Here is a 55103-nt window from a genome sequence, read left to right as displayed (position 1 = left end):
GGCCTGCCGTGGGCGACGGGAAGTGGCTGCCGAGTAGCAGGGTTTCGGTGTCTGCGAGGGACTCCAGTAGGGCGTGCCGGGTGGCCACCGCGCGAGCGGGGTCGATATCGATGCAGCTGACAATGTCGGGGTGGGCGAGTTGGATCGGGTGGTGGACGCAGTCGCCGGTGATCAGCGCCTCGGCGCCGCCGTCGCCGACCTACACCGCGACCTGGCCCGGTGTGTGCCCGGGCGTGGGGAGCAGTCGCAGCCCGGGGGCGATGTCGATGCCCGCCGAAGGAACGTCGATCAGGTCGAGCAGTCCCGCGTCCTCGATGGGGTGGACCGAGTCCCGGAACATCTGTTTGCGCGGTGCGTCCATGTCGTAACCCGCCCAGAACTCGCGTTCGGCGCGTGATGTTACGTAGCGGGCGTTCGGAAATGTGGGCACCCAGGTGTCGGCGACCGCGTGCGTGTTCCATCCGACGTGGTCGGCGTGCAGGTGGGTCATGATCACCAGATCGACCGACTCGGGGGCGAATCCGATCGCCGACAGGCGCTCGAGGTAGTCGCTGCGGAGGTTGTGCCACGCCGGGTTGGCTCGCGTCTTGCCGTTGCCGATGCCGGTGTCGACCAGGACGCGCAGACCGGACGTCTCGATCGCGAAGGTATGGCTCGAAAGGCGCAGCGCCCCTTCGGCATCGGCGAAGTCCGGATGAAGCCACCGCTGACCCGCGACGACATCCGCCGTGGCAGCCGGGAGCAGCCAGAAACCGGTGGGCGGGGGCAGCAGCGCCTCGTCTACGCGATGGACGGTGAGGCCACCCAGACGCCAGGCGGTACCGGTGCGGGGGCGGGTCGGGATCGGCATGACAACCTCCATACACTAACGCGAATAATTTGCCTTAAGCCACGGTACGGCCCGCCGTCGCTTAAAGCAAGTACTTTGCGTTAACATGTCCCCATGAGCCCCAAACCCATGGCCCGCCCGGGTGGCCGCAGCGCGCGGGTGCAGCAGGCGGTGCACGCGGCCGTCCGGGAACTGGAGGCCGAACGCGGACGCGACGCGCTGACCGTGCCGCTCATCGCGGAGCGGGCCGGTGTCACACCGTCGACCATCTATCGCCGATGGGGCGACCTGCGGGAACTGTTGTCCGACGTCGCAGTCGAACGCCTCCGCCCCGAATCCGCCCCCGCCGACCACGGCAGCCTGCCCACCGACCTGACCGCATGGGCCGAGCAATTCCTGGAGGAGATGTCCGCCGACCCGGGCCGGGCCTATATCCGCGACGCCCTCCTCGGCGCACCCGACAGCGGCAATGCCGGAGCCTGCTCCGAGTACGCGGCCGGTCAGATCGAGCAGATCCTGTCGCGTGCGATCGGCCGCGGTGAACGGGTTCCCGATGTCGAAACCGTTATCGATCTCGTCGTCGCACCGATGATGTACCGCATCCAATTCCGCCCGAACCCGCTGCCGCCGGACTATGCGCGCCACCTCGTCGAGACCACCCTGAATCATCTGACGTCCGCCTGAGCGGACCGCGTGATTTCCGCGGCGAGGCCGCGGTCGGGGTGTAGCTGGGTTTTTTTCAAGTCCTCGGCGCGGAAATATCGATCAACTGCGCGAGCATTGTTTCGATCTTCGGGCAGGCGGCGCATCGGAGAATCGGCGCCAGGACACCGAATACTTCTGCTGCCCAAGCCCTCTCGCAGAAAGCGCACTCGAACGGTTTGCTGCGCATATGCGCCCCGCGCACGGTTCTGCTCGACTTTACACAATGTGCTCAGCGCCGAATCAACAAGTACCCGAACGAATTCGGACATTTCCGCCGCCTCGGCGCGATACGCTCTTCTTCCAACCATCCTCCCGCTCCACGGAGGTGCGCTTTGCGGAAGCGACTATCCCCCTTGGTATTCGGCGCCGTCGTCGGCTTGTGTGTGCTCGGGTTGCCCGGGCTTGCCGGGTCGGCGGGTGCCGATACACCCCCCACCGAACGCAGCGTGGCCGATATCATTCCGGTTCCGGTGCAGGCCGATGCCGATCCGGGGGCGAACTACACGCTCACCCCGGACAGTGTCATTCGCGCCGAGTACCAGGCCCAGGATGTGGGCAACTATCTCGCGGGGCTGCTGCGGCCCGCGACCGGATTCCCGATACCCGTCGTGGACCGGTACGACACCGCCAAGCCCGGTATCACGCTGGAATTGGGCGATGCTCCCGACCGGCGTGTGGGCGATGAGGGCTATCAGCTCCAGGTCGCCCGGGACGGCATTACGGTGCAGGCCGATACCACCGACGGGCTGTTCCACGGGGTGCAGTCGCTGCGCCAGCTGTTCCCGGCGGCGATCAACAAGACCACGGTGCAGCACCAGGATTGGGTCGTGGCCGGTGGCAAGGTGCTGGATTATCCGCGCTTCGGCCGCCGGGGCGCGATGCTCGACGTGGCCCGGCACTTCTTCACGCCCGACCAGGTCAAGCGATACATCGACCAGATCGCCATGTACAAGGTCAATACGCTGCACCTGCACCTGACCGACGATCAGGGCTGGCGCATCGAGATCAAGAGCTGGCCCAAGCTGGCCGAGATCGGCGGACAGACCGCGGTGAACGGCGATCCGGGCGGCTACTACACCCAGGACCAGTACACCGATATCGTGAATTACGCTGCCTCCCGGCACATCACGGTGGTTCCCGAGGTCGATATGCCCGGCCACACCAATGCCGCGCAGGCGTCCTACGGCGAATTGAACTGCGACGGCAAACCGGTGCCGCCGCGCACCGATATCGAGGTGGGCTACAGCTCGCTGTGCATCGGCAGCCCGACCACCTACAAGTTCGTGGAGGATGTCATCCGGGAGCTGGCGGCGCTCACCCCCGGCCCGTACCTGGACATCGGCGGTGACGAGGCGAAATCGACGACGCCGCAGGACTACAACACCTTCTACCAGAAGGTGATGCCGCTGCTATCGCAGTACGACAAGAAGATTCAGGGCTGGCACAATATCGTCGCCGCGCAGCCGCCGACCGACGCCATCCCGGAATACTGGGACACCGCCAACACCAATGCCGATGTCGCGGCGGCGGCCGCGCGCGGCAACAAGATCCTGATGGCGCCCGCCAACAAGGCGTACCTGGATATGAAGTACACCCCCGACGATCCGCTGGGCCTGCACTGGGCCGGATACGTGGAGGTCAAGGACTCCTACGACTGGGATCCGGCCACATTCCTCCAGGGTGTGTCGGAGAATCAGATCGCCGGTGTCGAGGCCCCGATCTGGTCGGAAACCCTGCGCACCAGTGCGGATATCGAGTATCAGGCGTTCCCGCGCCTGGCCGGGCTCGCCGAGATCGGATGGTCGCCGCAGTCGACCCACAACTGGGACAGCTATCGGGACCGGCTCGCCAAGCAGGGACCGATCTGGGCGGCCTTGGGGATCAATTTCTATCGGTCGCCGCAGGTGGATTGGAAGTAGAGGGCGGTGGGTGGATCCCGGCCAAAAGCATGCCGGGAACAAGGTCGAGCCGGATCCACCCCCAAACCCCTACACCGATCATGATCACCTCACTACCCTGGCTTGCATGAGCAATCAGACCGCCGATCGGGCGGAACCCCTTCGGGCCCATACTCATCCGTTCGTGCCGTATTTACCGCCGCGCCTCGATCAGGCCGAGGGGATTCGGCGGGGGCGGCAGTTTCACGATCTCGTGGACGCGCGCCGCAGCGTGCGGTTCTTCGCGCCGGATCCGGTGCCGCGCGAGATGATCGAGCTGGCCGTCGCCACCGCCAATACCGCGCCCTCGGGCGCGCACCATCAGCCGTGGAAGTTCGTGGCGACCAGCGACCCCGAGATCAAGCACCGCATTCGCGAGGCCGCCGAGCGCGAGGAGCGCCTCAACTACGAGGGCGGCCGGTTGCCCGAGCCGTGGCGCGATGCGCTCGCCCCGCTCGAAACCACCAGCAACAAGTCCTATCTCGATATCGTGCCGTGGATCGTGGTGGTGTTCGCGGAGAAGAGCACCCCGCTCCCCGACGGCTCGCTGCGCAAGAACTACTACGTCAACGAGAGCGTCGGCATCGCCTGCGGCCTGTTCATCACCGCCCTGCACACCATGGGCCTGTCGACGCTGACCCACACGCCCAACCCCATGGGCTTCCTGACCGACATCCTCGACCGCCCCGGCACCGAGCGCCCGTACATCCTCTTCCCGATCGGCTACCCCGCCGCCGACTGCGAGGTCCCGGACCTGCGCCGCAAGCCGCTGGACGAGGCGCTGGAATTCTTTCCGCCCGTACCGGACTGACGGCCTCAGCCGAGGTGCACCGGGAAGGCGTCGAGGTCGTTCTGCGTCATGACCGGCAGGTTGCGGATCTGCTCGACCGGCACCGCGAAGCGGAGATCGGGAAAACGATCGAACAGGGCGGGCACCGCGACCCCCGCCTCGAGGCGGGACAGCGCCGCGCCGGGGCAGATGTGCGGGCCGTGACCGAAGGTGATGTGGCGGCGCGCGGTGGGGCGGGTGATATCGAAGGAATTGGCGTCCTCGCCGTGCGCCGCGGTGTCGCGGCCGATGGCGCGGTAGGACATCACCACCCCCTCCCCCTTCTCGATCACGGTGTCGCCCACCGGAATATCCTCGGTCGCGAACCGCATCAGCAGGTGGGTGAGCGGCGGATCCCAGCGCAGGGTTTCCTCGATCGCCGCGCCCCACTCGTAGTCGCCGCGCCGGATGGCCGCGAGCTGGTCGGGGTGGGTGAGCAGGGCGCGCACGGTATTGAGGATCAGCGCGATGGTGGTTTCGTGCCCGGCCGCGACGAGCGCCTTGAGATTGCCGACCGCTTCCTCCTCGGTCAGCGGTGTCCCGCCCTCGGTGGAGTGAATGAAGTCGGAGGTGAGGTCGTCGGTCGGGTGCGCGGTCTTGGCGCGCACCAGCGCGGTGAAGTACGCGTCCAGCTCGTCGATGACGCGCAGCCGTTCGTCCTGCGGGGTCAGCACCGAGAAGAACGCCTTGTAATCGGCGAGCAGCATCGGGTGGTCGGCGCGGTCGACGCCCATCAGCTCGCTGATCACCCGCATCGGCAGCGGGTAGGCGAACACCTGCTTCAAATCGACTGCCGCGCCGCCGGTTCCGGCCGCGGCCAGGTCGTCGAGCAGCTCGGCGGTGAGGGCCTCGACGACGGGCCGGATCTCGGTGAGCCGACGCGGCGAGAGCGCCTGATTGGTCTTGGCGCGCAGGCGGCGGTGCTCGGTGCCGTCGACGGTGAACATGGACCGGCCCGCGTCGATCATGCCGATCAGCGGCCACTGCCGGGTCACCGCGCCCGACTGCCACAGCGACCAGGCGTTGATGTCCTTGACCAGGCGGGTGTCCAGCAGCAGCTGCCGGGCCGGGGCGTGCCGGGTGACCGTCCACGCGGGCACGCCGAGCAGGTCGATGCGGGCCAGGGGGCTGCCGGTGCGCAGGCGTTCGGTTTCGCCGTGCAGATCCGAGACCAGGGGGTCGACGACGAGGGGTTTGCTCACGGGGTACCTCCGACTGCGCGCACAGGGGTGAAACGGACCGGCAGAGAAGTCATTCCGCGCAGGAACGCCGAGGGGCGGCGGACCAGGGTCTGCGCAGGCACCGCCAGGTCGATGTCGGGCAGCCGATCGAGCAGGACCTCGATGCCGGTGGCCGCGATGATCTCGGCGAGCTGCTGGGCGGGGAACGGGCAGCGGTATTCGCCGTAGCTGAACGCGAAGTGCGCCGAGTTGCCGCTGTAGGCGGCGTCGCCGGGGGCGTCGGTGAGGTGCTGGCGCACGTGCGGGTCGGCATTGGCGCCCGCCAGCCCGAGCAGCAGCATGTCCCCGGCGCGAATCGCCCTGTCGCCCAGGCGGGTATCGCGGGCGGCCCAGCGTCCGGCGAGGATCTGGGTCGGGGTGTCCTCCCACAGCACCTCGTTCATGGCCTCGCGAACGCTGCGGCGCGCGCCGCCGAGCGCGGCGGCGAATCGGGTGTCGGTGAGCATCAACCGCACCGAATTGCCGATCCAGTCCGCGGTCGGCAGGTGCCCGGCCGCGGTGATCGCCATCAGATCCAGGGCGTACTCCTCGTCGGTGAACGCCGCCGGGTAGGCGAGCATGCGGGAGGCGACATCGTCGCCGGGCCGGGCCTGCTTGGCGGCCACCAGCGACTGCATGTGCTGGGCGAAGCGGCCGTACGCCTCCTGGGCGTCGGCGCCGCCGTCGGCCAGCGCCTGCATGGTCGCGGCGATCCGCGGCCCCTCCTCGTCGGGGAAGCCGACGATCCGCGCCAGCGCCAATACCGGTAGCGGAGAGGCGAATTCGGCGATGATATCGGCGCCGCCGCGGCCGCAGAACCGGTCGATCAGCCGGTCGGCCAGCTGCTCGCACACCGACCCCACCTGGAAGGGATCCACGCTTTCGAGCGCGGGTTCGACCATCGCCAGATGCCGATGATGCTCCGCCCCGGCGGTGAAGTAGATGGAGGGCATGTTCGGTCGGCCCACCATCGGCAGCAGCGGCCAGTCGGGCGGGATGTGCGGCCACTGGTTCCACAGGCCCACATCGCGGGGGAAGGTGCCGGGGTCGCTGGTCACCTGGTGTAGTTCGCGGTAGCCGATGACCAGCCAGGCCGGGAATCCGCCGGGCAGCTCCACCGGCACCACCGGGCCGTGTTCGCCGCGGATCTGGGTGTAGAGGCGCTGCGGGTCGGTGTGGAATCGCGGGCCGCTCAACGGGACCGGGCCGGCGGCGACCGGGCAGCCGCCGGTGGCCGGGGTGGCGTAGGGGCTGGTCATGAGGCGGTCTCCGGGGTGGCGTGCTGGCGCTGGGCGGTGCTGTAGAGGTGTTCGACCAGGGTGATCAGCACCTGTTTGCCCGAGTCGCGGCGGCGGGCGTCGCACTCGACGAGCGGGATGTGCGGGTCCAGGTCCAGGGCGTGGCGCAGTTCGGCGTGCCCGCGCGGGGTGCCGCCGAAGTCGTTGCACGCCACCACGAACGGCATGCGCTCGTACTCGAGCCGGTCCACGGCGTACCAGCATTCGTCGATGCGGCGCGGGTCGACCAGCACGATCGCGCCCAGCGCGCCGGTGAACAGCCGGTCCCACAGGAACCAGAACCGTTGCTGGCCGGGCGCGCCGAACAGGTACAGCACCAGGCTCTCGTCGATGGTGATGCGGCCGAAGTCGAAGGCGACCGTGGTGGTCGACTTCTCGGGCACGCTGCGCGAATCGTCCACCCACTGACCGGCATTGGTCATGACGGCCTCGGTATCGAGCGGGCGGATCTCGCTGACGGAGTGCACCAGGGTCGTCTTCCCGACGCCGAAGCCACCGACGATGACGATCTTGAGACCGTGCTGCGCGGTGCTCCGGAGCGGGGCGTCGGCCCGGGCGGGTGGTTCATAGCTTGCGGAGTCCACTGAGCACCTTTTCCAGGATGGCGGTATCGGGCGTCGAATACCAGTGCCCGTCAGGGGTTTTCGCGCCGGGCCGCGGATGCCGGGCGGTGATCTTGCCCGACAGCAGCAGATCCGACAGCAGGATGATGGTGATCCCGACCGGCAGCCGCAGCTCGGCCGCGATCTCCACGACGGCGGTCGGCGCCCGGCACAGGGTCAGGATCGCCGCGTGCTCGGACTGCATTCCCGGGGCCGGGCCGCTCTCGGCGACCACGAGGGTGACCACGTCGAAGGCGTCGGTGTCGGGTCGGCTGCGCCCGCCGGTGACGGTGTAGAGCCGGTCGGGGTCGTCGTCGCGGCCGGGTCTGGTCACAGCCTGGCCGTTCCCCCGACACGCGGTGCGGCCGAGAGATGTTCGCCGAGCTGTTCGACCAGCGCGTGCATATTGTGCCCGACCAGGCCCGCGTCGGCGTCCTCGGCGCCGATCACCGCGAGGTGCGCCCCGTATCCGGCTTCGACGATGAACAGCAGGCCGCCATAGAACTCGGTCATGGACTGCCGCACACCGGGCCGCCCCTGGCCGAAGTGTTCCGACGCCGCGTGCGACAGGCTCTGCACGCCGGCGGCGATGGCGGACAGCTGATCGGCCTGATCGACGGTGAGGCTGCCGGTGTGGCACATCTTCAGGCCGTCGGTGGACAGCAGCACGGCATGCCTGCCGCCGGGGGTGTCGCCCACCAGTTTCTCCAGCAGCCAGCCCAGTTCGGCTCCCGGCGTGGTCATCAGTCGGTCTCCATCGCGGTCGAGGGGAATGCGGGTGCGGCGGTATCGGTGTCGCGTCCGGACACCGCGCGCTGGAACGCGCCCAGCGCCGTGGGTGTCACCGGGCGCGGCGGGGCCGCAGGGGCCGGACCGCCGGACAGGCCCTCGGGGTGGGTGGCGGACAGGGTGCTGCCGCGCTGCCGCCGCGGCAGTGCGGTCGCGGAGTCGGCGGCCCGGCCCGACGCGTTCTCGGGTTCGGGGGGCGAAAGTTCTACGCGGGCACTAGGTTCCGACAGGGCTGTGGATTGCGGCAGGGCCGCGGGTTTCGGTGCGGCGGCCGGGCGCGGGTAGTCCAGGCGGACGATCAGATCGCGCGGCACCACGACGACCACCGCGGTGCCGCCGATGGCCGAGGGCCGATAGGACACGGTCAGCGCGTGTTTGCGGGCCAGGTGCCCGACGACGGCCAGCCCGAGCCGGGTGCCGGTCAGGGCGGACAGGTCCACGCCGGTGCCGGTGGCCCTGCCCGAGACCGCCTGTTCGGCGCGGCGCAGCGTCGATTCGCTCATGATCAGGCCGCTGTCCTCGATGTGGACCACCACCCCGGCGGGTACCTCGGAGGCGTAGACGTGCACCTCGGTGTGCGGCGGGGAGAAGTTGCAGGCGTTGTCGAGCAGTTCGGCCAGCACGTGCATCACGCCCTCGGCGCCGTGCCCGGCGACGGCGATGCCGGGCACGATGGCGCGCAACCGGATTCGCCGATAGCCCGCGACCCGGCCCATCGCGCCGCGCAGGATCGATTCCATGCCGATCGGCTTGGCCCAGCGGCGTCCCGACCGCGCGCCGCTGAGCACCGAGATGCTGTCGGCCAGCCGTCCCGCCTGCGCGGTGCGGTGATCCAGGCGGAGCAGTTCCGCCAGCACGTCGGGGTCCTCGGCGTGCCGCTCCTCGGCCTCGCGCAGCTCGGCGAGCATGCTGTTGGTCATGGCCTGGATGCGGGCCGCCGCGGCGGCGAACGACGACATCGCGGCGGCGCGGCGCTTCTCGCTGGCCTCCGCTCGCGCCGCGTACTGCCGGGCGTCCTCGTACGCGGCGTCCACGCGCGCCGTCGCCTCGCCGACCACCGCGTCGGCGTTGCGCTGGGCCGCTATCGCGCGCTGGCGCTGCCACCGTTCGAGGGCGTGCGCGCGGACCGCGGCGGTGATCGCGATGCACAACACCAGCGCCGCCGCCCCCGCGCCGATCGCCATGGGCAGCCGGAATGTGGTGGGGGACAACAACACCGAGCCCGCGACCAGCACCGCGCCGATCAGCGCGGTGGCCAGCAGCGTCGACCACGGCGGGCGAGGACGATCGGGATCGCGGAGGTCGCCGTCGGGCGGAATCGATCGCTGCACCACTGCACTTTCCACTTGCGTTTTTCGCCACGGGTTCGGGACGCACACGGCGGCTCTCCCCCTGAAACTGCGGCTCGTCAAATACTCGGACCGACAAGCCGTTTCGGCATCCGGAAGAGCATAACGGTCGCGCCGGTGCCGTGCGACCCGAAGTGAAACATTCGCGGGTGGAAGGGAGTACGGGCGCCGACCAGCCGAAATGCCGAAATATCGTCTGCCGCAAAGGCTCCGGTGGGGTGACGTGGCCATAGCGGTTCCGCTCGAGCATCGGGAGGATCACACCGATCGGTCGATGTCCGTTCACCCGGACGACAGGGCGGCTCGGGGAACGCGGCCCGCGCTTGCCCCGGGGATCGACACCGACCACAGTGGGAGGGGGCCGCGATGAGATCCGTCGCGGTCGGTATGTATTGACGGGCGAAGGAGAACTGGTGCGCTTCGGGATATTTGTTCCGCAGGGCTGGCGGTGCGATCTGGTCGGGATCGATCCCGCGCAACAGTGGGGGGTCATGCTCGATCTGGCCCGGCGTGCCGATCGGAACGCGGACTGGGAGTCGCTGTGGGTGTACGACCACTTCCACACGGTGCCGGTGCCCACCGAGGAGGCGACGCACGAGGCGTGGACATTGATGTCGGCGTTCGCGGCGAGCACCTCGCGGATTCGGCTGGGGCAGATGTGCACCGCGATGGGGTACCGCAATCCGGTGTACCTGGCGAAGGTGGCGGCGACCGTCGACCATGTGTCCGGCGGCCGGGTGGAGATGGGGATCGGCGGCGGCTGGTACGAGCACGAATGGCTCGCCTACGGTTACGGTTTCCCGTCCGCGGGCGAGCGGCTGGCCCGCCTGGACGAGGGTGTGCAGATCTTCCGGCAGGCGTGGACCGCGGGCACGGTCACCCTCGCCGGTCAGCACTATCAAATCGACGGCGCCCTGGTGCGGCCGCTGCCGGTGCAGGAGGGCGGGATTCCGGTGTGGGTCGCGGGCGGCGGTGAGAAGAAGACGCTGCGCATCGCGGCCCGGTACGCGCAGTACACGAACTTCACCGGCGATCCGGAGGGTTTCACCCGCAAGTCGGAGATCCTGCGCGCGCACTGCGCCGAGGTCGGCACCGATTTCGACGCGATCGTGCGCAGCTCGAACTTCAATACCGTCGTCGGCGCGACCGAGGCCGAGGTGCGCGACCGGCTCGCGGCCCTCGTCGCCCGGCTGGCCCCGGCCCTCGGCGCGGACAAGGCCGAGTCCTGGGTCACCGAACTGTTCCGGTCGTCCCCGGCCGTCGGCACCCCCGAGCAGATCGTCGAGAACCTTTCGAAGGTCCGCGATCTGGGCCTCGGCTACGCGATCCACTACTTCCCGGAGTCGGCCTACGACGTCTCGGGGATCGAACTGTTCGAGCGGGAAGTGATCCCGGCACTGCGCTGAGGAGGCCGTCATGACCGACGATCCGGTGACCGTGCTCCGCCGATGGGCGGAGTCGGGCGCGATCTGGCGGGTGCTGAGCCGCCGGGGCGGTCGGGTCACCGTCGGGCTGTACGAGTGCACCGGCGGCGCCGAGGTCGACCGGATCGAGTCGGGTGACCCCGCGCTGCTGGACTACCTCGGCGATCGGTCCGGCAGCGAGGACTGATCGCGCGGGCCGCGCGAGCGGAGCCGAAAGCTCGCGCGGCCGGACGGATTCGACCGCCACCGTAATTCTCCGGCAAGCGCAAGTGCGCATTTCACGCAAACCGGCACGGTCTGCGGGAATTTCGTTGTGAGCCGGGGGAAATTCCGTCCGCTTCCCGCATTTTTCGCGGTCGTGAGTACTAGCGTATGGGCCGAATCACCCTCCCACTTGCTCCGGCGAAAGGCGGGACCGATGACCCGGCCGTACCCGAACGGCGCACAGGATGCGCTGTCCCTGGCCGACCGGTACGACAGCGCCGACCCCATCGAATGGCACGGCGCCGTGGTGTATCCGATGTATTCCGAATCTCTGGGCACGGATCCGACGCTCGTCACCCTGCGACTACTCGCCGCCGACCCGCCCCCGGAACTGCTGGGCCTGGGCCTCGGGCTGTCGGTGCTGGGCGGGCATGTGCTGCTGGAGGATCGCCGGTTGCGCGGGGTGGACGTGTGGATCGACGCCATGGCCGACGGCATCACCCTCCAGGTGAGCGCCGCCGCATCGGAGGCCGCGTTCACCGTGACGCCGGTGTGGATGAACATCGCCGGTATCACCGAATCGTGGACCGGCAACTACGGCGTGCTCATCGACCGCGCCGCGCACGGGCACGCACTGCTGCATTGCAGTTCCGGCGTCGGCGCACCGGATTTCACCGAACTGGTGGTGGAGGTGTCCGTCGCGTCCGCGGCCACCGACGAGAGCCGCTACGGCGGCGCGCTCTACGACCTCGGCGTGGCCATGCACGGCCGCGGCGACGTCGAGCAGGCGTGCGCACTGTGGACCCAGGCCGCGGGCTTCGGCCACGCAGGCGCCGCCTACGACCTGGGCGTGGTGCGTTTCCGCCGCGGCGAGCTGTACGAGGCCGAGCGCTGGTGGCGCGCCGCCGCCGACCACGGCGACACCCGCGCCATGGCCGGGCTGGCGGAAGTCCTGGACCGCCGGGGCAATCCGAGCGAGGCCCGGGTCTGGCGCGCCTGCGCCGCCGGAGTGCTCGCCTGAGCACGCTCGCGTCAGGCGTGCCCGAGCGACGGCCAGAAGCCGAGCAGCATGCGGCCGCCGAAAACGACCGCGGCGAGCGCCGTTCCGCCGAACACCAGCACCCACAGCAGCGCGGGAATCCGGGTGAGATAGGCCAATTGGTCGGCGTCCGAACCGTCGCCGCGCACCTGCACCCGCTGTAACTCCGCGACCGCGCGCAGGCCGCCGAACAGCAGGAACCAGGCGACGCCGTAGCCGAACACGCCCTGCTGCACACTGGTTCCGAACCACGAGACGGCGAACACCACCGCACCGGAGCACACCACGGCCAGCAGGCCGAACAGATTGCGAATCCACAGCAGCAGCACCAGCAGCGCCGCCACCACCACCCACAGCATGAGGGTGAGCCGTCCCGCACCGAGCAGCGCGGCGCAGCCGAAGCCCAGCGCCGACGGCGCGGGATACCCGGCCATGGTGGTGAGAATCATGCCGAGCCCGTACGGCTTTCCGCGCGAGACCGTCACTCCCGAGGTGTCCGAATGCAATCGGACGCCGGTCAGGGTGCGCCCGGTGAGCACCGCCACCAGCGCGTGCCCGGCCTCGTGCGCGATGGTCACCACCGTCCGCAGCCACCGCCACAGCGGCGGATACACCACCAGCACCAGCGCCACCGCCGCGGTCACCAGCACGACCCACAGCGGTGGCTGCTGCGACACCAGGTTCAGACGATCCGTGAACGACGACACCGACTCCGGCAACTGCGACAGACTCACGCGCCGCAGGCTACCGGTCCGGCGATCGTCGCGCCGCCTCGTGCTTGCGCAGATACTCGCCCGTCAGCGAGACGGGATCGTGCAGCAGATCGGCCGGGGTTCCGGTGAACACGATCTCGCCGCCGTTCTTGCCGCCGTCGGGGCCGAGGTCGATCACCCAGTCCGCGTGCCCCACCACGTTCAGGTCGTGCTCGATCACCAGCACGGTATTGCCGCGGTCCACCAGCGAATCCAGCAGCGCCAGCAGGGTATCCACGTCCGACATGTGCAGGCCGGTGGTCGGCTCGTCGAGCACGTACACGCTGCCGGTGCGCTGCAACTGGGTGGCGAGCTTGATGCGCTGGCGCTCACCACCCGACAGCGTGCTCATCGCCTGGCCCAGGCTCAGATACGGCAGCCCGACCTCGATCATCGTCCGCAGCCGGGCCCGCAGCGCCTTCTCCGGGAAGAAGTCGACGGCCTGTTCGGCGGACATGGCCAGCACCTCGGCGATCGAGCTGCCGCGCAACCGATGTGCCAGCACCTGCTCGCAGAAGCGGCGGCCGTCACAGGATTCGCAGTGGGTGGTGACCGGGTCCATGTAGGCGACCTCGGTGATGAGCACGCCCCGGCCCCCGCACTCCGGGCACGCGCCCGCCGAGTTGAAGCTGAACAGCGCCGCCGGTTGCCCGGTGGCCTTGGCGAACAGCTTGCGGATCGGGTCCATCAGCCCGAGATACGTTGCGGGCGTGGACCGCGACGACGCGCCGATCGCGGACTGGTCGACGTGGATCGACTCCGGATAGCGGGCCATGAACTCGTCGCGGATCAGGCTCGATTTGCCCGACCCCGCCACCCCGGTGACGACGGTGAGCACCCCGGTCGGCACGTCGACCGTGACGTCCTTCAGATTGTGTGCCCTCGCGCCCACGATCGGCAGCGCTCCCCCGGGCCGCCGGAAGGCGTCCTTCACCCGGAACGCGCGCCGCAGCCCCCGCCCGGTGAGCGTGTCGGCCGCGCGCAGTTCGGCGAAGGTGCCGGTGAACACGACCTCGCCGCCGTGCGCACCCGCCCGCGGGCCGACATCCACGATATGGTCGGCGATCTCGATGACATCGGGATCGTGCTCCACCACCAGCACGGTATTGCCCTTGTCCCGCAATGCCTCCAGCATGCGGTTGAGCCGTCCCACATCGCGCGGGTGCAGGCCCACGCTCGGTTCGTCGAAGATGTAGGTCACACCGATCAGCGCCGACCCCAGGTGCTTGATCATCTTCAGCCGCTGCCCCTCCCCGCCCGACAGGGTCGAGGTGGCGCGGTCCAGGCTCAGATAGCCGAGGCCGATATCGGCGACCCGGGCCAGCGCCACCCGCGTCGCCTCGGCCAGGCCGCGCGCGGCCGGGTCGTTCACCTCGTCGAGCACCGCCATCAGATCGGTGATCTCCAGCCGGGTCCAGTCGGCGATGGTGCGGCCGTTGAGCCTGGTGGCCAGCGCGGTGGCATTGAGCCGCGCCCCGTCGCAGGCCGGGCAGATGTCCTGGGTGAGGAAGCGCTGGATCTGCTCGCGGGTCTTCTCCGACAGCGCGCTGGTGTCGCGCTTGACCTTGGACCGGGTGAATTTGACCGCCAGCCCTTCGTAATTCGCCTTCCAGGTGCCCTTGCTGTAGGCCAGCTCCACCTTGCCGCCGCTGCCGTAGAGCAGGTCGTGCCATTCCTCGTCGCTGTAGTCGGCCAGCGCCTTGTCCGGGTCGAATCGGCCGGAGGCCCCGTACATCTGCCATTCGCCGACGCCGACGGCGTAGCCGGGCAACAGGATCGCGCCCTCGTTGAGCGACCGCGACCGGTCCACGAGCTTGTCCGGGTCGGCCCGCACCGTCACCCCGAGGCCGTCGCACTCCGGGCACATGCCCTGCGGGGTGTTGAACGAGTAGTCGTAGACCAGTCCCGTCGACGGCGCGCCGAAGCGGGCGAACAGCGCGCGGACCATCGAGTAGATGTCGGTCATGGTGCCGACCGTCGAGCGCGGACCGCCGCCCACGGGCTGCTGATCGATGATGACCGGGGCGGTCAGATTGTCGATGGCCTCGGCGTGCGGGCGCTCGTAGCGGGGCAGGAAGTTCAGGATGAACGCCGGGAACGTCGCGTACAGCTGGCGCTGCGATTCCACGGCGATGGTGTCGAACACGAGGGAGGACTTGCCCGACCCGGAGACACCGGTGAACACCGTGATCTTGTTCTTGGGAATGTCGAGTGAGATGTTGCGGAGATTGTGCTCGCGGGCGCCGCGGACTCGAATCGTCGCGGTGGAGAGGTCTGGCATGGGGACCACGATGCCAGAGCGCACCGCGATTACGCCCCGCGTGGTGTGACGCAAATCACATTAATACCGAAATGCTCTGGGCGAGCCTCGATGTTGCCGTGCACCCACGGGCAGCCTCTAGGCTGGGCAGCGAAGCCGCCGGGACGGTCCCGGCCCGGAACGAGGAGAACCCACGATGAAATCGCTGCGCTGGCCCGCCGCCTGTCTCGCCGGATCGGCCGTCGCCGCAGTGCTTCTCAGCGGGTGCACCGACGTCCAGCGCGCCCTGAACAAGGGCGGCGACACCCCGTGCAGCGATTACGTCAAGCAGGACCAGGACACCCAGCGCATGACGATCACCAAATTCGTCAAGCAGCAGTCCGGCAACGATCACGAGCCCGCGGGCACCGTCGTCGACGCCACCATGGCCGCGGTGGGCTTCCTGTGCTCGAATCAGCGCAATGCCGCGACACCGATCCGGAACGCCGACGTGGCAGGGATTTTCCTCAATAAATAGCATTGGCCCCGGCGCGCTTTTGGCCGGGGTCCGGCGGCGGTATTCACCCGCCGCCGGACACATCAACTCTCGGTGAGAAGCCCCTACTTGGTCTTCCCGTCGCCGGTCTTTCCGCCACCGGCCTGGTTCTGCGCCTCGCACTCGTTGTTACGAGTCTCGGTACCGGAGCCGTTCTCGGAGTTTCCATCCGCTCCCGTCCCGGTCGTCGCATTACCGCCGTTGCTCGGCTTGTTCAGCGAATTCTGCTGGCAATCCTGCGAATTGCCGCCCTGCCGGGAATCGCCTTGCTTTTCCTCCTGCTTGCCGCCGGTCCCGTTGTCGTCACCCAGCGGGTTTCCGCTCGAGCCCGTGCCGATGCCGTTGCCCGCCAACCGGACCACGCTCGGCTGGTGATCGACGCCCACGACGACCACCGCCGTGCTGGCGGCGACCGCGGCGGCCGCCGCCAGCACGAAGCCGATGATATTCCTGCATACACGCGCCAAGATACTTCTCCTTCGGTCGTGGATTGTGATCGAGAGATCATCTGCGCGCAGTATCAGCAGACAACCATCAATCCCGCTCCGGATCGAGGTATGTATCCGGCGTGTCGCAAAAATCCGAATACTCAGCGGAGCAGCGGAATCAACGGAGCGAATTTCTCCATATTCGTTTCCAGCACCGTGATGTAGCCGAAGCCGTAGCGCTTACGACGGGCACGCAATTCCTCGGCCATCTCCTCGTAGGTGCCCACGAGCAGCGTCGGGATCTCCTCCAGCCGATCGGCGGCGCCCTCGGGCAGGTGCGCGGTGATCCACTCCAGCACCTTCGCCCGCTCGCCCGGCAGCGCCAGCGCCTGCACGAGGATATTGAATTCCACGCTGTCGCCGCGGTTTCCGAGCTGACCGCGGACGTAGGCGACGCGCTCGTCGGCCTGTTCCGGCAGGGCGACGGCGATGCGGCCGCTGTCGGAGGTGGTACCGCCGGTGAAGGCGATGATGTCGGCGTGTTCGGCCGCCACGCGCAGCAGCCGGTCGCCCCAGCCCGCGATCAGCAGCGGCGGCCCGCCCGGCCGGGCGGGCTTGGGCTTGTATTCGGGGTCGGCGAACAGCCGCCGCAGCGTCGCCGCCGCCTCGGCCACCTGATCGACGCGGCGGCCCGCGCTCGGGAACGGGATTCCGGCGGTGTCGAATTCGGCCTGCACATAGCCCGCGCCGAGGCCGAGTTCGACCCGGCCGCCGCTGAGCTGGTCGATGGTGGCGATATCGCGGGCCAGCAGCACCGGGTTGTAGAAGGGCACGTTGAGCACGAACGAATTGATCAGCACCCGCTCGGTGGCATCGGCGGCGGCCAGCATGGCCGGAATCGGCGCGGGCACGCCCAGGTGGTCGGCCACGCCGATCACGTCGTAGCCGAGTTCCTCTGCCCGACGGCACTTCTCGATCCACTCGGCCTTGGACTCGGTCGCGATCATGTTCACGCCGAACCGGAAAGGAGCACTCATTGCTCCTGTCTACCAGCCCGACCGGCCGGAAAAACACCATCGTTCACCCTCCGCGAACCTGTGAGTGCGCAATCATGGAGGACGTCACGGACGCTATGGAGGACGAGGTTTTCGCTATGCCGCAGATGCGCTCCCTGTCCGAGCGACGGGCCGCGCTGGAAGAAGAATGGGCCCGCTGGTCGGACCTGCCCGCCGCCACCCCCGCCGACCGCTCGGTGCTGCGCACCGAGGTCGTGCAGTCCTGGCAGCGATCGGTGGTGACCGTCGATCCCGGCTGTGTCGCCGCCCCCGCCGACGACGCCGAGATCGCCTCGCGCTGGGCGCGATCCCCGCTGCGCGGGCCGGTGCTGGAGCTGGCCGACGAATTGCGCGGCATCACCGACGATTCCGGTTTCGTCGCCGCGGTCACCGACGAGCACGGCACCATCCTGTGGTCCTACGGCGGCCGGGTGATGCGCCGCCGCGCCGAACGGGTCAACTTCGCCCCCGGCGGCCGCTGGGACGAAACCCATATGGGCACCAACGCGCTGTCGCTGGCGCTGCGTTCCGGCGAGCCGAGCATGGTGTTCTCCGCCGAGCATCTGGTCGCGGCCCTGCACAGCTGGGTCTGCTACTGCGCGCCGATCCGCGCCCGCGACGGACGCCAGCTCGGGGTGCTGGATCTGTCGACGACCTGGGACCGGTCGCATCCGCTGGCCATGTCCACGGTGCGGGCGCTGGTGTCGGCGATCGAGTCGCGGCTGCCCGCCGACCCGCCGCCCGAACCCGATTCGATCCGGCTCGAATGTCTGGGCGGCGCAACGCTGTTGCGGTCGGGCCGTCCGGTGCGGCTGCGGCCCCGGCAGCTGGAGATCCTGGCCCTGCTCGCGCTCGAGCCCGGCGGCTACACCCCGCAGCAACTACAGGCCGCCGTCTACGGCGACCGCCCGGTGTCGGCGACCACGCTCAAGGCCGACGTCTCGCATTTGCGCCACGCCACCGGCGGCGAGATCACCAGCCGCCGCTATACCCTCGCCCGCCCCATCTCCTGCGACGCGGTGGATCTGCTCGACGCGCTGCGGGTCGGCGACCTGGCCCGCGCCCTGCGGCTGTATCGCGGCCCGCTGCTCCCCGATTCGGAAACACCCGGCATCGTGCAGTGGCGCGACCACCTGACCGTCGGCCTGCGCACCGCCGTCCTCGGCAGCGAATCCGCCACGCACGCGGTCGAATTCGGCGCCCGCTGCCCCGACGACATCCAGATCCACGAGCACGCCCTGCGCCTGCTCGCCCCCGGCGATCCACGGCGCGCCTTGGTGACCGCTCGCCTGCATACGGCCTTACGATGAGCCGCCAACCTCGTGCCAACCCCCTCGGTCCATAGTGACGGCCGTCACCCCACAGGAGCACGAGGAGCGCGTGTCATGATCTACGCCAAGCCCGGCACCGACGGCAGTATCGTTCAATTCGCCCGGCGCTACGATAATTTCATCGGCGGGGAGTGGAAGCCGCCCGTCGAGGGACGCTATTTCGAGAATCCGTCTCCCGTCGACGGGGAAACCTTCTGCGAGGTCGCCCGCTCCGGCGCCGCCGATATCGAGCTGGCCCTGGATGCCGCGCACGCCGCCGCCCCGGGCTGGGCGGCCACCTCGCCCACCGAGCGCGCCAATATCCTCAACCGGATCGCGGACCGGATGGAGGCCAATCTGGAGAGCCTCGCGGTCGCCGAGACGTGGGAGAACGGCAAACCGGTGCGCGAGACGCTGGCGGCGGATATTCCGTTGGCCATCGACCATTTCCGCTACTTCGCGGGCGCGATCCGCGCGCAGGAGGGCGGGATCTCCGAAATCGACGCCGACACCGTGGCCTATCACTTCCACGAACCGCTCGGCGTCGTCGGCCAGATCATTCCGTGGAACTTCCCGATCCTGATGGCCACCTGGAAGCTGGCCCCCGCACTGGCCGCGGGCAACTGCGTGGTGATCAAGCCCGCCGAACAGACCCCGGCGTCGATCCTGCTGGTGATGGGGCTGATCGCGGATCTGCTCCCGGCGGGTGTGGTGAACGTGGTCAACGGATTCGGCGTGGAGGCGGGCAAGCCGTTGGCCTCCAGCCCGCGGGTGGCGAAGGTGGCGTTCACCGGTGAGACCACCACCGGGCGGCTGATCATGCAGTACGCCAGCGAGAACATCATTCCGGTCACCCTGGAGCTGGGCGGCAAGAGCCCCAACATCTTCCTCTCCGATGTGACGGCCGCCGACGATGATTACCTCGAGAAGGCGGTCGAGGGCTTCACCATGTTCGCGCTCAATCAGGGCGAGGTGTGCACCTGTCCGTCGCGGGCGCTGATCCACGCGTCCATCTACGACGACTTCCTGGCCCGCTGCGTGGAGCGCACCCGGAAGATCAAGGGCGGCAACCCGCTCGACGACAGCGTGATGCTCGGCGCGCAGGCCAGCAACGACCAGTACGAGAAGATCCTGTCCTATATCGATATCGGCCGCCAGGAGGGCGCGCGGGTGCTCACCGGCGGCGAGATGCGCAAGGTGGAGGGCCTGCCCAACGGGTACTACATCGAGCCGACCATCTTCGAGGGACGCAACGACATGCGCGTGTTCCAGGAGGAGATCTTCGGCCCGGTGGTGTCGGTGACCAAGTTCGAGTCGGTGCCCGAGGCGATCGGCATCGCCAACGACACGCTCTACGGTCTCGGCGCGGGCGTGTGGACGCGGGACATGAACACCGCGTACCGGCTCGGGCGGGCGATTCAGGCGGGCCGGGTGTGGACCAACTGCTTCCACGCCTATCCCGCGCACGCGGCGTTCGGCGGCTACAAGAAGTCCGGCATCGGGCGCGAGAACCACAAGATGATGCTCGAGCACTACCAGCACACCAAGAACCTGCTGGTCAGCTACTCGACCAGCCCGACCGGACTGTTCTGATGCCCGAGCCGCCCACCCGCATCGATATCACCGCGGCCGCGGCCGTGCTGCTCGGCGAGCTCGTCGAGCGGCACGGGCCGGTGATGTTCCACCAGTCCGGCGGCTGCTGCGACGGCAGCTCCCCGATGTGCTACCCGCGCAACGAATTCCGCGTCGGCGGGTCCGACGTGCTGCTGGGCCGCCTGGCCGGGGACACGCCGTTCTGGATGAGCGCCGACCAGTTCGAGTACTGGCGGCACACGCATCTGACGGTGGACGTGGTCCCCGGGCGGGGCAGCGGGTTCTCGCTGGAGGCTCCGGAAGGGGTGCGATTCCTCATCCGGTCGCGGCTGCTGACCGACGCGGAGACCGAGCAGCTGGAGTCCGCGCCGCCGCCCACGGGGGCACAGCTGTCCGGGTAGGCGGATCGCGCGCCACCTGTCATGTGCCGGATACCAGGCAGACCCGCAGACCTGCCTGGTGTCCGGCACATGGCAGGTGGCGGTTCCGTGTCGCCGCGGCAATCGTGCGGGCGGTTTCCATGTGGCTGTACGGTGCAAGTTCCGGCATGGATGGCGAGCCCGAGGAGGTGACAGTGAGGTCGAAGAGGACGTTCGGGCCGATCGCCGGTATTGCGCTGGCGCTGGCCGTGTCGGTGGCCGCGGTCCCGGCCCGTGCCGACGAATCCGCCTCCCGTCTCGAAACCGACTCCCCCGCAGCCGAACTCGCGCCCGGTGAGCACGGCTCGGTGATCTCGGTGCGGCCGATCACCGGCGATCCGGGGGTGCCCGGCGCGCGCAACTACCTCGTGCGGTACCGGTCGGTGGACCTGAGTGGCCGGACGGTGGCGGTGTCGGGCACGGTGGCCGTGCCGCTGGGCACGGCCCCCGCGGGCGGCTGGCCGCTGATCTCCTGGGCGCACGGCACCACCGGCGTCGCCGACGTGTGCGCCCCCTCCCGCGACACCGGCCCCGACTATCCCGCGCACGACTACACCGAGCAGGTGCGCGCCGTCCAGGCGAGGTGGATCGCCGCCGGATATGCGGTGGCGCAGAGCGACTATCAGGGCCTGGGCACCGGCGGCCCGCACGGGTATCTGATCGGCGAGGCCGAGCAGCGCGCGGTGGCGGATATGGCGCTGGCCGCCCGCGAGGTGGACGACGCCATCGGCACCCGCTGGGTGGTGATGGGGCATTCGCAGGGCGGGCAGGCCGCCGTCTTCGCCGACGCCCGCGCCCAGCGGTGGGCCCCGCGACTACAGCTGCTGGGCGCGGTGGCGATGGCGCCCGCCTCCCATCTGGGCCTGGCCATCCGGGCGCTCACGCTGGCCACCGATGTCGGCAGCGCGCGAGTCGCGGGGTCGGTCGCCCCCGGCTCGGCCGCGTTCGTGCCGCTGTTCGTTCGCGGCGCGCAGACCGTCACGCCCATCGATCCGGCGAAATTCCTGACGCCCGAGGCGCTTTCGCTGCTCTCCCAGGCCGACGACCGATGCATCGGCCAGCTGCGCGAGCCGGATTCGTGGGGCGGCCTGCGTCCGGGCGAGGTGTTCACCACGCCCGCCGACACCGCCGACCTGACCCGGGTGCTCGACGACAACGACCCCAGCCCACTGACTTTCACGCGGCCGCTGCTGGTGGTGCAGGGCCGCGCGGACACCACCGTGTTCCCGCTGACCACCGACGCCATGGTCGCCCAGCAGCAACTGACCGGACAGCCGGTGGCGTACCGCACCTATCCCGGCGCCGACCACCGCGGCGTGCTCGCCGCCTCCTACGATGACGTCTCCAGCTGGGTGGATCGGCTGTTCGGTCGCTGATGCCGAGGTGTTGCCGAGCCGAATCGGCGAATTGGCAACAGTTGTCAACAGCGGAACGCTACCGCCGACCGCCCCCGCACCGCATGCTGTGAGCAGCCCCGCCGTCGGGTACCCCCCGCGGCGCGGTGAGCCCTACACCCACGGCTCCCCGGCGGCGGGTGCTTCCAGGCGATGAATCGGGAAGAGGCGCAGCGTGAACGAGAGTGGATCCCGGGATCGGGTGGCCGTCGGCTTCCTGCACCGCGATGTCTCCGGCGTGCGCAGACAGTGGGACGAGGAGCGCCTGCGCACCGTCGCGCAACGATCGGGCTACCACCTCGCCAAGATCCTGGCGGTCGGCGCGTGGACCGATCGCCCGGTGCTGCGGCTGCGCACCGCGGTGGATCGCCTCGGCGCCGAGGCGGTCCTCACTCCCAACCTCCTCCACTTCGACCGCCCCGAAATCCCCGGCGAACTCGCCGATTTCACCGTCGTCACGGTCGACGACATGCACACCTACGCCGGATCCGGCGCGGTGGCCCGCCACACGAAAGCCCCCTACGGCCCCATCCGCCCCGAAGACGCCACCGACGGCTGGCTGCTCCAGGGCGACGAACGAGAATGGTGGCTGTCGAAAGACCGCGACGAAATCCAGGCCCGGGTCCGGGCCACCACCCCCACCACCTGCTCCTGGCGCATAGCCCGCCCCGACGGCACCCTCCTGCGAGAATCCTCGGCCCGCACCGTCGGCGAGGCAAAAGCCAACGCCGACAACTGGGCCCGCCACCGAGACGGCTGAACCGCCGAACGCCCGCCGATCCTCCACCCCTACCACCTTTGCGCACGGTAATGCAGTTGCGACCGGTGTTGAGAAAGTTGGCAACAGCTGTCAACAGCGCAACGCTGTCGATGGGCGGGCGAGGAGCGCAAGCTGTGGGGGCCCTGCAATCAGGCTGGGGTTCAAGGATTTCCGTCGGCGATTGGCAGGAGGAAACTGGTGGTCGGTTTTACTGTCATGTTTTTCGGTCGGAGGTAGGCGGCTGTGTTCCCGGATGAGGTTCATCGGACCGAGCTGGACGGGATGCAGGTGGTGTGGCAGCTGAGACGGTGCCGGATCACGATCATCTCCATTTCCAGCAGCGCCGACGGGATACCGCTGGTGTCCTTCGCGCCCGGCCGCCTTCCCGATTTGGCCCGCGCCCGTGAGCAACTGCCGGAGCTATCGGCGCTCTGGGACGCGGTTCGGCGTGACCTCTGGGAACAACTCATGCACCGGCCATTCCTCCCGAGTCTCAGAACGTAAGACGCGAATCTCATTCTGTAGCCGGTTTCCGTAGACTCGTTCCGTTACCGGCGAAACGAGGTGGGCAGAATGGTTGAGGCGACGTCGATTTCGACGCCGTGGCAGGTGCAATTGCGGGCCGGGGAGAACGAAGGGGCCGCCGATACCGAGAAGAACGGTGTCGGCGGGAGTGCGGGGATGCGGCCGCACGAGTTGCTGGAGGCGGCGTTGGCCTCGTGTATGACCATTTCGGCGCGGATGGCACTGGTCGAGGCGGGGGCGCCGGAGGCGGAGGTTCGGGTGCGGGTCGAGCTCGATCGGGCGGATGTCACGACCACCTTCCGGTACGAGCTCGATCTCGACCCGGAGTACGAGCGCCATCGGGCCGCAGTCATGGAACGGGTCGAGCGGTCACCGGTGCGGACGACGTTGAGCAAACAGCTCGCCTTCGAGCCCGGCATCGGGCGGTAGCCGCTTCCGGTGCTGCGCCGCAGCGCATCTCGCACCGCGGCGCCGACGCCCGACGATCAGCGTCCCGGGAGGAACCGCTGGCCGCGGGCGACCAGCATCAGCACCTGCTGCCAGCGCTGCTGCGAAAAACCGAAGGGCGCGTCCAGGTTCAGGAACCGGGTGACGACCACGGTCTGCGGCTCGGTGAACTTGAGCAACCCGTCGGGGCCGTGGCGGCGGCCGACGCCGGAGATGCCCATGCCGCCCATCGGTGCGCTGGTGCTGCCCCAGGCGGGGGCGTATCCCTCGTCGACGCAGACGGTTCCGGCGTGTAGGCGCGCGGCGATGCGTTCGCCGTCGGATTTGGTCGCCGCCCAGACGCTGGCGTTGAGGCCGTACTCGGTGTCGTTGGCGCGGGCGATCGCCTCCTCCACGTCGGCGACCGGATAGATCGACACCAGCGGGCCGAAGGTCTCGTTGCGGCCGCACTCCATCTCGTCGGTGACCTCGGCCAGCACGGTCGGCTCGAAGAACAGCGGACCGATGTCGGGACGCGCATGCCCGCCCGCGAGCACCTTGGCGCCCTTGGAGGTGGCGTCGGCGACGTGCTTGGCCACCGTCTCCACCTGCGCCTCGGAGATCAGGCTGCCGATATCGGCCGAATGATCGTAGGCCGCACCGAGTTTCGCCGCCTGCACCGCGGCGACGAACTTGGTCGTGAACTCCTCGGCCACCGCCCGTTCGACATACAGCCGCTCGATCGAGATACACAGCTGCCCGGCATTGGAGAAACATGCCCGCACAGCGGCTTTCGCGGCCTTGTCCAGATCCGCGCCGCGGGTGACGATCATCGGATTCTTGCCGCCGAGTTCCGCGGAGAATCCGATCAGCCGCCGCCCGCACTGCTGCGCGAGGACGCGGCCGGTGTCCGAGGATCCGGTGAACATCAGATAGTCGCAGGCGTCCACGATCGCGGTGCCCACCTTCGACCCGGGTCCGGGCACCACCTGCAGCAGATCCCGCGGCAACCCCGCCCGCTGCAGCAGATCCACGTGCACCAGCGACGAATACGGGGTCTGGCTGTCCGGCTTCACCACCACCGCGTTCCCGGCCAGCAGCGCCGGAATCGAATCGCCTATGGACAGCAGCATCGGGTAGTTCCACGGCGCGATCACCCCGACCACACCCTTGGGCTGGGTCCGCACCGACGCCCGGTTCAGGATCGCGAACGCGCCGGGCACACCGCGCGGCGCGAGCAGTTGCGGCGCGACCCGGGCGAAGTAGCGGGCCGCGAACATCAGGCCCATCACCTCCTCCTGGGCCGCCCAGCGCGCCTTACCGGTCTCCGCCTGAATGATGTCCATGAGGTATTCGCGCTCGGCCACCACCAGATCGCGATAGCGGGCGAAGATCGCCGACCGCTCCGCCACCGGCCGCGCCGCCCAGTCCGCCTGCGCCGCCCGCGCCCGGGCGAACGCGGCCGTCACATCCTCGGCCGTGCCGATCGGGACCGTGCCCAGCGGACGGCCCGTGAAGACCTCCGAGATCGCCCGGCTGTCGTGCTCACGGGCGCTGTCCACGGCCGCGAAACCTCGCAGACGCTCGAAAACACCGGCTTCCGGCACGGGCATGACGGCCTCCTACTTATGAGTAACCCAGCGATACACACAATCTACCCCCGGCCGTCACCGGTCGGCCCGCACCCGAACCGAGCATTTACAGTTCAGTATTTTCTGTATACAGATTCTGCTGTACTATCTGTCGCGTGGCACCCACCCTGCACAGCGACGCGCTGTCCCGCTTCGGCCATGCGCTGTCCGACCCCACCCGGACCCGCATCCTGCTGGCCCTGCGCGAGGCGCCCGGCTACCCGTCCGAGTTGGCCGAGCAGATCGGGGTCTCGCGCCAGATCCTGTCCAATCATCTGGCCTGCCTGCGCGGCTGCGGGCTGGTGGTGGCGGTGCCGCAGGGGCGGCGCAGCCGCTACGAGCTGGCGGACCGCCGGATCGGGCACGCGCTGGCCGACCTGCTGGGCCTGGTGCTGGCCGTCGACCCGGCCTGCTGCCCCACCGCGGCGGACGGGTGCTGCTGATGGTCGAGCTGGGAATGCCGCCGCGGCAGCACGATTCGCGGCGCGCGGTGCTCGCCCGCCGGATTCGGCTGCTGGTGGCGGCGACCATCGCCTACAACGTGGCGGAGGCGCTGGTCGGCCTGGCCGAGGGCGCGCGGGTATCGTCCACGGCCCTGGTGGGTTTCGGGCTCGATTCGCTCATCGAGGTGTCCTCGGCCGCCGCCGTCGCCTGGCAGTTCGCCGGGACCGATCCCGCGGCGCGCGAGCGAATCACGCTGCGCGCCATCTCCTTCTCGTTCTTCGCCCTGGCCGCCTACGTCACCGCCGAGGCCGTGCACGGGCTGATCACCGGCGAGACCCCCGGCCGCTCCCCCGTCGGAATCGGCCTGGCCGCAACGAGTCTGGTCGTCATGCCGGTGCTGTCGCGGGCGCAGCGCCGGGCCGGGCGCGAGCTCGGCTCCCGGTCGGCGGTCGCGGATTCCAAGCAGACCCTGCTGTGCACCTACCTGTCCGCGGTGGTGCTGCTGGGGCTGCTCCTGGACAGCCTGCTGGGCTGGTCCTGGGCCGACCCGGCGGCCGCGCTCGTGGTCGCCGCGCTCGCGGTGCGCGAGGGCGTCGCGGCCCGGCGCGGCGACACCTGCTGCGATTGATGCACACACCGTCGAGACTGTCAATTGCAGTCTCGCTCAACGGGACCAGAGCGGCGAGGACCCTGCTGAGCGGTTAAGTTGTGCCGATGTTGAGAGCGAGGCTCGGTATCCGGACCCGCATTCTGGCGATCGCACTCGTTCCGAGCCTGGCTCTGCTCGTGATCGGTGTGGGCGCCACGGGTTATCTGGTGAACGAGGGCCAGGACGCCAAGGCATGGGCCTCGGTCCTGGAGAACGCCAACTCCCAAGTGCGCGAGATGATCGCGTCGGTCGAGCAGGAGCGGCTGCTGTCGCTGTGGCAGCTCGCCGGTGAGCAGCCCGACCCGGTCGGCCTGGGCGCGGCCCGCCAGCGCCTGGACAGCGCCCTGCGCGAGCTGGCCCCGGTCGAGGCCCGGCTCAACAGCGTCGGCCGCGCCAAGATGAGTTACGACCTCGGCAGTTTCGACACCCTCAAGCAGCAGCTGCCCACCCTGCGCGGCGGCATCGACTCCGGCACCATCTCGATTCCCGACGCCTACTCCGCCTACACCAGGATCTTGCAGGGCGTCGCCCTCGGCACCCAGATCGTGGCCCGCAACGCACCCGACGCCGCCATCGCCACCGAGCTCGACGGCGCGCTGCGCGTGCTGCGCGCCATGGAGGCGATGTCGAGGACCTCGGCGCTCACCGCGGCCGCCGTCAACGGCACCGGCCTGCCGCCCGCGCTGTCGGCGGAGTACCGGAACCTGGTCGGCTACTTCCGCATCGAAATACCGCAGCTGGCAGGCGATCTCGGCGGCGATCAGGGCGCGCGCGTCAAGTCGGTGCTGGACTCGTCGAGCTGGCAGCAGCTGGGCGTGATGGAGGACTACGTCATCCATCCCCCGGCGCCCGCGAAATCCGGTGCGGCCCCGTCGCTTCCGATCAGCATCGCCGAATGGCGCACCGCCGCCGACACTCTCAACCGGCACATGCTGGAGCTGTGGGAGGTGCAGAACCAGCACGCCGACCATGTCGCCGTCGACGACGCCTCCACGACCGCCCGCAACTCGATCCTCGCGGGCCTGGGTGTGCTGGTGCTGTCGGCGGCCGCGTTCCTGGTCGCGCTGTGGCTGGCCAACCGGCTCATCGGGCGGCTGCGGCGGCTGCGCACCGAAACCCTGGCGCTGGCCGAGGTGCGGCTGCCCGACATCATGCGCCGGCTCACCGCGGGCGAGAAGGTCGACCCGGAGACCGAGGCCGCGCACCTGGACTTCGGACACGACGAGATCGGTTCGGTGGCAAAGGCGTTCAACCGCGCCCACACCGCGGCCGTCGCCGCCGCCGTCACCGAGGCCCGCACCCGGCAGGGCGTGCGCGCGGTGTTCCTCAATATCGCGCACCGCAGCCAGATCGTGGTGCACCGGCAGCTGGAGATCCTGGACGAGGCCGAATCCCGGCAGGAGGATCCGACGCTGCTGGACACCTTCTTCAAGCTCGACCACCTCGCCACCCGGGAGCGGCGCAACGCCGAGAACCTGATCATCCTCGGCGGCGGGCAGCCGGGGCGGCAGTGGCGGCGGCCGGTGCCGCTGGTGGAGCTGGTGCGCAGCTCGGTCGGCGAGACCCTGGACTACGCGCGGGTGCGCACCTCGCGGCTGCCGCAGGTGCACATCGTCGGCACGGTGGTCGCCGACCTCATCCACCTGCTCGCCGAACTGGTCGACAACGCCACCTCGTTCTCGCCGCCGCAGTCGCGGGTCGACATCACCGGTAACCAGGTCGGCAAGGGCGTCGTGATCGAGATCGGCGACCAGGGCATGGGCATGCCCGACGAGGAGCTCGAGCGCGCCAACGACATGCTGCGCCACCCACCGGATTTCGGTGTCGCCGAGCTGTCCGCCAACTCCCGGCTCGGCCTGTTCGTGGTCGCGCAGCTCAGCGCCCGGCACGGCATCTCGGTGCGGCTGTCGGAATCCGACTACGGCGGCATCCGCGCGATCGTGCTGATCCCCACCGCGCTGATCGCCACCGATACCCCGGTCGCCGACCACCTGCCCGATCGGCTGCCCGGCCGCCGCCCGGAGCCCCCGGCGACCGGTGAACTGCCGAGCCTGCCCGCCGGTTCGCCCACGCCCGCCCCGATCGCGCTGGCGACGCTGCCGCCGCCCCGCCCGGCCATGACCGGGGATGTGCAGCGCCCCGCGATCGCGCGCCCGGAGCCCGGGAACGGGCGGCCGCCGCTGCCCCGGCGCCGCCGCCAGGCCAGTCTCGCCCCGGGACTGGCCGACCGGCCCGCCCCCGAAACCGGCCCGCAGCGGACACGCTCGGCGGAGCAGGCGCGAGATCTGATGTCCGCCATAGAGAATGGGACGCGACAGGGACGCCGGGCCAATCCGGAGCCCGCGACCACCGTCACACCGGATGAACAGGAAGGCGAAGGTGACCTCTTCCAACGCAGGTGATCTCAACTGGCTGCTCGACGATCTCGTCGACCGCCTGGCCGGGGTGCGGTACGCGGTGGTGCATTCCACCGACGGACTGCTGCTGGGCCGGTCCACCACCATGAGCCGGGAGGATGCCGAACATTTCGGCGCCATGTCCGCGACGCTGTACGGGCTGGCCCGCAGCGCCGGCAGCCGCTTCGACGGCGGGTCGGTGCGGCAGGCGGTGATCGAGCTCGATCGGGCGGTGCTGTTCGTCACCGCCGCCGGCGACAACGCGTGCATCGCGCTGCAGGCCACCGAGAATGCCAACCTCGGCATGGTCGCCTACGAGATGAACCTGACCGTGCAGCGCGTCGGCACCTACCTGTCCACCGATGCCCGTAGCGGACTCGCGGAACAGGTGGAGCACCGATTGTCATGACGCACTTCGGTCAACCGTGGTTCGACGACGCGGCTGGCCCGCTGGTCCGCCCGTACGCCGTGACACGGGGCCGCACCATGGGGGCGGGACACGATCTGGATATGCTGACCCTGGTGGCGACGGTCGAGGCCCCGCCACCGCTGCGGAGGGCGGAGCCGGAATACGCGGAAATCGTTCGGCTGTGCCGATATCCGCAATCGGTGGCCGAGGTGTCCGCCGCCCTGACTCTGCCCCTCGCCGTGACCAAGATCCTTGTGGGTGATTTGATCGGTGAGGGGCACTTGAACTTCCGGGCACCGGCCCGAACCGACGACGCCGGCCCCGGCGACCTGACCGTCCTGCGAGCTGTACTCGATGGAATCCGAAAGCTGTAGAACACGTGCCTGAAACGCCTTCCGCGGCTCCGCTAGCCGCCTCGGTCAAGATCCTCATCGCCGGCGGGTTCGGCGTCGGCAAGACCACCATGGTGTCCTCGCTCAGCGAGATCACGCCGCTGCGCACCGAGGAGCTCATCACCGAGCTCTCCACCGGGATCGACGACCTGTCGGGGGTCGAGGGCAAGAAGACCACCACGGTGGCGCTCGATTTCGGCCGCATCACGATCGACGAGAATCTGGTGCTGTACCTGTTCGGCACGCCCGGTCAGGACCGGTTCTGGTTCCTGTGGGACGAATTGGCGCGCGGCGCGCTGGGGGCGATCGTCATCGCCGATACCCGCAGGCTGGAGAACTCCTTCGCCGCCATCGATTTCTTCGAGCGGCGCGGGCTGACCTTCGCGGTCGCGGTCAACTGCTTCGACGACGCACCGGTGTACACCAACGAGGAGGTCCGCGACGCATTGGACCTGGAGGCCCGCGTCCCGGTCATCCTCTGCGACGCCCGCGACCGCGCATCGTGCAAGACGGTGCTGATGACGCTGGTGGAGCATTTGATCGTGCGGGCGACCACTACGGCCGTCTGAAGAGCAACGACATTCGCCGATGATTCCGGCGTGCTTTTGGCCGGAATCTACGGTGAGATCCCGGCCAAAAGCACGCCGGGATCATGGGGCAGCTACGCCGGGATCATGGGGGCGGCCACGCCGGGATCATGGGGGCAGCGCCGGGATGACGATTACAGGTCTTTCACGTCTTCGAACGTGCTGATCCACTTGTGCGGTGGCCGTGGGGAATTCGGTTCGCCGGGGCGGGTGACGCCGATCGCGGACCAGCCCGCGGCGACGGCGGCGTCGAGTTCGTCCGGGTGGTCGGACAGGAACAGGATCTTCTCCGCGGGGACGCCGATGGCTCCGGCGATCTTCTCGTAGGACGATGCCTCGCGCTTGGCGCCGGCGGTGGTGAGGTCGAACCAGCCGCTGATCAGGGCGGCGAGGTCGCCGTCGCGGGCGTGGGCGAACCAATCCTGTTGATTGCGCACCGAACCCGACGAGTACACGTACAGCGCTATTCCGGCCGCGTGCCAGGCGCGCAGCGCCGGTGGGGCGTCGGGGAAGAACTCCCCGTGCAGGGCGCCGCTGCGGAAGCCCTCGGCGCAGATCAGGCCCTGCGCGGTCTTCAGCGGCTCGGCCTTCACATCGGAATTCAGCCAGCCGCGCAGGATCTCGGCGACCTCGGCCGGGTCGGCGTCGGGCCGCCCGGCCAACTCGCGGGTGCCCGCGATCACCGCCTCGGCCGGGCCGCCTCGATTCTCGGCCAGCCACTGCGGCAACCGTTCCCGCGTGTATCCGTAGAGGTCCTCGCGCACGGAGCTGGTCGGGCTGGTGGTGCCCTCGATGTCGACGACGATGGCGGCGATCATGCGACCAGCAGTTCGTCCAGCGTCGGGAAACGCTCGCCGATGGTGTTGCCGGTGAAATCGCCGATCCAGCCGTCTTCTTCCTCGAAGAAGCGCACCGCCAGGAAGTCGGGGCGGCTGCCCATGTCGAACCAGTGCCGCGTGCCCGCGGGCACCGACACCAGATCGCCGCCCTCGCAGACGATCGCCAGCACCTCGCCGTCCAGGTGCAGGTAGAAGCAGCCGCGGCCCGCGACGAAGAAGCGCACCTCGTCCTCGGCGTGGCGGTGTTCGGCGAGGAATTTCTCGCGCGCGCCCTTCGCCTTCGCGGGCCATTCCGGATCGCTGTCGTCGGGGTGGATGCGGGCGACATCGATGTGTTTGTACCGGCCGTCGGCGTTCAATTCGCCGATGTGGCCGTCGTATTCGGTGAGGATGGCCTCGGTGCTCGCGGCCGGGTCGGACGCGGCGGGCCAGCGGTCGAAGACGATGCCGCGCTTGTTCAGCTCGGCGCCGATGACGGCGGCGTCGGCGGTGCGCAGCCGCACGTCGCCCGCGTCGGCATCGGACATCACCTGCAGCAGGGTCATTTCGGGTCCTCCTCGATCTCGCGGCGACCGGTGAGCGTCACCAGTTCGCACATCGCCTCCAGGCATTCGGCGCGGTCGCGCGCCTGCGCGAGGTCCGCGCCCCACGCCGTGATGCCGTGCCCGGCGATGAACAGCACCGGCGGCGCATCCGGATGCTCGGTCAGATAGCGCTCGATATCGGCACCGATGCGCGGAACGTCAGCGTGATTGGCGAATACCGGGATGTCAATGGTTTCGCTCGCCCGCAATCCCTTGATGAGCTCGTAGCCGCTGAACCGCAACGACTCTCGCGCGCCCACGGACCGGGCGGTGGCATGCGGCGGGTGCACGTGCACGACGGCGTCCGCTCCGGTCGCGCGGTAGACGGCGGTGTGGATGGCGGTCTCCGCCGACGGGCGCCTGGTCCCCGAAACCGGTTGCGAGTCGGCGATATTCACGGTGACCATATCGGCGGCGGTCAGCTCGCCCTTCGACAGCCCGCTGCCGGTGACGACCGCGGTGTCCCCGGCCCGCACGGAGATATTGCCCGCCGTGCCCGGCATCCAGCCGCGCGCGTAGAGCCCGCGGGCGGTCTCGGCAATGCGTTCGGCGGCCTCGCCACGGCCGTTTTCGGCACTCCGTGCAGAATTGCGCCTGGCGCCGGAATCTTCCTCGGCGGCAGCCGCATTCGCCGTGCCCGAGACGATGCCGTGCTCGGTGACCACCGCGGTCACCAGGTCCGGCGGGGTGACATCGAAGGCGGGGTTGAAGACCGCGGTGCCCGCCGGGGCGGTGGCGACGCCGCGCAGCTGGGTGATCTCGTCGGCCGTCCGCTGCTCCACCACGATCTCGCCGCCGGTCGCGGTCTTCGGATCGCGCGTGGACTCGGGTGCGACGACGACGAACGGAATCCCGTGGTGGTGCGCCGCGATGGCCAGGGCGTAGGTGCCGATCTTATTGGCCACCGAACCGTCGGCGGTGATGCGGTCCGCGCCGACGACGACGCAGTCCACCTGCCCGGTCGACATCGCCCACGCCGCCGCGGAATCGATGGTCAGCCGGTGCGGGATCCCGGCCTCGGCCAGCTCCCAGGCGGTCAGGCGAGCGCCCTGCAGCAGCGGCCGGGTCTCGTCGACCAGGACCGTCTCGACGGCGTCGCGCGCCGCGAGCACCCGCACCGCGCCCAGGGCGGTGCCGAAGGCGGCGGTGGCCAGCCGCCCGGTATTGCAGTGGGTGAGGATGCGCAGCGGGCGGTCCGGGCACAGCCGCTGGATCAGGTCGGCGGCGTGGGTGGCGGCGGCCCGGTTCACCCGGCCGTCCTCCTCGAGCATGGCCAGCGCCTCGTCCAGCACGGCCGGGGCGCCCTCGGGCAGTCGCGTCAGCGCCCGCCGCACGCCCCAGGCCAGATTCACCGCGGTCGGCCGGGCCGAGGCGATCCGTTCGGCCTCCGCCTCGACCTTCGCGCTGTCGCCGGGATGCGCGAAGGCGGCCAGTACCACCCCGAACGCCCCCGACACCCCGATCGCCGGGGCGCCGCGCACGGCCAGCGTCTTGATCGCGTCGATAACCTGGTCAACGGTCGTGATCCGCAACTCCCGCACCTCGTGCGGCAGCACCCGCTGATCGAGAATGACCAGCGCGCCATCCACCCACGCGATCGAACTCTCACTCATCCGCGCAACCCTCACCTAGAAACCGCACCTACCACACAAACGGTAGCGAACCCGTCCCCCACAGCCCACATCAGCCGACCTGCCCCACCTGTTCCCTGCATGCCCCCTGCCCCCAACACGCCCTTCCTACTCCGGCATGCCCCTCTATTCCCAGCATGCCCTTCCTGTTCCGGCGTGCCCCTTCTGTTCCGGCGTGCCCCTTCTGTTCCCGGCGTGCTTTTGGCCGGGAACTCGCGCTGGATTCCGGCCAAAAGCACGCCGGAATCATGAGGGGGCGGAGGTGGCGAATCCGGCGCTGCCGCAGGGGCATTCCGTGTGGTCGAGATGCATTCGCAGACCGATCGGTTCGTGCGGGCCGGGATTCGTGGCTTATCCACAGCTAACGTTTCTTCCACAGTTTGCGGTGGATGGGCGTGAACAGGGGCAATTCCACATGGTTGAACAACTCTGGGGAGGAACGGGTCAGGGGCGGCCGAAGGCGAGGGTGACGTTGTGTCCTCCGAAGCCGAAGGAATTGCTCAGGGCGTGGGAGATCGACTGGGGGCGCGCCTGTCCGTGCACGATGTCGAGGTCCACGCCGGGGTCCGGATTGTCGAAATTGAGTGTGGGCGGCACGATCTGGTCGCGCAGTGTGCACAGGGTGAGGATGGCCTCCAGCGCGCCGACCGCGCCGATGGAATGCCCCAGCGCCGACTTCGGCGCGTACACCGAGGCGTGTTCGGCCACGGCCGCAATGGCATTCGCCTCCGACGCGTCGCCGACGGGCGTGGAGGTGGCGTGCGCGTTGATGTGGGTGATGTCGGCGGGGGTCAGCCCCGCGGCCTCGATCGCCTTGCGCATGGCCCGCGCCGCGCCCGCGCCCTCGGGTTCGGTGCCGGTGATGTGGTAGCCGTCGGAGGTGATGCCCGCCCCCAGCACCCGGCCCAGGATCTCGGCGCGGCGGGCCAGGGCGAACTCCTCCGACTCCAGGACCAGCAGCGCACCCGCCTCGCCGAAGACGAAGCCGTCGCGGTCGCGGTCGAAAGGCCGTGAGGCACGGGTGGGTTCGTCGTTACGGGTGCTGGTCGCGCGCATCATGGCGAAGCTCGCGATCGGGATCGCCTCGATGTAGCCCTCGACGCCGCCCGCGATCACCACATCCGCCTCGCCGGTGGCGATGAGCCGCCACGCGTGCGCGATCGCCTCCGCACCCGAGGAACACGCCGAGGTCGGCGCGTACACACCGGCCTTGGCCCCGAATTCGAGACCGACCCGCGCGGCCGGGCCGTTGGGCATGACCATCGGCACGGTCAGCGGCGGCACCTTGCGATAACCACCCGCGCGCATGGCGTCGACCGCGGTGAGAAACGCGTCGCCGCCGCCGAGTCCGGTGCCGACCGCGACACCCAGCCGCTCGCCGTCCACGTCGGGCTTGCCCGCCGCCCCCCACAGCTGACGGCTCAGCACCAGCGCCAGCTGCTGCACGTAGGAGTGCCGCCGCTGTTCGATGCGGGACAGGTGCTCGCCCGGACGCTGCTTCAGCTTGCCGCCGATGCGGACCGGCAGGTCGTACTCGGTGACGAAATCATCGTCGAGCGGCCCGATTCCGCTCTCCCCCGCGAGCAGGCCCGACCAGGTGCCGTCCAGGTCGGGGGCCAGGCACGTGGTGGCGGTCATGCCGGTGACGACCACGTTCCGGCGCGTTTGTGAAGCAGTTGTTACACCCATGCCGATCATGAATACCTGTACCGCCCGCTACAGTCAACCGGTGCCCAGACCCCCTGACGCCACCCGCCGCGCCGAACTGCTCGCCGGAGTCATCGCCTACATCGGCGAATACGGACTCACCGAGCTGTCGCTCCGCCCGCTCGCCGAATACCTGGGCACCAGTTCGCGCATGCTCATCCACTACTTCGGCACCAAGGAGCAGATGCTGGTGGCGGCGCTGGAGACCCAGCGCCCCGATATCGCCGCGCTCTTCGACGACGTGTCCGATATCGATATGCTGCGGCGGCGATTGGTCGAGTCGTTCTGTGTGAACACCACCAGCGACTGGGTGACCAGCACCCGGGTGCTGTTCCAGGTGCTGGGCGTGGCGTCGGTGCCGGGCAGCCCTTTTCGCGACTACTCCCACGACGCCGTGAGCATCCTCGTCGACGCCCTGACCGAGGCCCTGAATCGCCTGGACCCGACGCTGCCCGACCCGAGATCGACGGCAACCGTATTGATTTCGGGCATCCGGGGATTGCTGCTGGACCGATTGATCACGGGCGACAACACACGCGTGTCGAAGGCCACCCGCCTACTGATCAATCAGACACTACCCTCCCCGGCCCACTCCCCTTGACCGAAAGCCTCGGTGCCCGTCGGCAGATCACGCGCGCATCGGGTTCATCGTGGCTTCAGTGTGCCCTTGTCGATCTGTTCGCGGAGGATGTCGCCGTGGCCTGCGTGCCTGGCGAATTCTTCGATCATGGCGAGCAGGGTCCAGCGCATGCTGACGGTGCCCTCGCGGGGGTTGTGCTTGGTGTCGTCGAGGGCGAAGCGGGAGGCGATGATTCGTGATCGCTGGCTTGCGCGTTCGAACTCGGCGATGACGTCGGTCAGCGATTCGTGGTCGGCGACGGCGAAGGTGCCCTCGTCGCGGCGCGAGTATCCGTCGCAGTCGGATTCGTCGAGTCCCGCCCAGAACCGTTGGAACCAGATCCGTTCCGCGGCAGCGGCATGCTTGATCAGTGAGATCGGTGTCGTCAGCGACGCGACGAGTCGGCGGCGGGCATCGGCGGCGGACAGGCCGCGCACGGTCTCGACGAGCGCTTCGCGGTTGCGGTCGAGCATGTTCTCGAGGAGCGCTCGCTCGACACCGTCGGTAATTCGGTTGGTACCCATGGTCTTTCACTCCATCCTATCGTGGGAGGCACGAAACATCCGGCGTCGGAGAACAACCGGGAAAACAGAGGCGCTCGCCGCACGAATCGCGGACCGAGCGTGGGCGATACGGGCCTGCGGAGACACCGCAGCCCAGGCCGGTCGGAGGGCCTGTCGCCGAGGGTCAGTATGCCGTAGATGTCGAATTCGGGCTACCGGTTTACCGGCCGTTCGGGCTAGTCGGTCGGTAGCGGCGCGGTGATGATCGGCGCGATGTGCCGATAAGCGAAGTCGATGAGCTGCGCCTCGGTGTCGAGCTCGATCATTCCCCGCGGCGTGAGCACCATCGAATGGATTGTGCGGGCGATGATTTCGACGCGGGCGGTGAGCAGGTCGAGGTCGCCGGGCAGGTCGGGCCCGAGGATCGTGACGGCGGCGTCGATGGCCCACGCCAACGGGGTGGCGGCGTCGACGGTGAGGCGGGGCAGGGTCGTGTCCGGTTCGAGTCGGAGCAGCCGGTTGTAGAGCGGATGGTCGCGCAGGCCGAGGACCAGTCCGGCGAAGGTGGCCGCTACCCGATCCGCGAGGGAGCCGGTGGCGTTCGCACGGTCGTTCACCGCGGTGATGATCCGTTGCGCCTCACGCAGCACCACGGCCCGCACCACATCGTCCTTGGATCCCACGCGCCGGTAGACGGTGACTCGCTCGACGCCCGCGCGGCGGCCGATGTCCTCGATGGTGGCCATACCGAGGAAGCGCACGCGATCGCCGCCCGCGACGTCGAATTCGATTGGCGCGACGTTCCGTTGCACTACATCCCGGGCGAGCCGTTCGCATCGCACTTCTGGAACGTGATGCACCTGATCGTTCCGCTGGGTGAGCAGATGATGGCGGGCTGCGTGGCCGAGGCGCTGCCCTATATCAGCGACGAGCGCCTGCGGGAGGAGGCGGTCGGGTTCATCGGGCAGGAGTCCATGCACGCCAATTCACACGGCGGCTACCACGCGCGGCTGGCCGAGCAGGGCATCGACGTCGAGCCGATCGTGCGGCATGTCGAGCACATGCTGCGCGTGGTCTTCGGTGATCACGGGCTGACCGGCCGCGCCAAACGGGAGTGGCTCCACGAGCGGGTGGCGTTCTACGCCGGGCTTGAGCACTACACCGCGATCATCGGGCAATGGTTCCTCGACGCCGATGCGCTCGAGGCGGCGGGCATGCATCCGGTCATGCTGGATCTGCTGCGCTGGCACGGCGCCGAGGAGGTCGAGCACCGCAATGTGCTGTTCGATATCTTCCAGCACCTGGACGGCGGCTACCTTCGCCGGACCCGTACCGTCGTCACCGGCAGCGTCGGACTGCTGGCCACCACGTTCACCGTCGTCGATCTGCTCTATCGGCAAGATCCCGAGTATCGCTGGTGGAAACCGTGGCCGGTCGAGGCCGCCCGCGCAATACGGCGTGGCCTGATACCCAGCCCCGGCTTCTTCCTCACCGAGCTCCCTCCGTATCTGCGGCCCGGCTTCCATCCGTCCTCGATGGGCAGCCTCGACAAGGCCCTGCACTATCTGGCGATCTCACCGGCCGCCCGCGCGGCCCAGCACTGATCGGCGCGCGATGAAGGAGTTGGTGCACGGGGACACGCCGGTGCCGGATCCGGGGCGACTGCATCCGGGGATGCGCCTGCTGCTCGGATTCTTCGACGGCTACAAGAAGATCGTCGCGGACAACCCGCTGGCGCCTCGACTGTCGCGGCCACATCCGGTGCGGCGCACCGGATTCGACCAATACCTGACGATCGAATCGGTGACCGGCGAGGCCGAGGATGTGGTCGGCGTGGTGCTGGCCGCACCGGACGGCCGGGCCTTGCCGCGCTGGATTCCCGGATCGCATCTGGATGTCTTCCTGCCGTCGGGAAGGCAGCGGCAGTACTCGCTGTGCGGCGATCCCGAAGACCACCGCCGATATCGGATCGCGGTGCGGCGCATAGCCGATGGCGGCGGCGGATCGTGTGAGGTGCACGACCACCTGCACGCGGGCGATGTGGTGCGTATTCGCGGGCCGCGCAACGCATTCCGGATGGTCGCGGCACCACGGTATCTGTTCGTGGCCGGGGGTATCGGCATCACCCCGATCCTGCCCATGGTGCGTACCGCGCATCGGCGCGGAATCCCTTGGCGCCTGCGGTATCTGGGGCGCACCCGCGCATCGATGCCGTTCCTGGACGAACTGGCCGGGTACGCCTCCGGCCGGGTGGAGATCCGCACCGACGACGAGTCCGGCGTGCCCGACGTTCCGGCGCTGTTCGCCGATATGGCCCGGGACGAGGCCGCCTACGTGTGCGGGCCGCCCCCCGTTCTCGACGGCGCTCGCCGCGCCCTCACCGCCCGGGGAACCGGCTACGAGCTGCACACCGAGCGTTTTTCGCCGCCGCCGGTGGTCGGGGGCAACGCCTTCGCGGTGGAGCTGCGCCGCAGCGGGATCACCGTGGCGGTCGGCGCGGAGGAGTCGGCGCTGGCCGCGGTGCAACGGGTGCTGCCCGGCGTGCCCTATTCCTGTCGACAGGGATTCTGCGGCAGCTGCCGGGCCCCGGTCCTCGACGGCACGGTCGAACGCCACGGCGGCGACACAGCATTCGCGGGAGCCGACTCGATGCTGCTCTGCGTGTCCCGCTGCTCGAACGATCGTCTGGTCCTCGACCTCTGAGCGCGCGAAGGAGCTCGCCCATGTTCCCCTTCCCGGGCCGCCCCGCAGTGGATGTGCGCGGCAGAACCGTGGTCGTCACCGGGGCCGCCAGCGGCATCGGCGCCGCCTTGGCCGCCGAATTGCATTCCCGGGGAGCCGATCTCGTCCTGATCGATGTCGCCACCGAGCCGATCACCAAGGCCGCCGAGGCGTTCGGACCCCATGCCTTGGCCGTCACCGCCGACGTCCGCGATCGGGCCGCGATGGTCGCCGCCCTCGACGCCGCGGTCGACCGGTTCGGCCGCGTCGACGTGGTGGTGGCCAATGCCGGTGTCGCACCGGCGCCGAGCACGGTGCGCACCGTCGACCCCGGCGAATTCGATCGAGTGCTCGATATCAACCTGTCCGGCGCGTTCAATACCGTGCGGCCCGCCCTGGAGCAGATCGTTGCGAACAAGGGCCATGTCGTGATAGTGGCCTCGGTCGCCGCATTCGCCCCGGCCGCCGGACTGTCGCCCTACATGATCAGCAAGGCGGGCGTCGAACAACTCGGCCGGGCGCTGCGCATCGAATTGGCGGCGGTCGGCGCGAGCGCGGGCATCGCCTACTTCGGTGTTGTCCGGACGCCACTGGCCCGGCCGATGGACGACGATCCGCTCGGCAAAAAGCTGGACGCACTGCTGCCGTGGCCGTTGAACCGGCGCATCGGCGCCGAACAGGCCGCCCGGGTGATCGCCGACGGCATCGCCCGCCGGGCCGACGCCACCTTCGCCCCGGCGGGCTGGCGGGAATATTCGCTGTTGCGCGGCGCCGTGAACCTCGTCGTGGACCGGGTCGCCGCCGGGTCGGGTCCGCTGCACTCGATGATCCGCGAGATCGAGCGCCGTACCGCGGCAACAAGGTCGTGAAAGGTGGAGACGTATGCCTGAGGTGATCATTATCGGCGCCGGGTTCTCCGGGATGGCCGCCGCGATCAAGCTGAAGCGGGCCGGAATCGACGATTTCGTGATCCTGGAGCGCGCGCACGAGGTCGGCGGCACCTGGCGCGACAATACCTATCCCGGTGTCGCCGTGGACATTCCGTCGTTCACCTACAGCTACCATTTCGAACCCAACGCCGGGTGGTCGCATGCCTTCGCGCCGGGCGCGGAACTGTTCGACTATGCCAAGCACTGTGCCGAGAAGTACGGTCTGCGTCCGCATGTGCGGTTCGACAGCGAGGTGGCCTGCGCGCGGTTCGACGAGCAGGCGCACCTGTGGCGGGTCACCTCGACCGGCGGCACGACGGTCACGGGCCGATTCCTGATCTCCTGTCACGGCTCCCTGATCACCCCGCAGCGGCCCGCCATCCCCGGCCTCGACAACTTCGCGGGCCATACGGTCTACACCATGCGCTGGGACCATGATCACGACCTGGCGGGCAGGCGGGTCGCGGTCATCGGCACGGGAGCCTCGGCGCTGCAAGTGATTCCGTCGATCGCCGACCGAGTGTCCGCCCTGCACGTCTACCAGCGCACCCCGATCTGGGTGCTCCCCAAGGTAAATCCGCGCATGGACGGTCTCCCCCGGGCCGTGCTCGAGCATGTGCCCCTTGCCCAGCGGTCGATCCGGTGGGCGGCCAGCATCGGCAGCGAGGCGCTGCTGACCCTCGGCGCGGTCTACTATCGGGACGCACCGTTCATCGTCGACGGTATCGAGCGGCTCGCCCGCGCCTTTCTCCGCTCCCAGGTGCCGGACCCGGATCTGCGGGAAAAGCTCACGCCCACCTACGGATTCGGCTGTAAACGCCCGTCGTTCTCGAATACCTACTACCGGACCTTCCTGCGCGACAATGTCGAACTGATCACGACGGCATCGACCGGGTCACCGCGCGCGGCATCCGCGCCGTCGACGGCACCGAACGCGAGATCGACACCCTGATCCTGGCCACCGGTTTCAAGGTCTTCGACGTGCCCTACGACCTCTACGGCACCGACGGGGTGACCCTCAACGACCGCTGGGACCTCGACCGCAAATCCTCCTACGAGGGCACCACCGTGCACGGCTACCCCAACCTCTTCCTCGCCCCCGGCCCCTACGGCGTCACCGGATCGTCGCTGTTCGCCAGCTTCGATCTGTGCGCCGATCACGCACTGCGCGTGATCACGGCGGCCCGCAACCGGGGAGCCACCAGGGTCGAGATCACCGCCCCCGCGCAGGAGCGCTTCCTGGCCTTCGTCCGCGCCCGGGTCGGCAGAACCATGTTCTTCAGCCCCACCTGCGCGGGCTCGAACAGCTACTACATCGACAACAACGGTGACGCCGCCTTCCTGCGCCCCACCGCGGGCCTGCACGCCATCTGGTCCCAGAAAACCTTCGACCTCAACGACTACCGATTCGATACCACGACCGTATCCCGCCCGGACCGCCGTCCTGGAACCGGTTTCAGTATTGTGCCCGCATGGCCTTCGTGATCGATGAGACCGTCGAGATCGCCGCGCCCGCCGAGGTGGTGTGGCGGGTGCTCACCGACCTGGAGCGGTACGGCGAGTGGAATCCGTTTTGTATTTCCTGCCGCAGCACCCTGGAACCGGGGGCGCCGATCGATATGCGGGTGCGGCTCGGGGGGTGGGAGCGGGCGCAGCGGGAATTCATCCGGACGCATACGCCCGGAACGGAATTCAGTTACGCGATGAAGCCGGTGCCGCTGGGGGCGTTGCACAGCCTGCGGTCGCACACCCTCACCCCGCTCGACGGCGGGCGGTCGCGGTATCACTCGCATTTCGAGCTGGACGGCTGGTTGCGGCCGGTGGTGACCGCGATGCTGGGGTCGGCGCTGCGGCAGGGGTTCGCGGCGATGACCGCGGCGGTGCGGCAGCGGGCCGAGCAGTCGGCCTGAGCGGTCACGCCTCGAAGGGGATGATGTTGCCGACCGCGTCGCGGGCGCCGCGGTCGGCCTCGATGGCGGCCGCGAGGTCGGCGACCGTCGCCCAGTCGCGCGGCGGATCGCCGTCGAGATTGCCGATGGTGAGCCAGTCGTCGGTGTCGCGGTAGCGCACCAGGCCCCGGCCCTGTTCGTCGACGGTGACATCGAGGTCCCCGGACACCGTCCCCTCCTCCTCGGTCATGACGGCTGCCCTGCCGGAGATTTCGACGATGTCGCTTATCGGAACCCTCCTCGTGTCACGCAGTCGTCGACCGCGGCGCGCAGCGCGGTCCGCTCCGCCGGATCCACCGTCAGCGAATACTTTACTTTGATCTGCGCGTACCGCCCGACATAGGCGCACCGGAAGTTGCCGGGCGGCAGGTAGTTCGCGACGTCCTGATCACCCTTGGAGCGGTTGGCCGAGGGCTCGGAGGCCACCAGATTGATCGCGTCGTTGGCGATGCGCCGCCGGGTGTCCTCGTCGCGGCCACCGGCGCCGGACCGCCACGCCTCGGCCAGGGGCACGATGTGCTCGGCGTCCACGCCGGAGGGGTTCGTAATCCATTTGTACGGGCCGACTTTTCCGGTCTTGCGGTCGAGCACGCCGTACCGGTCGCGCCAGCCGCCGTCGGAACCGACCGTCAGCGCACAGGTTTTCGGGTCGAGGCGGACGGTGCCGGTGGAGTCGCGCAGCATCATCACATCGCGGGTGGTGCACCTGGCGTACTGGGCGAATTCGGGCCCGAATCCGTGCTCGGGCTTGTTCTGGTCCCAGTGCGGGAACTTCTCGCGGCTGTAGCCCGCCATCGACGCCTCCGGCGCGACAACCAGTTTCGCCAGCAGGTCGTTCACCTCCCGGGCGGAGATCGGCGCCGTCGACGGGGCGGACGATCCGTCGCCGTCCGGGTGCTCGATGAGCGCGTAGGCGATCGTGATCAGCACGGCGAAGACAATGGGCGTGCCGACGGCGATCGCCCGGCGCATGCGGGTGGACAAGGCCGACCAGGAGACCTTCACAGCAACCCCCCGGGGCGGGCGACGGCCGAGGGCGGGATCATCTGTCGGCCGCGCGGCGACCGCTCACCGTATGCACTTCTCATCTCGGGCAATCACACTGGCAACCGGCGCGGGCAAACAGCAAGCGAGACAGCCGGTTCAGTAACCGGCATCACACCGCGCGGTCGTTCTCACCCGTTGTTGAGCTTGTTCAGGCGCTCGCACGCCTCCAGATAGTCCTCGATGAGGTGCCGCATAACATCGCCGGTGCGTTCGATTTTCGTCATCATGCCGACCACCTGGCCCACCGGATTGAAGTTCACGGCCCGGGCGGCCTCGGGGTAGCGGTGGCCGCGCTTGACGCCGTCGAGGGCGACCATCATCTGCAGCGGCATCGGGAGCGGGTCCGGGGTGTCGGCCTGCTCCCAGGCGTCGGTCCAGTCGTTGCGGAGCATGCGGCAGGGCTTGCCGGTCCAGGAGCGGGAGCGGACGGTGTCGTGGCTGGTGGCGTCGATGTAGGTCTGCATCTGCGCCGGAGGCACATTGGCCTCCTCGACGGTGAGCCAGATGGAGCCGGTCCACGCCCCGGCCGCGCCCATGGCCAGCGCGGCCGCGATCTGGCGGCCGTTGCCGATGCCGCCCGCGGCCAGCACCGGCAGATCGCCGACGGCGTCGATCACCTGCGGCCACAGCACCAGCGAGGAGATCTCGCCGCAGTGGCCGCCGCCCTCGGTGCCCTGGCAGACAACGAAATCCAGGCCCGCGCGCTTGTGGTTGAGCGCGTGCTTGACCGAACCGCACAGCGCGCCGATCAGCCGCCCGGACTCCTGCACCTTCGCGATCACGTCGTCGGGCGGGGTGCCCAGGGCGTTGGCGACCAGCTTCGCCTTCGGGTGCCGCAGAATGACTTCCACCTGCGGCGCGGCGGTGGTGGCGGTCCAGCCGAGCAGCTGATTGTGGTGCTCGCCCTCGGGCAGGTGCGGAACCCCGTGGTCGGCAAGGATTTTCTCGGCGAAGTCGCGGTGCCCCGCCGGAACCAGTTCGGCCAGCCGGGTTTCCAGCTGCTGCGGGCTCAGGCCCTCGATGCCCTTGCCCTCGTACTTCGACGGGATGACCAGGTCCACGCCGTAGACGCCGTGCACGTGCTCGTCGAGCCAGGCCAGTTCGACCTCGAGTTCCTCGGCGGTGAAGCCGACCGCGCCCAGCACGCCCAGCCCACCGGCGTTGCTCACCGCGGCGGCGACGTCGCGGCAGTGGGTGAAGGCGAAGATCGGGACGTCGATACCCAGTCGTTCGCAGATCTCGGTACGCATGCGGGGTGGGCTCCTCTGGTCATCCGGCGCGGAACGATTCGTCACCTCAACACTAGAACACGTTTCAGATTAAGACCAGCGACCAGCGGATGCGCCGGGAATAGGCGCGGAAACTCGTTCCAGTCTCGGAGTCGGCGGTGGGCACCGGAGATACTGGGCCGATGACCACAGGCCCGCGCCCGCCCGACCCCGCCGATATCGACGATGACCTGACCGTGGGTCGCGCGGCCGCGCTCGTCGGGATCAGCGTGCGCACGCTGCATCACTGGGACGTGATCGGCCTGGTCCGCCCGAGCGGCCGCACCTGGGCCGGGTACCGGATCTATTCGGGCGAGGACATCGCGCGCATTCATCGGGTGCTGGTCTATCGCGAGCTCGGCTTTTCGCTGTCCGAGATCGCCCGCCTGCTCGACGATCCGGCCGTGGATGCGCGAGAACACCTGCGCCGCCAGCGATCCGAGCTGACCGAGCGCATCTCCCGGCTGCGGGACATGGTGGCGGCCGTCGACCGGATGCTCGCGGCATCCGCCACCGGAATGCGCCTGACCCCCGAGCAACAGGTGGAGATCTTCGGCGACGACTGGCGGCCCGACCGGGTCGAGGAGGCGGAGCGGCGCTGGGGCGACACCCCGCAGTGGGCGCAGTACGCCGAGCGGGCCGCGACCCTGAGTCCGCAGGACTGGAAGCAGGTCGCGGCCGACGTCGACGCGCTCCACGCCGATCTGGCCGCCGCCAAGCGCACCGGCGTCGCCCCGGGTTCCGCGGCCGCCGACGCGCTCGCCGAGCGGCACCGCGCCTCGATCGCACGCCATTTCGACTGCACCCACGCCATGCAGGTCTGTCTCGCCCGCATGTTCGTCACCGATCCGGGCTACACCGCCTTCTACGACGGGTTGGCGCCCGGCCTGACGGAGTGGTTGCGCGACATCGTCTTCGCCAATGCCGCGGCGCACGGCGTCGATCCGGAGACCGCGGTGTGGGAGTGACTCAGTTCGACGTCCGCCCGTCCAGCGTTTCGCGCAGGATATCGGCGTGCCCGGCGTGCTGGACGGTTTCGGCGATCACGTGGATCAGCACCCGGCGCACGCTGCGGACCCCGCCCGGCTCGAACCAGGGCGCTTCCGGCAGCGGGTGGGTCGCCGACAGGTCGGCGACGGTGGCGACGACTTCCGTTGTCCGGGCGGCGATCTGCCGGTAGCGGGCGAGGATCCCGGGCAGGGTGTCGCCGGGCAGCATGCGGAACTCGTTCTCGTGGTCGGTCATCCACCGCGGGATCTCGCGGGCGGTTCCGGCGAAGAGGTCGGCCCAGGTGACGCCGTCGGGCAGGTCCTGCGTCATCGCCGACGGGCCTTCGACCGCGAAGCGCAGCCAGCCCTCCTCCATGGAGGCCACGTGCTTGATCAGCCCGCCCAGGCACAGCGCGCTGACCGTCGGGCGGGTGCCCGCCTGCTCGTCGGTGAGTCCGTCGGTCGTCCTGATCAGTGCGGCGCGCGCGGCCTCGAGCTCGGCGAGCAGGTCGGTCCGCTCGGCGTCGAGGGTCGCGGTGGGGGTGGTCGTGGCTGTCACGGTGATCGGGCCCTTTCGGTGGTCGTTGTCGGCTACCAGACCACCTTCTCGCGGGAAGAGGACAGGGTGTGGCCTGTTCTTCGGGCAGTATCGAATTCGTGCCGAAAACTTCCGCGCGCCTGCTGGCGCTGCTGTCGCTGTTGCAGACGCGCCGGGACTGGCCGGGGCAGTTGCTCGCCGATCGGCTGGAGATCAGCCCGCGCACCGTGCGCCGGGATGTCGACCGCCTGCGCGAGCTCGGCTATCCCATCCAGACCGTGAAGGGCCCCGCCGGGGGGTATCGGCTCGACGCGGGCAGCGATCTGCCGCCGCTGCTGTTCGACGACGAGCAGGCCGTCGCCCTCGCCGTCGCGCTGCAAACCGTCGCGGCCACCGGCGCCGGGGTCGAGGAGGCGGCGGCGCGCGCGCTCACCACGATCCGGCAGGTCATGCCCGCGCGGCTGCGGCATCGCGTCGACGCGCTGCGGATCACCGCCGTCCCGGAGCGCGCCCGGCCGGATCCCCCGGTCGATCCGCGGGTGCTGATGGCTCTCAGCGCGGCCGTGCACGCGCGTGCGGTGCTGCGGTTCGACTATGTGCCGATATCCCGTTCCGGCGCAGCCGATCCCGCCGCGCCGCCGCGCCGGGTGCAGCCGCACCATCTCGTCACCTGGGACTCACGCTGGTATCTCGTCGCCTGGGATCTCGATCGGGAGGACTGGCGCACCTTCCGCGCCGACCGGATCGCCCCGCGCACCCCGACCGGCCCCCGCTTCACCCCGCGCGAGCTGCCCGGCGGAGACGTCGCCACGTTCATCACCACCAAGTTCCAGGGCGATTCCGCCCGGTGGGCCTGCCGCGGTGAGGTCATCCTCGACCGGCCCGCCTCCGTGGTCTCCGACTACGCCCGCGACGGCCTCGTCGAGGCACTCGGCGCGGACCGCTGCCGCCTGGTCCTCGGCGCGTGGTCCTGGCTCGGATTGGCCGCCGCCATCGGCAAATTCGACGCCGACATCGAGGTCGTCGGCCCACCCGAACTGAAGGCCGCCTTCGCCCGCCTGGCCCGCCGCTACGCCGCCGCGGCGGGCGAACCCGGTGGGTGAGTTACGCTTCCCGGTCGGCGCGGCGGAGCAGATACGGGATCGTGCGGTGGTGGAAGGGCGCGACCACGGCCCAGATCGGGCGGGCGATCCACCGGTCGAATCGCACCAGGGTCGACCACGAGACCGTCGAGTCGTTCGTCACGACGATGTTCTGTGCCGCGAGAAACGGTGAATTCGATTCGAGCACAACGACGTTCGGTCCCTGCTCGGTAATGTGCCAGCCCAGGACGTAATCGGGTGTCGCCGTGGGCCCCATCCGCAGCCCCAGCACCAGCCGCCACCCGAGGACGAGCACCACCCGCATCGCTGCGGGGGCATCCTCGAACACCGATCGCGCCCAGCGTTCCGGTGTCTGCCGGGTTCCGCGGGTACCGAGCTCGAATGCCGAGGCATAGTCGGCGTCCACCATCTCGTCACCGATCGGAGCGCTCGATGGCACCGCCACCCGCCGGGCTCGCTGTGTAGTCATCCGGGATCACATCCCTCCCAAAGATTTACTACACAGGGTAGTTCTCCGGTTCGCGGGTGAAAACGCCTACCCCGGGCTGGATTTCCATCTCGACCGCCCGGCCGTTGTCGACGACGAACTGGATGCGGATGCTCGGGCGGCCTTTCACTACGAAGGTGCGGTCCGTGGCGGGCGTCAGGGGCAGGGTTTGGACGTTGATCAGCTCCACGGAGAGATGGGTTTCCTCGAGTCGCACCCGGGCGCGCAGCGGGCCCATGGCATAGGTACCGACGAAGGTCGCGAGACGGTCGGGGTCGGACAGTTCCGCCGGGGGTTGGCGCTGGAAGACGATGGGTGCGACGGAGGGTTCGAAGGGGACGGCGAGGGAGGTCACCTCGCCGTCGGCGTCGGTGGTGAAGGTGAGCGGGAACGGTGTTTCCAGGATGGTCAGGGTGACGTCCCAGGTTTCGAAGTGGCGGTGGGTCATATCCAGATCGAGGTCGCCGAGGCGGGCGTGCAGGCCGTCGTCTCCGGCGGTGACCCGGAGCGAGCCGTAGCCGGGGTGGTGATACTCGCCCGCATAGGCGGACTCGGGGTGTGCGGGTGGGGCGTCGGCGGCCGCCGATCGGCGACGCTCGGTCGCCTCCCGGCCACCCTTGCGGGCCGCGACCTGCAAGTCGCGCATGCGCTTTCCCCAGGGCAGCGGCGCCGAGCCCAGGAGTTCGTCCATGATCCGGTAGCAGGCCACATCGGGCAGCGCGGTGCCGTAATGGTTGGTGAGGACGATGGCTCCCGCACCGGCTTCGGGTGCCAACACCACCTTGGCGGTGTAGCCCTCGATCGCGCCGCCGTGGTGGACGAGGCGGTGTCCGCGGTAGCTCTCCAGCGCCCAGCCCAGGCCGTATCCGATGCCGAATCGCTCCGGCCACATCGTCTCCTGGTCGGCGACGACCATGGCCGGGGAGTGCAGGGTGCGCAGCGCGCTCGGCGCGATCACCTCCCGCTCGCCGACGCGCCCCGCGCCGAGATTGACCTCCATCCAGCGCGCGAGGTCGGTGACCGAGGAATACATGCTGCCCGCCGGACCGCTGAGGGGAAAGTCCTTGGGGGCCAGCTCTTCCGGGCCCTCGTCGCGCTCGCGGTAGCCGCGGCTCCAGTCGGCCGCGCGGCGCGCCTGCGTCAGCGAGAAGCAGGTGTCGGCCATACTCAGCGGGCCGAGCAGGCGCTCTCGAACCCCCTCTTCCCAACTGCTGCCCAGCAATTCACCGGCCAGGTATCCGGCGGTGATGAACATGAGGTTGTTGTACTGCCACACCTCGCGGAAGCTGCGATTCGGCTCCAGATGGCGCAGGCGCTCCACCAACTCTCGCCGACTCATGTCCGGGTTGGCGTACCAGACGAGATCGTGGCGGGGCAGGCCGGAGCGGTGGCAGAGCAGATCGCGCACGGTGATCAGCTCGGTGGCCACCCGGTCGTGCAGCCGGAACCAGGGCAGGTACTCCCGCACCGGCCGATCCCATTCCAGCAGCCCGTCACCGACCAGCGCGGCGATCAGGGTGGCGGTGAATGCCTTTGTGGTGGAGCCGATGGCGAACAGCGTGCGCTCGGTCGCGGGCAGCCGCGCCGCCACATCGCGCAGCCCGAAACCGCGGGCCAGCACCACGCGCCGGTCTCGGATCACGGCCACGGCCATTCCCGGCGTCTCGAACCGCTCCCGCTCGAATTCCAGGGCCTCGACCAGACCCGCCAGCTCCACGCCCGTCTCGGTCGTCACTGTCCGCTCCCCCTCGCTCCGGCGCGAGCCTCCGTCGTCGCCCACGCCCGATCATCGCAGGCGACGGCCGCCCGCACCAGCACTGCACGCCACGACCGGACACCCTGCCGGACAGGGAATCTCACCGAACCCCGACGCGACTTTTCAATTCGCCCGAATTGCCGATGAGACGAGGATCACAGTCATACCATCTACCGATGTCAGTCCCGCGAAGCGACTCGACCATGATCGAAGGCCGGGTTCTGCACACGACATCCACCGCGCCGGAAATAACCTTCCGGAGCGGACCCGGCGCCCCCCTGGCGACCGCCGTCCACAACGCCGCCAGCCGCAAGCACCGAATCACCTACGCGGACAAGTCCGTCGTATGGGTCGAGTCCAAACCCACCGACCCCACGGTAATCACCCGAGGCGACGGCACCGCCATCGGCACCGTCCTACGCGCGGACACCTCCACGGCGGTAGCCTCCACCGGAGGCACCCTCTGCCATTTCCTCCCTCACCCCGACACCCCCCGCACCCCCGACCTGTTCCGCCTCCTACTCCTCGACCGCTCGGGAAACAAGACCGGCCGCCTGGAAATCATCCGCACCCCCGCCGGGTGGGCGATGGGGTACAACGGCGAAGACGCACGAGACACCACCCTGTGGTGGGACCGCACCGGCCCACCACTGCCGGTACCGATCCTCGGCACCCGGCTGGTGATGAACCGTCCGATCGACCGGGTGGAACGCGACATCCTCCTCGCAGCCTGCGTGGATATGGCCATCGGCCTGCAACCCTATGTGGCTGTGATGAAATGACAGAGTTGTGCACGTAGAGTCGCGCGGATGGCGTGCAGGATCACGGAATTGGTTATCGATTGTGCCGAACCGCAGCGGCTGGCGGACTTCTGGTGTGCGGTGCTCGGCTATGTCGAAGTGGGGTGGGAGGGGGATGCGCTGGAGATCGGGCCGCCTGGGATCGGGTTCGGTGGGCCGCAGCCGACGCTGGTGTTCGTTCGTAGCACCGAGCCGAAGCGGGGGAAACTGCCGCTGCATCTCGATGTGAACGCCACCGATCGCGATCAGGACGCCGAGCTGGAACGGCTGCTCGGCGTGGGGGCGCGGAAGGTCGATATCGGGCAGGGTGGCGATGCGGCGTGGCATGTGCTGGCCGACCCGGAAGGGAATGAATTCTGCCTGCTCCGGCGGCGGGTCGACGCGGTGTAGTGACCCGACCCGCAGCGGTGGCATGTGTCCGTGCGGATCGGGTCACCCGATTGTGGTCAGGCGAGGGTCAATTCGACCTTCGTGGTGATGGTGGGGAGGGTCAGGACCGCGTCGAATGCTTCGGGGACCGGTGTGGGCATCTGGGCGCTCTGGCCGCGGATGCTCGACAGGTTCGTCGGGGTGTTGCGTAGGGGGCGCAGATTGCACAGGGACACAACCGAACCCAGCCCGGCCGCGATGAGTTCGCCCTCGACGCTGCCCGCCGGGGGCGGGGCCATGGCGGTGTCGGTGACGGTGAAACCGATCGGCTGGTCGGGGTCGGGATACAGGTCGGGGACGGTGTCGGCGGTGTGGGTGAGGGCGATGGCGCGATACGTGTCGCCGAGGGTGTCGGCGAGGTAGCAGCCCATCGAAAAGGCCAGGGGGCCATCGAATTCCACCGGTTTCTTCTGAATGTGGTTGTTGTGGGCCATGACTACGACGCGGGTGTCCGGGTCGAGGCGATCGAGGTGCCAGAGCAGGGTATCGGCCATGACCCGGTCGCGGACCGAGCCGTCCATCGGCAGGCTCGGGCCGCCGAACAGGACGCCGTGGATGGTGGCGAACATGTAGTCGGTATGCACGGCGATCGCCAGCTGTTGAGCGGCCAGGTCGTAGCGGGCGCGGTCGCTGCGCGCCACATACAGCGGTTCCAGCGCCCGCATGCGCACCGTGAGCCGGGACAGCGCCGCGGTGAGCGCGGTCCGGTCGGCCTCGGCCAACTCGACCCAGCGCAGCGCCGCCTTGCCCACCGAGGCGCCCTCGATCCGCGCACCGATCGCCAGCGCGGTGCGTGCCAGATCGGCGTGCTCGGGATCGACCGTGGTCAGGTAGTCGATCAGCGGTTCCAGGACCGGCGCGAGCGTGCCACCGGAGACCGGTGTATCCACCCCGATCAGCCGCACCGAATGTCCACCGGTGGTGTTGTAGTGCCGCAGCCAGCGGGCCATGGTGGAGTCGAGGCCGGAATTGGTGGTGCCGATCATTGTCCGCAGCGCGGTCTCGGGCCCCTGCCCGTGCAGCCACGCGTCGAGAGCGCACGCTTCGGCGAACCCGAATTCGAAGGCCAGCACCGTGAAACCGCACCGCTCGACCAGATAGCGCAGCAAACGCCTACGCGCGACACCGAATTCGGCCACGAAATGCGCGCCCTCCCCCAGGGCGACGACCCGCGCATCGGCGACGACCGCACCGAGCAGATCCAGCTCGTCGTCGGTAACGGCATCCAGCTCGGGCAGGATCCGGGAGTGCGCGACCAGGGACCGGGCGGCCGCGGACAGCGAAATGTCATGGGACATGAGGAAACTCGACTTTCGAACGGAAGAACGATGATCAACCGAGTCGAGAGCAGACGGGCACGACCGTGCGGCTCGCACGTCGACGACGCCGAGCACTGCTCCCGCGAGAGTCTCCTACAGGTAAAGAACGCCCCAAGTCATGCGGGCAACTGTACAGCACGACTACCGGTCGCCCTATGATCGGCGAGTGGCCATCGCACAACTGGGAGTCATCTCGCTGGACTGTGCCGACGAGGTCGAATTGGCGACGTTCTGGGCGGCGCTACTCGGGCGGGGAGATCGTGTATCGCGAGGAAACCATGGCCGTGGTCCATGCCGAGCGGGGTGTGCTGTCGATGATCCGGGTCCCGGACTATCGGCCGCCGACCTGGCCCGGCGGCGCCACCCCGAAACACATTCACCTCGACCTCGTGGTGGCCGATCTGGATGTCGGCGAACGCGAGGCACTCCGGCTGGGCGCTCGCCGCGCGGACGTGCAGCCCGGACCGGACCGTTGGCGGGTACTGCTGGACCCGGCGGGACATCCGTTCTGCCTCACCGCCCACATTCCCCTGCTCCCGCTGGGGCCGAGGGCTACCGACGAGACGTGATGTCCCCGGCCGCATTCGGGGCCGCGGCCTCGAGGTCGGTGATGGTGCCGGACATGATCGTTCGAATGTGCGCGGTGATGTGGTCCAGGGGCCAGTCCCACCAGGCCACGGTCAGGAGCCGGGCAATGTCGTTGTCGCCGAAGCGGGTTCGGATCAGGCGGGCCGGGTTGCCGCCGACGATGGCGTAGTCCGGGACGTCGCCGGTGACCACGGCGCCGGCGGCGACGATCGCGCCGTGGCCGATCCGGACGCCGGGCAGCACGGTCGCGCCGTGGCCCAACCACACGTCGTTGCCGACCACGGTGTCGCCGCGGTTGGGCAGGTCGACGAGCAGGTCGACATGGTCCGACCACGAGCCGCCCATGCTGGGGAAGGGAAACGTCGACGGGCCGTCCATGCGGTGGTTGGCGCCGTTCATGATGAACTTCACCCCGGTGGCCAGTGCGCAGAACTTCCCGATGATCAGCTTTTCCGGGCCGTAGTGGTACAGCACATTGCGGGTTTCGAACGCGGTCGGATCGTCCGGGTCGTCGTAATAGGAGAACTCCCCGACCTCGATCAGCGGCGAGGTGACCAGGGGTTTCAGCAGCACCACCCGAGGCTGGCCCGCCATGGGGTGGCGCACGGTCGGGTCGGCGGGAACTAGTGACACGGCGAAACTCCTTCGGCGGGGACCTCAATCGGCGCCCCTCGCTACTGCGACGAATGTTGCATTAGGATGCTGTCACACCCCGCACCCTTCGAGCAACCGGATAGCCGACGATGAGTTCCTCACCACCCCTTGGCGATTCCTCGCACCCCGCGCCGCGACCCCGGCCCGGCGGCCGAACCGCCCGCACGCGCGCCCAGGTCCTCGACGCCGTGCGCGCGGAGCTGACCGAACACGGTTACGACGCCCTCACCATCGATACGGTCGCCGCCCGCGCGGGCGTGCATCGCGCCACGGTGTATCGCCGCTGGCGCGATGTCGGCGGCCTGATCAGCGACCTGTTCGCCGCGGCGAGCGACCTCGACTGGCAGCCCCGCGACACCGGCACGCTGCGCGGCGATCTGGCCGCGCTCAACCGGGAGATCCAGGATTCCATGACCGAGGAGCCCTCGATCGCGATGGCGCTGATCGCGGTGTCGTTCCGCTCCGAGGAGGCCGCCCGAGCCCTGCGCCGATTGTGGGAGGACCGATACACCCAGAGCGAGATCATCATCGAGCGCGCGATCCACCGCGGTGAACTGCCACCCCGCATCGATGCGCGCGCCCTGCTGGTCGCCGCCACCGCACCGCTCTACCACCAGTTGGTCCTGCTGCGCACCCCACCCGACCCGCACCTGCCCGATCACGCAGCCGCCAGCGCGGAACTCGCCGCGCAGGCGGGAGCATTTCACCGACCCGCATTCGACGAATGAGATCGTCGGGCGCATGATTCGAAAGAACTCCATTCGGGCAAAGGACAGGAGGCGCTATGCGAGGCGTTCTGAAGTGTGTCGCAGTATCCGCGCTGCCGATGGTCGCGTTCGCTCTCTCCGCCGGTCCGGCAGCCGCGGACCCGGTATCTTTCGAACCCGCGCACATCGATGGCGGACCGGGGTGTTCGGGGAAGGTCACCGCCGAGCTGTCGGCCAGCCAGGGGCAGCAGGCCCGGGAATTCGCGGATTTCATCGACAGCTCGGCGCGGGTAACGGTGAATTTCACGCCCGACCCCGACAACCCTCTCGGCTCGGCCGGTAACGCGAACAACTGCGCGATCCCCGCGACGGTCACGATGCGCAATCTGGATACCGGGGCGAGCACGACCGAGACGCGCACCACCCGGTACGACGGCCATTACGGTTGGAACGCCGCCTTTTTCACCCTCAACGGTTCGGGCCGCGTCGCCGTCCAGGTGAGCACCAACCCCAACCCCCACGAGCTGACCATCGACGTACCCGCACCCATCTGACCGGCACGCCCTCAACCGATGAACGGGGCTGCCTCGACGGTGGTATCGGTGATGGTCAGGTTCGCTCGCGACGTGAACCCGGCCCGCGGAGCGGTACCGGCGTGGGCGAGGGTTTCCCGGGACTGCGGGTGCCTTGATAGCTGATATCTACTCCTCCCACATTCAACGTGGGAGGATGCTGCTGGGCGAGCGGGGCTCGTAGTCCCTCCCGGATGCTCGACACAGTAGGTGAAAACGCACGCAGAGCTACCTGAGCGGCCCTATCATCCACCACCGATCAGGAGGTTGTTATGGAGCGGATGGACTCTCTTCCGGTCGATGTCGTCACGCGTTTTCGCGACGCCTTTATCGCACACGACCCGGATGCGGCGATCGCACTGCTGGCACCGGATTTCGTCATGTATCCAGCGGCCTCGTCCGAACCTGCTCGTGGTCCCGAGGCCGGGCGGGCGATGTTTCGGGCCTTCATGGACACCTTCGACGATTTCCAGTACCTGGGCGAAATGAGTGGTGCGGTCTGGGATGGTGGTCCTACCGAAGCACGTGTGGGGCTGTTTCGCGGGCAGGTCGACGGCGTACCCGCGCAGAGCATCTCGCTGTTGCAACTCGACGATGATGACCGGATCGCCGTGATGACCGTGATGGTACGGCCGCTGGCCGCCCTCACCGAGTTCAGCGAGCGCGTCCAGGCTCACCTGAAGGCGACCTCGGATCGGTGACGACCTGAGCCACTCGGACCGGGCGTATGCGAACATATGTTCGTGTCGCCTCCGAGATCACCCGGATCGCCCGCCCCCGTTCGTGCCGAGGCGTCGATTCTGCATGCGGATCTCGACTCGTTCTATGCCTCGGTCGAGCAGCGGGATCGGCCGTGGTTGCGGGGGAAGCCGGTGATCGTGGGGGGTGGGGTGGTGCTCGCGGCCAGTTATGAGGCGAAGGCGTTCGGGGTGCGGACGCCGATGAATGCGCGGCAGGCGTTGCGGTTGTGTCCGCAGGCGATTGTGGTGCCGCCGCGGATGGCGGCGTATGCCCAGGCCAGCCGGGTGGTGTTCGAGATCTTTCGGGATGTGACGCCCGAGGTGGAGGGGATCTCGATCGATGAGGCGTTTCTCGATGTGGGTGGGTTGTGGCGGATCGCGGGGGCGCCCGCGCAGATCGCGGCGCGGCTGCGGGAGCGGGTGCGGGCCGAGGC

Annotated in this window: 61 protein-coding genes (1 of these 61 running past the window's edge); 35 read left to right on the top strand and 26 right to left on the bottom strand. The window is 69.1% G+C overall.

What is annotated here, in order from left to right; genetic code table 11:
- Positions 1–199: 199 nt before the first annotated feature.
- Positions 200–850 carry an MBL fold metallo-hydrolase gene (locus tag HPY32_RS35375; protein WP_216676636.1) on the bottom strand — a complete coding sequence of 217 codons (651 nt, stop codon included), beginning with the start codon at positions 848–850 and terminating at the stop codon, positions 200–202.
- A gap of 93 nt (positions 851–943) precedes the next feature.
- Here HPY32_RS35375 and HPY32_RS35370 point away from each other — a divergent pair, with 93 nt between their 5' ends.
- The 3 genes from HPY32_RS35370 (at position 944) to HPY32_RS35360 (ending at position 4282) form a co-directional block, all read left to right on the top strand.
- The gene (locus HPY32_RS35370) at positions 944–1513 is read left to right on the top strand and encodes a TetR/AcrR family transcriptional regulator (RefSeq protein WP_067589130.1); all 570 of its coding nucleotides are present in this window, start codon (positions 944–946) and stop codon (positions 1511–1513) included.
- A gap of 467 nt (positions 1514–1980) precedes the next feature.
- On the top strand, positions 1981–3453 hold the full coding sequence (locus HPY32_RS35365; protein WP_231951669.1) for a beta-N-acetylhexosaminidase: 1473 nt from the start codon (positions 1981–1983) through the stop codon (positions 3451–3453).
- Positions 3454–3559: 106 nt separating this feature from the next.
- Entirely contained in the window at positions 3560–4282 is a 723-nt protein-coding gene (locus HPY32_RS35360; protein WP_067589136.1) for a nitroreductase family protein, read from the top strand.
- Positions 4283–4287: 5 nt separating this feature from the next.
- Here HPY32_RS35360 and HPY32_RS35355 read toward each other — a convergent pair whose 3' ends face one another.
- The 6 genes from HPY32_RS35355 to HPY32_RS35330 are packed head-to-tail and all read right to left on the bottom strand — an operon-like array spanning position 4288 to position 9540.
- Complete coding sequence (locus HPY32_RS35355; protein ID WP_067589138.1) at positions 4288–5502, bottom strand: cytochrome P450 family protein; 1215 nt, start codon at positions 5500–5502, stop codon at positions 4288–4290.
- Positions 5499–6779, bottom strand: a complete 1281-nt coding sequence (locus tag HPY32_RS35350; RefSeq protein ID WP_067589140.1) for a cytochrome P450 — start codon at positions 6777–6779, stop codon at positions 5499–5501. The genes HPY32_RS35355 and HPY32_RS35350 overlap by 4 nt, the downstream gene beginning before the upstream one ends.
- Positions 6776–7402, bottom strand: a complete 627-nt coding sequence (locus HPY32_RS35345) for a GTP-binding protein (protein WP_067589142.1) — start codon at positions 7400–7402, stop codon at positions 6776–6778. Before HPY32_RS35345 ends, HPY32_RS35350 begins: the two co-directional genes overlap by 4 nt.
- Positions 7383–7754 (bottom strand): DUF742 domain-containing protein, encoded by a 372-nt coding sequence (locus HPY32_RS45175; protein WP_067589144.1) that lies wholly within the window; start codon positions 7752–7754, stop codon positions 7383–7385. The genes HPY32_RS35345 and HPY32_RS45175 overlap by 20 nt, the downstream gene beginning before the upstream one ends.
- A complete protein-coding gene (locus HPY32_RS45170; RefSeq protein ID WP_067589146.1) occupies positions 7751–8164 on the bottom strand; it encodes a roadblock/LC7 domain-containing protein in 414 nt (137 codons plus the stop codon). Before HPY32_RS45170 ends, HPY32_RS45175 begins: the two co-directional genes overlap by 4 nt.
- Positions 8164–9540 carry a sensor histidine kinase gene (locus HPY32_RS35330; RefSeq protein ID WP_231951670.1) on the bottom strand — a complete coding sequence of 459 codons (1377 nt, stop codon included), beginning with the start codon at positions 9538–9540 and terminating at the stop codon, positions 8164–8166. The genes HPY32_RS45170 and HPY32_RS35330 overlap by 1 nt, the downstream gene beginning before the upstream one ends.
- Positions 9541–9971: 431 nt before the next feature.
- Here HPY32_RS35330 and HPY32_RS35325 point away from each other — a divergent pair, with 431 nt between their 5' ends.
- From HPY32_RS35325 to HPY32_RS35315, 3 genes are all read left to right on the top strand, one after another.
- Entirely contained in the window at positions 9972–10964 is a 993-nt protein-coding gene (locus HPY32_RS35325; RefSeq protein WP_067589147.1) for an LLM class F420-dependent oxidoreductase, read from the top strand.
- A 10-nt stretch (positions 10965–10974) separates the two neighbouring features.
- Positions 10975–11169 carry a hypothetical protein gene (locus HPY32_RS35320; RefSeq protein WP_067589149.1) on the top strand — a complete coding sequence of 65 codons (195 nt, stop codon included), beginning with the start codon at positions 10975–10977 and terminating at the stop codon, positions 11167–11169.
- Between the two features lie 231 nt (positions 11170–11400).
- Positions 11401–12207 carry a tetratricopeptide repeat protein gene (locus tag HPY32_RS35315; protein ID WP_067589152.1) on the top strand — a complete coding sequence of 269 codons (807 nt, stop codon included), beginning with the start codon at positions 11401–11403 and terminating at the stop codon, positions 12205–12207.
- A gap of 11 nt (positions 12208–12218) precedes the next feature.
- Here the strand turns inward: HPY32_RS35315 and HPY32_RS35310 are convergent, their stop codons facing one another.
- Both HPY32_RS35310 and HPY32_RS35305 read right to left on the bottom strand, forming a co-directional pair.
- The gene (locus tag HPY32_RS35310) at positions 12219–12959 is read right to left on the bottom strand and encodes a M50 family metallopeptidase (RefSeq protein WP_082871482.1); all 741 of its coding nucleotides are present in this window, start codon (positions 12957–12959) and stop codon (positions 12219–12221) included.
- A gap of 10 nt (positions 12960–12969) precedes the next feature.
- On the bottom strand, positions 12970–15258 hold the full coding sequence (locus tag HPY32_RS35305; protein ID WP_067589154.1) for an ATP-binding cassette domain-containing protein: 2289 nt from the start codon (positions 15256–15258) through the stop codon (positions 12970–12972).
- Between the two features lie 175 nt (positions 15259–15433).
- Between HPY32_RS35305 and HPY32_RS35300 the strand changes: the two genes are divergently transcribed.
- Positions 15434–15754 (top strand): hypothetical protein, encoded by a 321-nt coding sequence (locus HPY32_RS35300; RefSeq protein ID WP_067589156.1) that lies wholly within the window; start codon positions 15434–15436, stop codon positions 15752–15754.
- An 83-nt stretch (positions 15755–15837) separates the two neighbouring features.
- Here the strand turns inward: HPY32_RS35300 and HPY32_RS35295 are convergent, their stop codons facing one another.
- Positions 15838–16239 (bottom strand): hypothetical protein, encoded by a 402-nt coding sequence (locus tag HPY32_RS35295; protein WP_067589158.1) that lies wholly within the window; start codon positions 16237–16239, stop codon positions 15838–15840.
- A 122-nt stretch (positions 16240–16361) separates the two neighbouring features.
- Complete coding sequence (locus HPY32_RS35290) at positions 16362–17237, bottom strand: LLM class F420-dependent oxidoreductase (RefSeq protein WP_067589159.1); 876 nt, start codon at positions 17235–17237, stop codon at positions 16362–16364.
- Positions 17238–17353: 116 nt separating this feature from the next.
- Between HPY32_RS35290 and HPY32_RS35285 the strand changes: the two genes are divergently transcribed.
- The 6 genes from HPY32_RS35285 (at position 17354) to HPY32_RS35260 (ending at position 23685) form a co-directional block, all read left to right on the top strand.
- The gene (locus HPY32_RS35285) at positions 17354–18565 is read left to right on the top strand and encodes a sigma-54-dependent transcriptional regulator family protein (protein ID WP_156674515.1); all 1212 of its coding nucleotides are present in this window, start codon (positions 17354–17356) and stop codon (positions 18563–18565) included.
- Positions 18566–18640: 75 nt separating this feature from the next.
- Entirely contained in the window at positions 18641–20158 is a 1518-nt protein-coding gene (gene exaC, locus HPY32_RS35280) for an acetaldehyde dehydrogenase ExaC (RefSeq protein WP_067589161.1), read from the top strand.
- A complete protein-coding gene (locus tag HPY32_RS35275; protein ID WP_067589164.1) occupies positions 20158–20559 on the top strand; it encodes a DUF779 domain-containing protein in 402 nt (133 codons plus the stop codon). The genes exaC and HPY32_RS35275 overlap by 1 nt, the downstream gene beginning before the upstream one ends.
- Positions 20560–20732: 173 nt before the next feature.
- Complete coding sequence (locus HPY32_RS35270) at positions 20733–21953, top strand: alpha/beta hydrolase family protein (RefSeq protein ID WP_171983207.1); 1221 nt, start codon at positions 20733–20735, stop codon at positions 21951–21953.
- Positions 21954–22146: 193 nt separating this feature from the next.
- Positions 22147–22731, top strand: coding sequence for a hypothetical protein (locus HPY32_RS44120; protein WP_195116587.1), 585 nt, complete (start codon positions 22147–22149; stop codon positions 22729–22731).
- Positions 22732–23304: 573 nt separating this feature from the next.
- Positions 23305–23685 (top strand): OsmC family protein, encoded by a 381-nt coding sequence (locus HPY32_RS35260; RefSeq protein ID WP_082871484.1) that lies wholly within the window; start codon positions 23305–23307, stop codon positions 23683–23685.
- A gap of 56 nt (positions 23686–23741) precedes the next feature.
- Here the strand turns inward: HPY32_RS35260 and HPY32_RS35255 are convergent, their stop codons facing one another.
- The gene (locus tag HPY32_RS35255) at positions 23742–25295 is read right to left on the bottom strand and encodes a succinic semialdehyde dehydrogenase (protein ID WP_067589172.1); all 1554 of its coding nucleotides are present in this window, start codon (positions 25293–25295) and stop codon (positions 23742–23744) included.
- 134 nt (positions 25296–25429) lie between these two features.
- Here HPY32_RS35255 and HPY32_RS35250 point away from each other — a divergent pair, with 134 nt between their 5' ends.
- The 6 genes from HPY32_RS35250 to HPY32_RS35225 all read left to right on the top strand — a co-directional run bounded on the left by HPY32_RS35250 (position 25430) and on the right by HPY32_RS35225 (position 30172).
- Entirely contained in the window at positions 25430–25756 is a 327-nt protein-coding gene (locus HPY32_RS35250) for an ArsR/SmtB family transcription factor (RefSeq protein WP_067589174.1), read from the top strand.
- Positions 25753–26385 carry a cation efflux transmembrane domain-containing protein gene (locus tag HPY32_RS35245; RefSeq protein ID WP_373686700.1) on the top strand — a complete coding sequence of 211 codons (633 nt, stop codon included), beginning with the start codon at positions 25753–25755 and terminating at the stop codon, positions 26383–26385. The genes HPY32_RS35250 and HPY32_RS35245 overlap by 4 nt, the downstream gene beginning before the upstream one ends.
- Before the next feature lie 86 nt (positions 26386–26471).
- Positions 26472–28808, top strand: a complete 2337-nt coding sequence (locus HPY32_RS35240) for a sensor histidine kinase (protein WP_067595917.1) — start codon at positions 26472–26474, stop codon at positions 28806–28808.
- Entirely contained in the window at positions 28786–29211 is a 426-nt protein-coding gene (locus HPY32_RS35235) for a roadblock/LC7 domain-containing protein (protein WP_067589175.1), read from the top strand. Before HPY32_RS35240 ends, HPY32_RS35235 begins: the two co-directional genes overlap by 23 nt.
- On the top strand, positions 29208–29585 hold the full coding sequence (locus tag HPY32_RS35230; RefSeq protein ID WP_067589177.1) for a DUF742 domain-containing protein: 378 nt from the start codon (positions 29208–29210) through the stop codon (positions 29583–29585). The genes HPY32_RS35235 and HPY32_RS35230 overlap by 4 nt, the downstream gene beginning before the upstream one ends.
- 5 nt (positions 29586–29590) lie before the next feature.
- Complete coding sequence (locus HPY32_RS35225; RefSeq protein WP_067589178.1) at positions 29591–30172, top strand: GTP-binding protein; 582 nt, start codon at positions 29591–29593, stop codon at positions 30170–30172.
- 152 nt (positions 30173–30324) lie between these two features.
- Here the strand turns inward: HPY32_RS35225 and mtnC are convergent, their stop codons facing one another.
- From mtnC to HPY32_RS35205, 4 genes are all read right to left on the bottom strand, one after another.
- Complete coding sequence (gene mtnC / locus HPY32_RS35220; protein WP_067589179.1) at positions 30325–31008, bottom strand: acireductone synthase; 684 nt, start codon at positions 31006–31008, stop codon at positions 30325–30327.
- The gene (locus HPY32_RS35215) at positions 31005–31574 is read right to left on the bottom strand and encodes a 1,2-dihydroxy-3-keto-5-methylthiopentene dioxygenase (protein WP_067589180.1); all 570 of its coding nucleotides are present in this window, start codon (positions 31572–31574) and stop codon (positions 31005–31007) included. Before HPY32_RS35215 ends, mtnC begins: the two co-directional genes overlap by 4 nt.
- Positions 31571–33226, bottom strand: a complete 1656-nt coding sequence (locus HPY32_RS35210; protein ID WP_067589182.1) for a bifunctional S-methyl-5-thioribose-1-phosphate isomerase/methylthioribulose 1-phosphate dehydratase — start codon at positions 33224–33226, stop codon at positions 31571–31573. Before HPY32_RS35210 ends, HPY32_RS35215 begins: the two co-directional genes overlap by 4 nt.
- A gap of 462 nt (positions 33227–33688) precedes the next feature.
- Positions 33689–34933 carry a KasA/KasB family beta-ketoacyl-ACP synthase gene (locus HPY32_RS35205; protein ID WP_067589184.1) on the bottom strand — a complete coding sequence of 415 codons (1245 nt, stop codon included), beginning with the start codon at positions 34931–34933 and terminating at the stop codon, positions 33689–33691.
- A gap of 40 nt (positions 34934–34973) precedes the next feature.
- On the opposite strand from HPY32_RS35205, the gene HPY32_RS35200 reads away from it, so the two are divergent.
- Positions 34974–35552 carry a TetR/AcrR family transcriptional regulator gene (locus HPY32_RS35200; RefSeq protein WP_067595918.1) on the top strand — a complete coding sequence of 193 codons (579 nt, stop codon included), beginning with the start codon at positions 34974–34976 and terminating at the stop codon, positions 35550–35552.
- Positions 35553–35596: 44 nt separating this feature from the next.
- Here HPY32_RS35200 and HPY32_RS35195 read toward each other — a convergent pair whose 3' ends face one another.
- Positions 35597–36094, bottom strand: a complete 498-nt coding sequence (locus HPY32_RS35195) for a DinB family protein (protein WP_067589186.1) — start codon at positions 36092–36094, stop codon at positions 35597–35599.
- 215 nt (positions 36095–36309) lie between these two features.
- Entirely contained in the window at positions 36310–36885 is a 576-nt protein-coding gene (locus HPY32_RS35190; protein WP_231951962.1) for a TetR/AcrR family transcriptional regulator, read from the bottom strand.
- Here HPY32_RS35190 and HPY32_RS35185 point away from each other — a divergent pair.
- From HPY32_RS35185 to HPY32_RS35165, 6 genes are read left to right on the top strand one after another with little or no spacing between them, the layout of a single operon-like run.
- Positions 36838–37677, top strand: coding sequence for a metal-dependent hydrolase (locus HPY32_RS35185; RefSeq protein WP_067595919.1), 840 nt, complete (start codon positions 36838–36840; stop codon positions 37675–37677). The genes HPY32_RS35190 and HPY32_RS35185 overlap by 48 nt on opposite strands.
- 10 nt (positions 37678–37687) lie before the next feature.
- Entirely contained in the window at positions 37688–38776 is a 1089-nt protein-coding gene (locus HPY32_RS35180; RefSeq protein WP_067589190.1) for a PDR/VanB family oxidoreductase, read from the top strand.
- A 20-nt stretch (positions 38777–38796) separates the two neighbouring features.
- A complete protein-coding gene (locus tag HPY32_RS35175) occupies positions 38797–39663 on the top strand; it encodes a short-chain dehydrogenase/reductase (RefSeq protein WP_067589192.1) in 867 nt (288 codons plus the stop codon).
- 13 nt (positions 39664–39676) lie between these two features.
- The gene (locus tag HPY32_RS35170; protein ID WP_067589194.1) at positions 39677–40675 is read left to right on the top strand and encodes a flavin-containing monooxygenase; all 999 of its coding nucleotides are present in this window, start codon (positions 39677–39679) and stop codon (positions 40673–40675) included.
- A 29-nt stretch (positions 40676–40704) separates the two neighbouring features.
- Positions 40705–41208, top strand: coding sequence for an NAD(P)/FAD-dependent oxidoreductase (locus tag HPY32_RS44115; RefSeq protein WP_067589196.1), 504 nt, complete (start codon positions 40705–40707; stop codon positions 41206–41208).
- Positions 41196–41633 carry an SRPBCC domain-containing protein gene (locus tag HPY32_RS35165; protein ID WP_067589198.1) on the top strand — a complete coding sequence of 146 codons (438 nt, stop codon included), beginning with the start codon at positions 41196–41198 and terminating at the stop codon, positions 41631–41633. Before HPY32_RS44115 ends, HPY32_RS35165 begins: the two co-directional genes overlap by 13 nt.
- Positions 41634–41637: 4 nt before the next feature.
- Here the strand turns inward: HPY32_RS35165 and HPY32_RS35160 are convergent, their stop codons facing one another.
- The 3 genes from HPY32_RS35160 to HPY32_RS35150 form a co-directional block, all read right to left on the bottom strand.
- Positions 41638–41862, bottom strand: a complete 225-nt coding sequence (locus HPY32_RS35160) for a hypothetical protein (RefSeq protein ID WP_082871486.1) — start codon at positions 41860–41862, stop codon at positions 41638–41640.
- Between the two features lie 35 nt (positions 41863–41897).
- Entirely contained in the window at positions 41898–42677 is a 780-nt protein-coding gene (locus HPY32_RS35155; RefSeq protein WP_231951671.1) for an HNH endonuclease family protein, read from the bottom strand.
- 170 nt (positions 42678–42847) lie between these two features.
- The gene (locus HPY32_RS35150; protein ID WP_067589200.1) at positions 42848–43969 is read right to left on the bottom strand and encodes an NAD(P)H-dependent flavin oxidoreductase; all 1122 of its coding nucleotides are present in this window, start codon (positions 43967–43969) and stop codon (positions 42848–42850) included.
- Positions 43970–44130: 161 nt separating this feature from the next.
- Between HPY32_RS35150 and HPY32_RS35145 the strand changes: the two genes are divergently transcribed.
- Positions 44131–44955, top strand: coding sequence for a MerR family transcriptional regulator (locus HPY32_RS35145; RefSeq protein ID WP_067589202.1), 825 nt, complete (start codon positions 44131–44133; stop codon positions 44953–44955).
- Position 44956: 1 nt separating this feature from the next.
- Here the strand turns inward: HPY32_RS35145 and HPY32_RS35140 are convergent, their stop codons facing one another.
- Entirely contained in the window at positions 44957–45535 is a 579-nt protein-coding gene (locus HPY32_RS35140) for a DinB family protein (protein WP_082871487.1), read from the bottom strand.
- A gap of 98 nt (positions 45536–45633) precedes the next feature.
- Here HPY32_RS35140 and HPY32_RS35135 point away from each other — a divergent pair, with 98 nt between their 5' ends.
- Complete coding sequence (locus tag HPY32_RS35135; RefSeq protein WP_067589206.1) at positions 45634–46617, top strand: helix-turn-helix transcriptional regulator; 984 nt, start codon at positions 45634–45636, stop codon at positions 46615–46617.
- Between the two features lies 1 nt (position 46618).
- Here HPY32_RS35135 and HPY32_RS35130 read toward each other — a convergent pair whose 3' ends face one another.
- Positions 46619–47086: a DUF2867 domain-containing protein gene (locus tag HPY32_RS35130; RefSeq protein WP_082871488.1), complete on the bottom strand. Its 468-nt coding sequence runs from the start codon at positions 47084–47086 to the stop codon at positions 46619–46621.
- Positions 47087–47114: 28 nt separating this feature from the next.
- A complete protein-coding gene (locus HPY32_RS35125; protein WP_156674516.1) occupies positions 47115–48839 on the bottom strand; it encodes a serine hydrolase in 1725 nt (574 codons plus the stop codon).
- 197 nt (positions 48840–49036) lie between these two features.
- On the opposite strand from HPY32_RS35125, the gene HPY32_RS35120 reads away from it, so the two are divergent.
- On the top strand, positions 49037–49642 hold the full coding sequence (locus tag HPY32_RS35120; protein ID WP_156674517.1) for a hypothetical protein: 606 nt from the start codon (positions 49037–49039) through the stop codon (positions 49640–49642).
- 27 nt (positions 49643–49669) lie between these two features.
- The gene (locus HPY32_RS35115) at positions 49670–50050 is read left to right on the top strand and encodes a VOC family protein (protein ID WP_067589213.1); all 381 of its coding nucleotides are present in this window, start codon (positions 49670–49672) and stop codon (positions 50048–50050) included.
- Positions 50051–50106: 56 nt separating this feature from the next.
- On the opposite strand, the gene HPY32_RS35110 is transcribed toward HPY32_RS35115, so the two are convergent.
- On the bottom strand, positions 50107–51387 hold the full coding sequence (locus HPY32_RS35110) for an erythromycin esterase family protein (protein WP_067589215.1): 1281 nt from the start codon (positions 51385–51387) through the stop codon (positions 50107–50109).
- 281 nt (positions 51388–51668) lie between these two features.
- Between HPY32_RS35110 and HPY32_RS45165 the strand changes: the two genes are divergently transcribed.
- The gene (locus tag HPY32_RS45165) at positions 51669–51977 is read left to right on the top strand and encodes a VOC family protein (RefSeq protein ID WP_231951672.1); all 309 of its coding nucleotides are present in this window, start codon (positions 51669–51671) and stop codon (positions 51975–51977) included.
- Here HPY32_RS45165 and HPY32_RS35100 read toward each other — a convergent pair.
- The gene (locus tag HPY32_RS35100; protein ID WP_067589217.1) at positions 51961–52590 is read right to left on the bottom strand and encodes a CatB-related O-acetyltransferase; all 630 of its coding nucleotides are present in this window, start codon (positions 52588–52590) and stop codon (positions 51961–51963) included. The two genes, HPY32_RS45165 and HPY32_RS35100, sit on opposite strands and share 17 nt — an antisense overlap.
- 149 nt (positions 52591–52739) lie before the next feature.
- On the opposite strand from HPY32_RS35100, the gene HPY32_RS35095 reads away from it, so the two are divergent.
- From HPY32_RS35095 to dinB, 4 genes are all read left to right on the top strand, one after another.
- A complete protein-coding gene (locus tag HPY32_RS35095; RefSeq protein ID WP_067589218.1) occupies positions 52740–53378 on the top strand; it encodes a TetR/AcrR family transcriptional regulator in 639 nt (212 codons plus the stop codon).
- Between the two features lie 56 nt (positions 53379–53434).
- Positions 53435–53911 carry a hypothetical protein gene (locus HPY32_RS35090; RefSeq protein WP_067589220.1) on the top strand — a complete coding sequence of 159 codons (477 nt, stop codon included), beginning with the start codon at positions 53435–53437 and terminating at the stop codon, positions 53909–53911.
- Between the two features lie 290 nt (positions 53912–54201).
- On the top strand, positions 54202–54630 hold the full coding sequence (locus HPY32_RS35085; RefSeq protein WP_067589223.1) for a nuclear transport factor 2 family protein: 429 nt from the start codon (positions 54202–54204) through the stop codon (positions 54628–54630).
- 36 nt (positions 54631–54666) lie between these two features.
- On the top strand, positions 54667–55103 hold the 5' portion of the coding sequence (gene dinB / locus HPY32_RS35080) for a DNA polymerase IV (RefSeq protein ID WP_067589224.1). 799 nt of this gene lie beyond the right edge of the window; the window shows 437 of its 1236 coding nt (coding positions 1–437); it begins with the start codon at positions 54667–54669; its stop codon lies beyond the right edge, outside the window.

This window comes from Nocardia terpenica (assembly GCF_013186535.1).
In the GTDB taxonomy this organism is placed as follows: domain Bacteria; phylum Actinomycetota; class Actinomycetes; order Mycobacteriales; family Mycobacteriaceae; genus Nocardia; species Nocardia terpenica.
This window is presented reverse-complemented; position numbering and strand designations above follow the sequence as displayed.

What these genes read in the sequence shown, in the direction of transcription:
- HPY32_RS35230 (WP_067589177.1), top strand. Translation starts at nt 29,208, where the DNA reads ATGACGCACTTCGGTCAACCGTGGTTCGACGACGCGGCTGGCCCGCTG.
- HPY32_RS35275 (WP_067589164.1), top strand. Translation starts at nt 20,158, where the DNA reads ATGCCCGAGCCGCCCACCCGCATCGATATCACCGCGGCCGCGGCCGTG.
- HPY32_RS35095 (WP_067589218.1), top strand. Translation starts at nt 52,740, where the DNA reads ATGAGTTCCTCACCACCCCTTGGCGATTCCTCGCACCCCGCGCCGCGA.
- HPY32_RS35150 (WP_067589200.1), bottom strand. Translation starts at nt 43,969, where the DNA reads ATGCGTACCGAGATCTGCGAACGACTGGGTATCGACGTCCCGATCTTC.
- HPY32_RS35110 (WP_067589215.1), bottom strand. Translation starts at nt 51,387, where the DNA reads ATGTCCCATGACATTTCGCTGTCCGCGGCCGCCCGGTCCCTGGTCGCG.
- HPY32_RS35255 (WP_067589172.1), bottom strand. Translation starts at nt 25,295, where the DNA reads ATGCCCGTGCCGGAAGCCGGTGTTTTCGAGCGTCTGCGAGGTTTCGCG.
- HPY32_RS35160 (WP_082871486.1), bottom strand. Translation starts at nt 41,862, where the DNA reads ATGACCGAGGAGGAGGGGACGGTGTCCGGGGACCTCGATGTCACCGTC.
- HPY32_RS35120 (WP_156674517.1), top strand. Translation starts at nt 49,037, where the DNA reads ATGTCAGTCCCGCGAAGCGACTCGACCATGATCGAAGGCCGGGTTCTG.
- HPY32_RS35300 (WP_067589156.1), top strand. Translation starts at nt 15,434, where the DNA reads ATGAAATCGCTGCGCTGGCCCGCCGCCTGTCTCGCCGGATCGGCCGTC.
- HPY32_RS35305 (WP_067589154.1), bottom strand. Translation starts at nt 15,258, where the DNA reads ATGCCAGACCTCTCCACCGCGACGATTCGAGTCCGCGGCGCCCGCGAG.
- HPY32_RS35195 (WP_067589186.1), bottom strand. Translation starts at nt 36,094, where the DNA reads ATGGGTACCAACCGAATTACCGACGGTGTCGAGCGAGCGCTCCTCGAG.
- HPY32_RS35360 (WP_067589136.1), top strand. Translation starts at nt 3,560, where the DNA reads ATGAGCAATCAGACCGCCGATCGGGCGGAACCCCTTCGGGCCCATACT.
- HPY32_RS35350 (WP_067589140.1), bottom strand. Translation starts at nt 6,779, where the DNA reads ATGACCAGCCCCTACGCCACCCCGGCCACCGGCGGCTGCCCGGTCGCC.
- HPY32_RS35260 (WP_082871484.1), top strand. Translation starts at nt 23,305, where the DNA reads ATGGTTGAGGCGACGTCGATTTCGACGCCGTGGCAGGTGCAATTGCGG.
- HPY32_RS35205 (WP_067589184.1), bottom strand. Translation starts at nt 34,933, where the DNA reads ATGGGTGTAACAACTGCTTCACAAACGCGCCGGAACGTGGTCGTCACC.
- HPY32_RS35285 (WP_156674515.1), top strand. Translation starts at nt 17,354, where the DNA reads ATGCCGCAGATGCGCTCCCTGTCCGAGCGACGGGCCGCGCTGGAAGAA.
- HPY32_RS35145 (WP_067589202.1), top strand. Translation starts at nt 44,131, where the DNA reads ATGACCACAGGCCCGCGCCCGCCCGACCCCGCCGATATCGACGATGAC.
- HPY32_RS35090 (WP_067589220.1), top strand. Translation starts at nt 53,435, where the DNA reads ATGCGAGGCGTTCTGAAGTGTGTCGCAGTATCCGCGCTGCCGATGGTC.
- HPY32_RS35100 (WP_067589217.1), bottom strand. Translation starts at nt 52,590, where the DNA reads ATGGCGGGCCAGCCTCGGGTGGTGCTGCTGAAACCCCTGGTCACCTCG.
- HPY32_RS35210 (WP_067589182.1), bottom strand. Translation starts at nt 33,226, where the DNA reads ATGAGTGAGAGTTCGATCGCGTGGGTGGATGGCGCGCTGGTCATTCTC.
- HPY32_RS35170 (WP_067589194.1), top strand. Translation starts at nt 39,677, where the DNA reads ATGCCTGAGGTGATCATTATCGGCGCCGGGTTCTCCGGGATGGCCGCC.
- HPY32_RS35215 (WP_067589180.1), bottom strand. Translation starts at nt 31,574, where the DNA reads ATGACCCTGCTGCAGGTGATGTCCGATGCCGACGCGGGCGACGTGCGG.
- HPY32_RS35370 (WP_067589130.1), top strand. Translation starts at nt 944, where the DNA reads ATGAGCCCCAAACCCATGGCCCGCCCGGGTGGCCGCAGCGCGCGGGTG.
- HPY32_RS35085 (WP_067589223.1), top strand. Translation starts at nt 54,202, where the DNA reads ATGGAGCGGATGGACTCTCTTCCGGTCGATGTCGTCACGCGTTTTCGC.
- HPY32_RS45170 (WP_067589146.1), bottom strand. Translation starts at nt 8,164, where the DNA reads ATGACCACGCCGGGAGCCGAACTGGGCTGGCTGCTGGAGAAACTGGTG.
- HPY32_RS35375 (WP_216676636.1), bottom strand. Translation starts at nt 850, where the DNA reads ATGCCGATCCCGACCCGCCCCCGCACCGGTACCGCCTGGCGTCTGGGT.
- HPY32_RS35240 (WP_067595917.1), top strand. Translation starts at nt 26,472, where the DNA reads ATGTTGAGAGCGAGGCTCGGTATCCGGACCCGCATTCTGGCGATCGCA.
- HPY32_RS35180 (WP_067589190.1), top strand. Translation starts at nt 37,688, where the DNA reads ATGAAGGAGTTGGTGCACGGGGACACGCCGGTGCCGGATCCGGGGCGA.
- HPY32_RS35175 (WP_067589192.1), top strand. Translation starts at nt 38,797, where the DNA reads ATGTTCCCCTTCCCGGGCCGCCCCGCAGTGGATGTGCGCGGCAGAACC.
- mtnC (WP_067589179.1), bottom strand. Translation starts at nt 31,008, where the DNA reads ATGATCGCCGCCATCGTCGTCGACATCGAGGGCACCACCAGCCCGACC.
- HPY32_RS35290 (WP_067589159.1), bottom strand. Translation starts at nt 17,237, where the DNA reads ATGAGTGCTCCTTTCCGGTTCGGCGTGAACATGATCGCGACCGAGTCC.
- HPY32_RS35165 (WP_067589198.1), top strand. Translation starts at nt 41,196, where the DNA reads ATGGCCTTCGTGATCGATGAGACCGTCGAGATCGCCGCGCCCGCCGAG.
- HPY32_RS35320 (WP_067589149.1), top strand. Translation starts at nt 10,975, where the DNA reads ATGACCGACGATCCGGTGACCGTGCTCCGCCGATGGGCGGAGTCGGGC.
- exaC (WP_067589161.1), top strand. Translation starts at nt 18,641, where the DNA reads ATGATCTACGCCAAGCCCGGCACCGACGGCAGTATCGTTCAATTCGCC.
- HPY32_RS35115 (WP_067589213.1), top strand. Translation starts at nt 49,670, where the DNA reads ATGGCGTGCAGGATCACGGAATTGGTTATCGATTGTGCCGAACCGCAG.
- HPY32_RS35130 (WP_082871488.1), bottom strand. Translation starts at nt 47,086, where the DNA reads ATGACTACACAGCGAGCCCGGCGGGTGGCGGTGCCATCGAGCGCTCCG.
- HPY32_RS35315 (WP_067589152.1), top strand. Translation starts at nt 11,401, where the DNA reads ATGACCCGGCCGTACCCGAACGGCGCACAGGATGCGCTGTCCCTGGCC.